57 protein-coding genes and 1 tRNA gene (2 of these 58 only partly in view) are annotated in these 54,693 nt (G+C 66.9%); 29 read left to right on the forward strand and 29 right to left on the reverse strand.

Annotated elements, in window-relative coordinates:
* The 8 genes from H7H34_RS10190 to H7H34_RS10225 all read left to right on the forward strand — a co-directional run.
* Positions 1–1,486, forward strand: partial view of an ABC transporter ATP-binding protein gene (locus H7H34_RS10190; RefSeq protein WP_120267994.1) — the 3' portion only. Its footprint begins 95 nt before the window's first position; only the last 1,486 of its 1,581 coding nucleotides appear in the window; its start codon lies off the left edge, out of view; its stop codon occupies positions 1,484–1,486.
* Positions 1,476–2,555: an ABC transporter permease gene (locus H7H34_RS10195; RefSeq protein ID WP_120267993.1), complete on the forward strand. Its 1,080-nt coding sequence runs from the start codon at positions 1,476–1,478 to the stop codon at positions 2,553–2,555. The genes H7H34_RS10190 and H7H34_RS10195 overlap by 11 nt, the downstream gene beginning before the upstream one ends.
* Before the next feature lies 1 nt (position 2,556).
* Complete coding sequence (locus tag H7H34_RS10200; RefSeq protein ID WP_185925129.1) at positions 2,557–3,477, forward strand: ABC transporter permease; 921 nt, start codon at positions 2,557–2,559, stop codon at positions 3,475–3,477.
* 108 nt (positions 3,478–3,585) lie between these two features.
* The gene (locus tag H7H34_RS10205) at positions 3,586–4,653 is read left to right on the forward strand and encodes a BMP family ABC transporter substrate-binding protein (RefSeq protein WP_185925130.1); all 1,068 of its coding nucleotides are present in this window, start codon (positions 3,586–3,588) and stop codon (positions 4,651–4,653) included.
* A 240-nt stretch (positions 4,654–4,893) separates the two neighbouring features.
* On the forward strand, positions 4,894–5,451 hold the full coding sequence (locus tag H7H34_RS10210) for a helix-turn-helix domain-containing protein (protein WP_067214977.1): 558 nt from the start codon (positions 4,894–4,896) through the stop codon (positions 5,449–5,451).
* Positions 5,452–5,461: 10 nt separating this feature from the next.
* Positions 5,462–6,004 (forward strand): GNAT family N-acetyltransferase, encoded by a 543-nt coding sequence (locus H7H34_RS10215; RefSeq protein ID WP_185925131.1) that lies wholly within the window; start codon positions 5,462–5,464, stop codon positions 6,002–6,004.
* 388 nt (positions 6,005–6,392) lie between these two features.
* Entirely contained in the window at positions 6,393–8,354 is a 1,962-nt protein-coding gene (locus tag H7H34_RS10220) for a diguanylate cyclase domain-containing protein (protein WP_158592639.1), read from the forward strand.
* 84 nt (positions 8,355–8,438) lie between these two features.
* Entirely contained in the window at positions 8,439–9,338 is a 900-nt protein-coding gene (locus tag H7H34_RS10225) for a hypothetical protein (RefSeq protein ID WP_185925132.1), read from the forward strand.
* Between the two features lie 47 nt (positions 9,339–9,385).
* On the opposite strand, the gene H7H34_RS10230 is transcribed toward H7H34_RS10225, so the two are convergent.
* The 9 genes from H7H34_RS10230 to H7H34_RS10270 form a co-directional block, all read right to left on the reverse strand.
* The gene (locus H7H34_RS10230) at positions 9,386–9,916 is read right to left on the reverse strand and encodes a regulatory protein RecX (RefSeq protein ID WP_185925133.1); all 531 of its coding nucleotides are present in this window, start codon (positions 9,914–9,916) and stop codon (positions 9,386–9,388) included.
* A complete protein-coding gene (locus H7H34_RS10235; RefSeq protein WP_120267986.1) occupies positions 9,913–10,737 on the reverse strand; it encodes an MBL fold metallo-hydrolase in 825 nt (274 codons plus the stop codon). Before H7H34_RS10235 ends, H7H34_RS10230 begins: the two co-directional genes overlap by 4 nt.
* Positions 10,738–10,742: 5 nt before the next feature.
* A complete protein-coding gene (locus H7H34_RS10240; protein ID WP_185925134.1) occupies positions 10,743–11,543 on the reverse strand; it encodes a TatD family hydrolase in 801 nt (266 codons plus the stop codon).
* Positions 11,543–13,108, reverse strand: coding sequence for a methionine--tRNA ligase (metG, locus tag H7H34_RS10245; protein ID WP_185925135.1), 1,566 nt, complete (start codon positions 13,106–13,108; stop codon positions 11,543–11,545). The genes H7H34_RS10240 and metG overlap by 1 nt, the downstream gene beginning before the upstream one ends.
* Positions 13,109–13,183: 75 nt before the next feature.
* Positions 13,184–14,257, reverse strand: a complete 1,074-nt coding sequence (locus H7H34_RS10250) for a DNA polymerase III subunit delta' (RefSeq protein ID WP_185925136.1) — start codon at positions 14,255–14,257, stop codon at positions 13,184–13,186.
* Positions 14,254–14,925: a dTMP kinase gene (gene tmk, locus H7H34_RS10255; protein ID WP_185925137.1), complete on the reverse strand. Its 672-nt coding sequence runs from the start codon at positions 14,923–14,925 to the stop codon at positions 14,254–14,256. The genes H7H34_RS10250 and tmk overlap by 4 nt, the downstream gene beginning before the upstream one ends.
* Positions 14,918–16,102, reverse strand: coding sequence for a D-alanyl-D-alanine carboxypeptidase family protein (locus H7H34_RS10260; RefSeq protein WP_185925138.1), 1,185 nt, complete (start codon positions 16,100–16,102; stop codon positions 14,918–14,920). The genes tmk and H7H34_RS10260 overlap by 8 nt, the downstream gene beginning before the upstream one ends.
* 133 nt (positions 16,103–16,235) lie before the next feature.
* Positions 16,236–17,423: a septal ring lytic transglycosylase RlpA family protein gene (locus H7H34_RS10265; RefSeq protein WP_120267980.1), complete on the reverse strand. Its 1,188-nt coding sequence runs from the start codon at positions 17,421–17,423 to the stop codon at positions 16,236–16,238.
* 447 nt (positions 17,424–17,870) lie between these two features.
* Positions 17,871–18,269 carry a hypothetical protein gene (locus H7H34_RS10270; protein ID WP_185925139.1) on the reverse strand — a complete coding sequence of 133 codons (399 nt, stop codon included), beginning with the start codon at positions 18,267–18,269 and terminating at the stop codon, positions 17,871–17,873.
* A gap of 561 nt (positions 18,270–18,830) precedes the next feature.
* Between H7H34_RS10270 and H7H34_RS10275 the strand changes: the two genes are divergently transcribed.
* From H7H34_RS10275 to H7H34_RS10285, 3 genes are all read left to right on the forward strand, one after another.
* Positions 18,831–18,920: transfer RNA gene (locus tag H7H34_RS10275), tRNA-Ser, on the forward strand.
* Between the two features lie 16 nt (positions 18,921–18,936).
* Positions 18,937–19,620 carry a hypothetical protein gene (locus tag H7H34_RS10280; protein ID WP_185925140.1) on the forward strand — a complete coding sequence of 228 codons (684 nt, stop codon included), beginning with the start codon at positions 18,937–18,939 and terminating at the stop codon, positions 19,618–19,620.
* Between the two features lie 490 nt (positions 19,621–20,110).
* The gene (locus tag H7H34_RS10285) at positions 20,111–20,824 is read left to right on the forward strand and encodes an alanyl-tRNA editing protein (protein WP_371811381.1); all 714 of its coding nucleotides are present in this window, start codon (positions 20,111–20,113) and stop codon (positions 20,822–20,824) included.
* Between the two features lie 27 nt (positions 20,825–20,851).
* Here H7H34_RS10285 and H7H34_RS10290 read toward each other — a convergent pair whose 3' ends face one another.
* From H7H34_RS10290 to H7H34_RS10315, 7 genes are all read right to left on the reverse strand, one after another.
* Entirely contained in the window at positions 20,852–21,613 is a 762-nt protein-coding gene (locus H7H34_RS10290; RefSeq protein ID WP_209006195.1) for a glutaredoxin family protein, read from the reverse strand.
* 112 nt (positions 21,614–21,725) lie between these two features.
* Positions 21,726–22,130 carry a DUF1801 domain-containing protein gene (locus H7H34_RS10295; RefSeq protein WP_185925141.1) on the reverse strand — a complete coding sequence of 135 codons (405 nt, stop codon included), beginning with the start codon at positions 22,128–22,130 and terminating at the stop codon, positions 21,726–21,728.
* 16 nt (positions 22,131–22,146) lie between these two features.
* Complete coding sequence (locus H7H34_RS10300) at positions 22,147–22,578, reverse strand: DUF1801 domain-containing protein (protein WP_245165035.1); 432 nt, start codon at positions 22,576–22,578, stop codon at positions 22,147–22,149.
* A complete protein-coding gene (locus H7H34_RS23430; RefSeq protein WP_245165037.1) occupies positions 22,578–22,811 on the reverse strand; it encodes a hypothetical protein in 234 nt (77 codons plus the stop codon). Before H7H34_RS23430 ends, H7H34_RS10300 begins: the two co-directional genes overlap by 1 nt.
* Positions 22,812–22,863: 52 nt before the next feature.
* Positions 22,864–23,274 carry an SRPBCC family protein gene (locus H7H34_RS10305; RefSeq protein ID WP_185925143.1) on the reverse strand — a complete coding sequence of 137 codons (411 nt, stop codon included), beginning with the start codon at positions 23,272–23,274 and terminating at the stop codon, positions 22,864–22,866.
* Positions 23,271–23,606 carry an ArsR/SmtB family transcription factor gene (locus H7H34_RS10310; RefSeq protein ID WP_185925144.1) on the reverse strand — a complete coding sequence of 112 codons (336 nt, stop codon included), beginning with the start codon at positions 23,604–23,606 and terminating at the stop codon, positions 23,271–23,273. The genes H7H34_RS10305 and H7H34_RS10310 overlap by 4 nt, the downstream gene beginning before the upstream one ends.
* 81 nt (positions 23,607–23,687) lie before the next feature.
* A complete protein-coding gene (locus H7H34_RS10315) occupies positions 23,688–26,432 on the reverse strand; it encodes an HAD-IC family P-type ATPase (RefSeq protein WP_185925145.1) in 2,745 nt (914 codons plus the stop codon).
* A 295-nt stretch (positions 26,433–26,727) separates the two neighbouring features.
* Between H7H34_RS10315 and H7H34_RS10320 the strand changes: the two genes are divergently transcribed.
* Positions 26,728–27,510: a porin family protein gene (locus H7H34_RS10320; RefSeq protein ID WP_185925146.1), complete on the forward strand. Its 783-nt coding sequence runs from the start codon at positions 26,728–26,730 to the stop codon at positions 27,508–27,510.
* 13 nt (positions 27,511–27,523) lie between these two features.
* On the opposite strand, the gene H7H34_RS10325 is transcribed toward H7H34_RS10320, so the two are convergent.
* On the reverse strand, positions 27,524–28,633 hold the full coding sequence (locus H7H34_RS10325) for a fatty acid desaturase (RefSeq protein ID WP_185925147.1): 1,110 nt from the start codon (positions 28,631–28,633) through the stop codon (positions 27,524–27,526).
* A 231-nt stretch (positions 28,634–28,864) separates the two neighbouring features.
* Between H7H34_RS10325 and H7H34_RS10330 the strand changes: the two genes are divergently transcribed.
* From H7H34_RS10330 to H7H34_RS10340, 3 genes are all read left to right on the forward strand, one after another.
* Complete coding sequence (locus H7H34_RS10330; RefSeq protein ID WP_185925148.1) at positions 28,865–29,452, forward strand: hypothetical protein; 588 nt, start codon at positions 28,865–28,867, stop codon at positions 29,450–29,452.
* Positions 29,436–31,595 carry a putative bifunctional diguanylate cyclase/phosphodiesterase gene (locus tag H7H34_RS10335; protein ID WP_120267967.1) on the forward strand — a complete coding sequence of 720 codons (2,160 nt, stop codon included), beginning with the start codon at positions 29,436–29,438 and terminating at the stop codon, positions 31,593–31,595. Before H7H34_RS10330 ends, H7H34_RS10335 begins: the two co-directional genes overlap by 17 nt.
* 87 nt (positions 31,596–31,682) lie before the next feature.
* A complete protein-coding gene (locus H7H34_RS10340; RefSeq protein ID WP_185925149.1) occupies positions 31,683–32,879 on the forward strand; it encodes a lytic murein transglycosylase in 1,197 nt (398 codons plus the stop codon).
* Here H7H34_RS10340 and H7H34_RS10345 read toward each other — a convergent pair.
* Positions 32,876–33,184 (reverse strand): PilZ domain-containing protein, encoded by a 309-nt coding sequence (locus tag H7H34_RS10345; RefSeq protein ID WP_120267965.1) that lies wholly within the window; start codon positions 33,182–33,184, stop codon positions 32,876–32,878. The genes H7H34_RS10340 and H7H34_RS10345 overlap by 4 nt on opposite strands.
* Positions 33,185–33,426: 242 nt before the next feature.
* Between H7H34_RS10345 and H7H34_RS10350 the strand changes: the two genes are divergently transcribed.
* Positions 33,427–33,885 (forward strand): DUF4864 domain-containing protein, encoded by a 459-nt coding sequence (locus H7H34_RS10350; protein WP_120267964.1) that lies wholly within the window; start codon positions 33,427–33,429, stop codon positions 33,883–33,885.
* 49 nt (positions 33,886–33,934) lie between these two features.
* On the opposite strand, the gene tgt is transcribed toward H7H34_RS10350, so the two are convergent.
* Together tgt and queA are read right to left on the reverse strand one after the other, a co-directional pair.
* Complete coding sequence (gene tgt / locus H7H34_RS10355) at positions 33,935–35,080, reverse strand: tRNA guanosine(34) transglycosylase Tgt (protein WP_185925150.1); 1,146 nt, start codon at positions 35,078–35,080, stop codon at positions 33,935–33,937.
* A complete protein-coding gene (gene queA, locus H7H34_RS10360) occupies positions 35,077–36,174 on the reverse strand; it encodes a tRNA preQ1(34) S-adenosylmethionine ribosyltransferase-isomerase QueA (RefSeq protein WP_185925151.1) in 1,098 nt (365 codons plus the stop codon). Before queA ends, tgt begins: the two co-directional genes overlap by 4 nt.
* A 376-nt stretch (positions 36,175–36,550) precedes the next feature.
* On the opposite strand from queA, the gene H7H34_RS10365 reads away from it, so the two are divergent.
* From H7H34_RS10365 to H7H34_RS10375, 3 genes are all read left to right on the forward strand, one after another.
* On the forward strand, positions 36,551–36,700 hold the full coding sequence (locus tag H7H34_RS10365; protein WP_067215052.1) for a DUF1127 domain-containing protein: 150 nt from the start codon (positions 36,551–36,553) through the stop codon (positions 36,698–36,700).
* Between the two features lie 317 nt (positions 36,701–37,017).
* On the forward strand, positions 37,018–37,170 hold the full coding sequence (locus H7H34_RS10370; RefSeq protein ID WP_067333458.1) for a DUF1127 domain-containing protein: 153 nt from the start codon (positions 37,018–37,020) through the stop codon (positions 37,168–37,170).
* A gap of 303 nt (positions 37,171–37,473) precedes the next feature.
* Positions 37,474–37,623: a DUF1127 domain-containing protein gene (locus H7H34_RS10375; RefSeq protein ID WP_067215056.1), complete on the forward strand. Its 150-nt coding sequence runs from the start codon at positions 37,474–37,476 to the stop codon at positions 37,621–37,623.
* Positions 37,624–38,641: 1,018 nt separating this feature from the next.
* Here H7H34_RS10375 and glmU read toward each other — a convergent pair.
* Positions 38,642–40,003, reverse strand: coding sequence for a bifunctional UDP-N-acetylglucosamine diphosphorylase/glucosamine-1-phosphate N-acetyltransferase GlmU (gene glmU, locus H7H34_RS10380; RefSeq protein ID WP_185925152.1), 1,362 nt, complete (start codon positions 40,001–40,003; stop codon positions 38,642–38,644).
* Positions 40,004–40,188: 185 nt separating this feature from the next.
* Here glmU and H7H34_RS10385 point away from each other — a divergent pair, with 185 nt between their 5' ends.
* A complete protein-coding gene (locus H7H34_RS10385) occupies positions 40,189–41,187 on the forward strand; it encodes an SLAC1 anion channel family protein (protein ID WP_209006196.1) in 999 nt (332 codons plus the stop codon).
* Positions 41,188–41,214: 27 nt separating this feature from the next.
* Here H7H34_RS10385 and H7H34_RS10390 read toward each other — a convergent pair whose 3' ends face one another.
* Positions 41,215–41,826 (reverse strand): pyridoxamine 5'-phosphate oxidase family protein, encoded by a 612-nt coding sequence (locus tag H7H34_RS10390; RefSeq protein ID WP_185925153.1) that lies wholly within the window; start codon positions 41,824–41,826, stop codon positions 41,215–41,217.
* Between the two features lie 191 nt (positions 41,827–42,017).
* Between H7H34_RS10390 and H7H34_RS10395 the strand changes: the two genes are divergently transcribed.
* On the forward strand, positions 42,018–42,590 hold the full coding sequence (locus tag H7H34_RS10395; RefSeq protein WP_158592636.1) for a dihydrofolate reductase family protein: 573 nt from the start codon (positions 42,018–42,020) through the stop codon (positions 42,588–42,590).
* A gap of 97 nt (positions 42,591–42,687) precedes the next feature.
* Here H7H34_RS10395 and H7H34_RS10400 read toward each other — a convergent pair whose 3' ends face one another.
* From H7H34_RS10400 to H7H34_RS10425, 6 genes are all read right to left on the reverse strand, one after another.
* On the reverse strand, positions 42,688–43,125 hold the full coding sequence (locus H7H34_RS10400; protein WP_120268369.1) for a peptidylprolyl isomerase: 438 nt from the start codon (positions 43,123–43,125) through the stop codon (positions 42,688–42,690).
* An 86-nt stretch (positions 43,126–43,211) separates the two neighbouring features.
* A complete protein-coding gene (locus H7H34_RS10405) occupies positions 43,212–43,754 on the reverse strand; it encodes a peptidylprolyl isomerase (RefSeq protein ID WP_120267958.1) in 543 nt (180 codons plus the stop codon).
* 35 nt (positions 43,755–43,789) lie between these two features.
* Positions 43,790–44,296: a pantetheine-phosphate adenylyltransferase gene (coaD, locus tag H7H34_RS10410; protein ID WP_120267957.1), complete on the reverse strand. Its 507-nt coding sequence runs from the start codon at positions 44,294–44,296 to the stop codon at positions 43,790–43,792.
* Between the two features lie 138 nt (positions 44,297–44,434).
* Positions 44,435–45,064: a GyrI-like domain-containing protein gene (locus H7H34_RS10415; protein ID WP_185925154.1), complete on the reverse strand. Its 630-nt coding sequence runs from the start codon at positions 45,062–45,064 to the stop codon at positions 44,435–44,437.
* Positions 45,058–45,567 (reverse strand): PadR family transcriptional regulator, encoded by a 510-nt coding sequence (locus tag H7H34_RS10420; RefSeq protein WP_245165039.1) that lies wholly within the window; start codon positions 45,565–45,567, stop codon positions 45,058–45,060. Before H7H34_RS10420 ends, H7H34_RS10415 begins: the two co-directional genes overlap by 7 nt.
* Before the next feature lie 159 nt (positions 45,568–45,726).
* Complete coding sequence (locus H7H34_RS10425) at positions 45,727–46,275, reverse strand: glyoxalase superfamily protein (RefSeq protein ID WP_185925156.1); 549 nt, start codon at positions 46,273–46,275, stop codon at positions 45,727–45,729.
* Between the two features lie 293 nt (positions 46,276–46,568).
* On the opposite strand from H7H34_RS10425, the gene H7H34_RS10430 reads away from it, so the two are divergent.
* The 7 genes from H7H34_RS10430 to H7H34_RS10460 all read left to right on the forward strand — a co-directional run bounded on the left by H7H34_RS10430 (position 46,569) and on the right by H7H34_RS10460 (position 51,280).
* Positions 46,569–47,078, forward strand: coding sequence for a GNAT family N-acetyltransferase (locus H7H34_RS10430; protein WP_185925157.1), 510 nt, complete (start codon positions 46,569–46,571; stop codon positions 47,076–47,078).
* Between the two features lie 190 nt (positions 47,079–47,268).
* A complete protein-coding gene (locus H7H34_RS10435) occupies positions 47,269–47,559 on the forward strand; it encodes a hypothetical protein (RefSeq protein WP_147421827.1) in 291 nt (96 codons plus the stop codon).
* 262 nt (positions 47,560–47,821) lie between these two features.
* Positions 47,822–49,168: a flavin monoamine oxidase family protein gene (locus H7H34_RS10440; protein ID WP_185925158.1), complete on the forward strand. Its 1,347-nt coding sequence runs from the start codon at positions 47,822–47,824 to the stop codon at positions 49,166–49,168.
* A 394-nt stretch (positions 49,169–49,562) separates the two neighbouring features.
* Positions 49,563–49,916, forward strand: a complete 354-nt coding sequence (locus H7H34_RS10445; RefSeq protein WP_120267950.1) for a hypothetical protein — start codon at positions 49,563–49,565, stop codon at positions 49,914–49,916.
* Positions 49,917–49,995: 79 nt separating this feature from the next.
* A complete protein-coding gene (locus H7H34_RS10450; RefSeq protein ID WP_120267949.1) occupies positions 49,996–50,346 on the forward strand; it encodes a hypothetical protein in 351 nt (116 codons plus the stop codon).
* 206 nt (positions 50,347–50,552) lie between these two features.
* A complete protein-coding gene (locus tag H7H34_RS10455) occupies positions 50,553–50,711 on the forward strand; it encodes a DUF5993 family protein (protein ID WP_185925159.1) in 159 nt (52 codons plus the stop codon).
* Between the two features lie 11 nt (positions 50,712–50,722).
* Entirely contained in the window at positions 50,723–51,280 is a 558-nt protein-coding gene (locus H7H34_RS10460; protein WP_185925160.1) for a disulfide bond formation protein B, read from the forward strand.
* A gap of 31 nt (positions 51,281–51,311) precedes the next feature.
* Here the strand turns inward: H7H34_RS10460 and H7H34_RS10465 are convergent, their stop codons facing one another.
* A complete protein-coding gene (locus H7H34_RS10465; RefSeq protein ID WP_185925161.1) occupies positions 51,312–51,956 on the reverse strand; it encodes a MarC family protein in 645 nt (214 codons plus the stop codon).
* A gap of 295 nt (positions 51,957–52,251) precedes the next feature.
* Here H7H34_RS10465 and gyrA point away from each other — a divergent pair, with 295 nt between their 5' ends.
* A protein-coding gene (gene gyrA, locus H7H34_RS10470) for a DNA gyrase subunit A (RefSeq protein ID WP_245165364.1) crosses the window boundary here: on the forward strand, positions 52,252–54,693 show its 5' portion. It continues 318 nt past the right edge of the window; only the first 2,442 of its 2,760 coding nucleotides appear in the window; its start codon is at positions 52,252–52,254; the stop codon falls past the right edge of the window.

Raw genomic sequence — 54,693 nt, forward strand, 5'->3', positions numbered from 1 at the left:
CGAGGTTCTCGCCAACGACACCGTGTCCCTGACACTGCGCGCCGGGGAGATCCATGCCCTGCTCGGTGAAAACGGTGCCGGCAAGTCGACCCTCGTGAAGATCCTCTACGGCGCGCTCGAGCCCAATGGCGGCACGCTGCACTGGCAGGGCAGGGAGGTGACCATTTCCACCCCCGCCGAGGCCCGGCAGCTCGGCATCGGCATGGTCTTCCAGCATTTCTCGCTGTTCGAGGCGCTGACGGTCGCCGAGAACATCGCACTCGCCCTGCCCAAGGACACCGGCATGCGCGAGTTGTCGGCGCGCATCCGCGAGGTCTCGCGCGACTACGGCCTGACCCTCGATCCCGAGGCCATCGTTGCCGATCTCCCCGTTGGCCTTCGCCAGCGCATCGAGATCGTCCGCTGCCTGCTGCAGGAGCCGAGGCTGATCATCATGGACGAGCCGACCTCGGTGCTGACGCCGCAGGAGGCAGACCAGCTGTTCCTCACCCTCGAGCGGCTCACCTCGGAAGGTTGCGCGATCCTCTACATCTCCCACCGCCTGGAGGAGGTGAAGCGCATCTGCCACCACGCCACCGTCATGCGCCACGGCAAGGTCATCTCCGAATGCGACCCGGCGCAGGAGACCGCCGCCTCGCTGGCACGGATGATGGTCGGGAGCGCGGTGCACGATCTCGACCGCGGTCCGAGGCCCGAGGCCGGCGCGGTACGGCTGGAGCTGCGCGGGCTTTCCGCCCCGGCGGACGGCCCCTTTTCCGTTGCCATCGACAATGTCGATCTGAAGGTGCGCGGCGGCGAGGTCGTGGCGATCGCCGGCATTGCCGGCAACGGCCAGGGAGAGCTCTTCGACCTCGTGTCGGGCGAGCGGCTGTCGGCCCCCGACGCCATCCAGATCGACGGCCAATCGGCCGGGCGCAGCAGCATCACCGCCCGGCGGCGGGCAGGCGCTGCCTTCGTCCCGGAGGAGCGGCTCGGCCACGGTGCCGTGCCGGGCCTGCGGCTCTCGGAAAACATCGTTCTGACGCGCCATTCCACCGGCGATGGACTGGTGCGCGGCGGTTTTGTCGACCGCGCCAAGGCAGCCCAGCTCGAGCAGCGGCTGAAGAGCAATTTCGACGTCCGCATGTCTCATGACGATGCCGAGGCACGCGCCCTGTCCGGCGGCAACCTGCAGAAATTCGTGATCGGCCGCGAGCTCGACCGCCGCCCCGGCGTTCTGGTGGTAAACCAGCCGACCTGGGGCGTCGATGCCGGCGCCGCCGCTCTCATCCGGCAGGAGCTCATCGACCTCAGCCGCCAGGGCTCGGCTGTGGTGGTGATCAGCCAGGACCTCGACGAGATCTTCGAGATCGCCGACCGCATCGCCGTCATCTCTCGCGGCCGAATGTCGGATGCCGAGCCGGCGGAGGCCATGACCCGCGAGCGCATCGGACTGCTCATGGGCGGGATGGATGAAGGGCAGGGAGGCGCGACCCATGCGGCTTGAGCTGGAAAAACGCGCCGAGCACTCGACCGCGATGGCGCTGCTGTCGCCAGTGATCGCGCTCGCCCTGACGCTCGTCAGCGGCGCCATCCTGTTCGCGGCCCTGGGGGAGAACCCGGCCGAGGCGCTCTACGTCTTCTTCATCGAGCCCCTGACCGCCTCCTGGTCGTTGCAGGAGCTGGTGGTCAAGGCAACGCCCCTGATCCTGATCGGCGTCGGTCTTGCGGTCTGCTACCTGTCCAACACATGGAACATCGGCGGCGAAGGACAGTTCACGGCCGGGGCCCTTGCCGGCTCCGTCCTGCCGATCCTGTTTCCCGATTTCCAGACCCCTTTGACGCTGCCCCTGATGCTGCTGATGGGCATTGCCGGCGGCATGGCCTGGGCCGCTATCCCGGCCTTCCTGAAGGTGCGTTTCGGAACCAACGAGATCCTGACCAGCCTGATGCTCGTCTATATCGCCCAGCTGCTGCTCGACTGGCTGGTGCGCGGGCCCTGGCGCGATCCGGATGGCTACAACTTCCCTGAAAGCCGTCTCTTTTCCGATGCCGCATCGCTGCCGGCGCTGGCCGACGGGCGCATGCATGTGGGAGCCATCTTTGCGCTGATTGCGGTGGCCGCTCTTGCCGTGGTGCTGATGAAGTCGCTCAAGGGCTTCGAGATCCGCGTCCTCGGCCAGGCGCCGCGGGCAGGGCGCTTTGCCGGCTTTTCGCAGAACAGGATGGTGTGGTTCGCCTTCCTGTTGTCGGGCGGGCTCGCCGGGCTCGCCGGCATCAGCGAGGTCTCCGGCTCGATCAACCAGCTGACCCCGGTGATTTCGCCCGGCTACGGCTTCACGGCGATCATCGTCGCCTTTCTCGGCCGGCTGAACCCCGTCGGCATCCTGTTCTCCGGCCTGCTTCTCGCGCTGTCCTATCTCGGCGGCGAGGCGGCACAGGTGGCGCTCGGCATCTCCGACAAGACCACCCGCGTATTCCAGGGCATGCTTCTGTTCTACGTGCTTGCCTGCGACACGCTGATCCTCTACCGGATCCGGCTCGGCGGACCTGCTGCAACGGGGAAGGGGGCCTGACATGGGTGCTTTCGAAGCGATCCTCCTGACCGTCATCACCGCGGCAACACCGCTGCTGCTGGCCGCCATCGGCGAGCTGGTTGTGGAACGCTCGGGCGTTCTCAATCTCGGCGTCGAAGGCATGATGATCCTCGGCGCGGTGATGGGCTTTGCCGCCGCACAGGCGACCGGATCCCCATATGTCGGCGTGCTGTGCGCCATGCTTGCCGGCATGGTTCTGGCGCTGCTCTTCGGGTTCCTGACGATCCATCTCGTTGCCAACCAGGTCGCCACCGGCCTGGCCTTGACGCTGCTCGGCCTCGGGCTTGCCGGCATGATCGGCGAGGCGTTCGTCGGCCGGCCGGGCATGAAACTTCAGGCGATCGAGATCCCGGTGCTCAGCGACCTGCCGGTGATCGGGCGGGTTCTGTTTGCCCAGGATCTCCTGGTCTATGTGTCGCTGGCGCTGGTCGCGGCCGTCTCCTACGTCCTGTTCCGCACCCGCGCCGGTCTGGTCATCCGCGCGGTCGGCGACAATCACGGCTCGGCCCACGCGCTCGGCGTTTCAGTGCGCAAGGTGCGCTATCTGGCCGTGCTGTTCGGCGGCGCCTGCGCCGGCCTGGCCGGCGGCTACCTGTCGCTGGCTTACACCCCGCAATGGGTCGAGGGCATGACCGCAGGGCGCGGCTGGATCGCGCTGGCGCTCGTCGTCTTCGCCACCTGGCGGCCCTTGCGGGTCCTCGCCGGCGCCTATCTCTTCGGCGCGGTCGGCATCCTGCAGTTCCACGCCCAGGCGCATGGCGTCGGCGTTCCCTCGCAGCTGCTGGCCGCCTTGCCCTATGCTGCGACCATTGCAGTGCTTGTGATCATTTCGCGAAACCGTATCCTGACCCGTATCAACACGCCGGCGTGCCTGGGCAAGCCGTTCGTGCCGGACCGGTGATGCGCTGACCAGCGGGCGCGGGACGGGGCAGCCCCCATCCGACGCCTGCCATCTTGAAAGCCGGCGAAACTCCGGCGGGGGCTGAAACAGGGGACACAGGAGCAGGAAATGAATAAAATTATGGGGTTGGCGGCCGCCGCGCTGCTCGGCTTCAGCGTTATCGGCGCTGAAGCGGCCGACAAGCTGAAGGTCGGTTTCATCTATGTCGGTCCGATCGGTGACCACGGCTGGTCCTACCAGCACAACCAGGGCCGTCTCGCCATCGAGAAGGAGTTCGGCGACAAGATCGAGACCGTCTACATCGAGAACGTCTCGGAAGGCCCGGATGCGGAGCGCGCCATCGAGCGTCTGGCACGCGACGGGGCAGGGCTCATCTTCACCACGTCCTTCGGCTTCATGAACCCGACGCTGAAGGTCGCCGAGAAGTTCCCGGACGTGAAGTTCGAGCACGCCACCGGCTACAAGCGTTCCGAGAACCTCTCCACCTACTCCGCCCGCTTCTACGAGGGCCGCTACGTCATCGGCCAGATGGCGGCGAAGATGTCCAAGACCGGCACCGCCGGCTATGTCGCCTCCGTGCCGATCCCGGAAGTGGTGCGCGGCATCAATTCCTTCATGCTGGGCGCGCAGTCGGTCAATCCGGACTTCAAGGTCAAGGTCGTGTGGGTGAACTCCTGGTATGACCCGGGCAAGGAAGCCGACGCCGCCAAGGCGCTGCTCGACCAGGGCGCCGACGTGATCTCTCAGCACACCGACAGCCCGGCACCGCTTCAGGTTGCCGAGGAGCGCGGCGCGGTCGGATTCGGCCAGGCGTCCGACATGATCGCCTTCGCGCCGAAGGCCCAGCTCACCGCGATCGTGGACGACTGGAGCGCCTACTACATCCGCCGCGTCCAGGCCGTGCTCGACGGCACCTGGAAGAGCGAGGACGTGTGGGGCGGCTTCGACAAGGACATGGTCGTGATGGCTCCCTACACCAACGTTCCCGAGGACGTGGCCAAGGAAGCCGCCGCGACCGCCGAGAAGATCCGTTCGGGCGAATTCCATCCCTTCACCGGCCCGATCTTCAAGCAGGACGGCAGCGAAGCCGTCGGCGCGGGCATCATCATCGATGACGGCACGCTGCTCGGCATGAACTGGTACGTGAAGGGCATCGACGACAAGCTGCCGAACTAACCAGCAACGCGTTTCCGCCACTGGCGGGATGCAGCGGGCCGGGAGAGCGATCTCCCGGCCCGTTTCTTTTGGCCCACCCGCTCTCGCCGCCGTGTTCCGGGTTTCGCGAAAGGCATTCGGCGGCAAAATGGCGGGGCGCCGTGGATCGGGATCGCGGCAAAGGGCAGGGAGGTCCGATCACGGCACTTACGCACGGTGAACACTGTTGCAATATCCCATATATGGGATTATATCCCTCATATGGACAGAATTGACCGACACAACACAGCACTTGCCGACCATTTGCGCTCCCTGAGGGCGGATCGCGGGCTCACCCTTCAGGAATTGGCGGAAAACAGCGGTGTGAGCCGCGCGACGCTCTCGCGTATCGAGAACGGGGAGGTCAGTCCGACGGCCGAAACGCTCGGCCGCATGGCGTCGGCCTTCGGCCTGCCGCTTTCCCAGCTTCTCGCGCCGCTGGAGCCGGAGTTTCCGCCGCTTCTTCGCCGCGCCGACCAGAGCATCTGGTCGGATCCCGAAAGCGGCTTCACCCGTCGGTCCGTTTCGCCGCCCAGCAGCGGACTGAAGCTCGAAATCATCGAATGCGAGATCGCGCCCGATCAGCGCATCTCCTACGACCGTCCGGCGGTCCCGGGCCACGAGCATCATCTTGTGATGATCGCGGGAAGGCTGACCCTCACAGTCGATGGGGAGCGCCGAGACCTGTACCCGGGCGACTGCCTGCGCTATCGGCTGTTCGGGACCACGGTCTTCGAGACCGCAGAGCATGGCGCGCGCTATCTCATCGCTCTGGCCTGAGGATCCTCGAATGGAACCGCATATTCTCCAGCTCGACGGTTCGGCCATCGAGGCGAACCTTGCCGCGCTGTCCCGCATTCTCATCGACAGTGTCGCCGGCGGTGCCGCGATCAGCTTCATGGCGCCGCTGTCACAGGCGGATGCAGAGCGGTTCTGGCTGAACGATGTGCGTCCGCATGTGGAGGCGGGGCACCGCAGCCTGTTCGGCGCATGGCATGACGGCGAGATTGTCGGCACTGTGCAGCTTCTCACGGCGATGCCACCCAACCAGCCGCACCGCTGCGAGATCGCCAAGATGGTCGTCCATCCGCAGGCACGGCGCCTGGGCATCGGACGAGCGCTGATGGATCGTGCGCTTGCCCGGGCGCGCGAACTGGGCAAGACGCTCGTCACGCTCGACACCCGCACCGGCGATGCCGCCGAGCCGCTCTATGCCTCGATCGGGTTCGAGGTGGCAGGCATCATCCCGGACTTCGCCTTCGACCCGGACGGTCGGGCGAAACACGGCACGACCTATATGTATCGCCGTATCGAGGATGCAGCAGCGACCTGACCGAACCGGCACCACAATGTCGGAGCGCTTCAACACAGCATCCCAAAGAGCGCCGAACATGGAAGGGGAAGCCGGAGGAGCTACATCCTTCGCCATCGACGCGAACAACCGGGGGGGGCACCAGATCAGCATCGTCAATCGGCCTTCGACCCGTTCCCGGTCACCACATCGCTAATTCGCATAAGATATATTATGGAACTTTTATGTTAGCCTGAAATCCTGCACGGACCTCGCGTCTTCCGCCGATCCCGCACAGTGTGGCACGAATGCCGGTCACGGGAGCAAAATCGCTAAAATTGTCACGATGTCAGTGCCTGCGGCGAGACATCCATCGTCGCTTGTAGTTATGTACATTGGAAATGATCAGTCTTGCGGGGGATCTGATGCATTGCCGTTGAACAAGCAGGTCGTATCGGGGCGCGCGGGCATCAACACGCATCTGGTCATGCTGGTGCTGGTTTGCCTTCTGCCCATCCTCATGATCTCCGGATATGCGGCCTGGCGTACTGGCGCGGCCTATAGGCACACTGCGACCGCACGCCTGAGCGAAACCGCGCTGACCATTCGCAATGCCATCGAGGCAGAGATCGACAGCCGCTTCACGGTGCTGCGCGCCTTCGCGACACTGTGGTCGCCCAGCACGTCGAACAATCAGCTGCTTCTGCGAAGCAGCCGCCACGAAGGCATCGGCCTGGAGGGCGTGATCCAGGTTGTCGACTTCGCCCGCAGTCAGCCGGACACCCCGGCCGATGATGCTGTGCTGGCCATCGCGCGGCAGTCCTTCGAGCGCAACGTGCCGCTGGTCTCGAACCTCGTCCTCGGCGCGGGCGCGAAGGAGCATCGCATCCATCTGGCGCTGCCGGTGGCCGAGGCCGACATGCCGCCGCGTGTCTTCGTCCTCTCCCTGTCTTCCTTGCAGTTGTTGCGGACCCTGCGTCCGGGCAGCGAGCACGTCACCAGCGGCATCCTCATCGCCGTCACGGACGGCAATGGCCGCATCCTTGCACGCTCCCGCGATCCGGAGAACTCCGTCGGCATGATGGCGCCGGACTGGGACAGGTTGCAGGCAGTAGCCGCTGAAGGCGGTCTGTTCGAGGCGAAGACGACCGAGGGCCTCAACACGATCATGGCACACCAGCGGATCGAAATGACACCGGGCTGGACCGCGGTCGTCGCAGAGCCGCTCGAGGTGTTCAATGCCCGCTGGCAGACGCCTCTGACGGGCCTGCTGCTCGGATCGGCGCTGGCAACGACCCTTGCCACCGTTCTGGCGATCCATATCGGCCAGCTGATCCGCCGGCCGGTACAGGCCCTGGCCCTGCGCAGCCTGGCCATTGCCAGCGGCGATGGCGATCGCGCCCGCACGCCCGAGGCAATTCCGCCCTCCAGAATCCGCGAATTCGAAGTGCTGCGGCTTAGTTTCGAGGCGGCGGAAGCTGCCCGTCGCGAGAACGAGCGCCGGCTTCACACGGTGGCCAATGCCGGCGCCCTCGTGTTCTGGAGCTGGTCCGCTGATGGCGACCTCTTGTCTGTCGAGGGCTGGGAAAAGCTGACCGGAATGCCGGACAGCGAGGCGCTCGGCGTCTCCTGGATCGATCAGGTTCACCCCGACGACCGGGAGCGCGTGGCTCTTGCCATCAGCCAGAAGAAGAGCGGCACCATCGACTATTTCGACATCGAGTTCCGCCTGCGGGTCGCGGATGGCCGCTGGCTCTGGGTGCGCGACCGCGGCGGGCCGGTCCTCGACGACGCGGGCAATGTCGTCCAGTGGGCCGGCGTTCTGGAGGATATCGATGCACGCAAGCAGGACGAGGCCCAGATCGCCTATATGGCGATGCACGATGCCCTGACCGGGCTGGGCAACCGGGTTCTGCTGCGCGACCGGCTGGAGCTGGCGGCGGCCGCTGCAGGTCGCGGGGTGGCAAGCGCCCTCCTCGCGCTCGACCTCGATTTCTTCAAGCAGGTCAACGACACGCTCGGCCACCCTGCCGGAGACGAGGTCCTGCGGCAGGTGGCAGCACGCCTGTCCGGCTGCGTGCGCGAGGTCGATCTTGTGGCCCGCATCGGCGGCGACGAATTCGCCATCCTGCAGCATGGCGCGTCTCAGCCGGAAGCGGCAAAGGCTCTCGCCGAGCGGCTCGTCGCGGCCGTCTGCGCGCCGTATCAGGTCGACGGCCAGAGCATCGTCATCGGCGCCAGCGTCGGCGTGGCGCTCATCACCTGCGGCAACATCACAGCCGACGACCACATGCGGCGGGCCGACAAGGCGCTGTACCTTGCCAAGGCGGAGGGCCGCGGCCGCATCGCCGTCTTCGACGAGCTCCCGGTCGCGATTCCACAGGAAGGCTAGACCGCCGGCTCGGATGCGCCGGGCTTGCCCCGCGCGTCCGCAGGCCGCTACCCTGCCCGCTGTTGATCCTCGGAGTTTTTGAAAATGCCTTTTCCGTTTCCCCGGCTCGCCCGCTCCTTTGCCCTCGTCTGCGTGCCGGCTTTCGCTCCACTTCCGGCCGCTGCCGACCTTCAGACGGTCCTGCAGCAGGAACGCGCCGGTCTTGCGGAGAGCTGCCCGAACGGCATGGAATTCCTTGCCGGTTTCGCGGCTCCAGTGAACATCAACGGCGATACAACGCCGGACATTCTGGTCGATTACGGCCAGCTCTCCTGCAACGGAACGCAGATGATGTTCTGCGGCTCGGCTGGCTGCACCCAGAAGATCTATCTCGGTCGCGCCGATGGATCGCACGCAATGGTCGGCGAGTTCCTCGCCTACGAGCTGCGCTTCGACCGCCCCACCGAAGGCACCTTCCTTGCTGTTCTGCATGGCGGGTCCTGCGGCCGTGCCGGCGCGGAGACCTGTTTCCAGCGCTATGCGCTGAGCGGTGAGACGGTCGAAATGTTGCAGGAGGAGCCGCGCGACCGCTGGTACTTCACCGAAGGCCCCTCGCCCTCGGCGATGCTGGCAACCTCGCAAGGAGACAGCCTGCGCCTTGTTTGCGACGACGGCTCGCTGCGCATCCAGTATGGCCCGACCTGGATGTGGGAAGAAAACGGCTCGGTCGCCGATCATGCCCGCGATCTTTCAAAACCTCAGGGCCGGATCGAGATTGAAATCGAGGTGGATGGCGGCCAGCCGACGGCGGTGCCCTTCATGATCGAGGAGGCGGCGCGCGTTCTGCAATCGCCGACGCTTGCCCCGGGCCAGCCGTTCTTCGCGGCGCTCATGCAGGGAAGTTTCGTCGAGCTTCACCTCGGCGGCTCGCTGGAGCACTTGCGCAGCTTCACGCTCAAGGGGTCTTCGAAGGCAATCGGCAGTCTGCTGCAGGCCTGCGTCTAAGGCTGACAAAGGGGCTGAAGAACGGGCCCTCCGAGCCCCTTCCCTGCCTAGTCCTCTTCCAGCTCGGCAATGTCCCGCGCATCCACGACCTTGCGCGCCACCGACAGCGAAAAGCCCTGCCGGCAGAGCGCGGCCATCTCCTTGCGCAGCCGGTCGGGATCGGCCTCGCCCCGTCGCCAGGGGCCGAAGCGGCGCTTGCGGGCGGCAATGCAGGCGGCGGTCAGATCGTCGCTTTCCTCCTGCGCCATCAGCTCTTCGGCAAGCTCCTGCTCGATGCCCTTGGCCGCCAGTACCGCGCCGATCCGCCGGGCCGAGCGGCCCTTGCGTCGTTCGGAGGCGATGCGGGATTCCGCAAAGAGCCGGTCGTTGACGAGGCCGGACGCGGCGCAGCGCGCCACGACAGCCTCGATCATCGCGTCGAAATCGCCAGGATCGAGTTCGAGTTCGCGCGCCGCGCGCATCACCTTGCGCTCGAGCACCCGTTTCAGGTTTTCGCGGCTGGAGCCGTAGCGGTCGAGATAGTGGAGCGCCGCCTTCATCAGCCGCTCCTCGGTCGGCGGACGGGCGGCGCGGGTCATGTTTCGGCGTCGAGGCTTGCCGAAAACCGCAGGCCGTCATAGGCCGGGATCACACCTTCAGGCAGCTCCGCTTCCAGCGTGCGGTAGTCGAGATCGACATGCATGTTCGTCAGGATCGCCTTGCGCGGGCGCATGCGGGCGATCCACTCCAGCGCCTCCGACAGCGAGAAGTGCGAGGGATGAGGCGTACGCCGCAGCGCGTCGATCACCCAGGTGTCGAGTCCCTCGAAGCCCGGCCGGACGGCATCCGGAATGTCTTTCACATCAGGGAGATACGCGACATTCCCGAAGCGGAATCCGAGCGCCGCGATATCGCCGTGCTCGACCTCCAGCGGCAGGAACGGGATCGGCCCGCCTGCCCCCTCGATCACGCCCGGCGTGCCGGCGGTGATGCGGATGTCGCGCAGGATCGGCGGATAGCTCGACCCCTGCGGCGTTGCGAAGCCGTAATAGAACAGATCATGTGCACGGTGCGAGGTGACCGCATCCATATGGACCGGGATCAGCTTGCGATGGGTGATCGCCAGCGGCCGCAGGTCGTCGATGCCGTGCAGGTGGTCGGCATGGGAATGGGTCAGCAGCACCGCATCCAGGTCCGTAACGCGGGCATCGAGGAGCTGCTGGCGCAGGTCCGGCCCGGCATCCACCAGCACGCTCGTGGTGCCGTTCGGTCCCTTGCGCTCCACCAGCATGGCGCAGCGCATGCGCCGGTTGCGCGGCTCGTTCGGGTCGCAGTCGCCCCAGATATTGCCGACGCGCGGCACGCCGGCGGACGAGCCGCAGCCCAGAATGGTGAAATCGAGCCGGGCGCCGTCCGTCATCGTTCTCAGCCTTCCTGCTGCAGGTGCCGCGGCACCCGCGAGAACAGGCGGAAGAAATTGGCGGTGGTCTGGCGGGCCATCTCGGCCTCGCTCATGCCCTTCGTCTCCGCCAGCACCTTGTTGGTATGCGCCACATAGGCCGGCTCGTTGCGCTTGCCGCGCCAGGGCTGCGGCGCCAGATAGGGCGCGTCCGTCTCCACCAGCAGCCGGTCGGCCGGCAGCTCCGCGGCGATCGCCCGCAGCTCGTCGGAGCGCTTGAAGGTGACGATCCCGGAGAACGACACGTAAAGTCCCAGCTCGATGCCGGTCAGCGCCAGGTCGCGCCCGGAGGAGAAACAGTGCAGCAGGGCCGGAAAGGCCCCCTTCTCCGTCTCCTCGCGCAGGATCGCGGCCATGTCGTCGTCCGCATCGCGCGAATGGATCACCAGCGGCAACCCGGTCTGGCGCGCGGCGGCGATATGCCGGCGCAGACCCGCGGCCTGCGCCTCGCGCGGTGCCTTGTCGTAGAAATAATCGAGCCCCGCCTCGCCGATGGCGACGACCTTCTCGTGTGCCGACAGGCGCACCAGATCGTCGGTCGTCACGGCCATCTCGGCCTCCTCCCCCGCATTGTGGGGATGGGTGCCGACCGAGCAGAACACGTTGTCGTAGCGCTCCGCGAGCGCGCGGATCGTGTCGAACCGCGCCACCCGCGTCGAGATCGTCACCATCAGGCGGACCCCGGCTTCGCCGGCGCGGGCGATGATCTCATCGCGCTCGGCGTCGAAGTCCGGGAAGTCCAGATGGCAGTGGCTGTCGACCAGCATCACGCGGCTCCGCCGGCCGGCGCCTCGGCCTCGACATAGCGCGGGAAGACGCCCTCGGGCTTGGGCAGCTCCGCGCCGGCAGCAAGCCGCCCGCCGGCTCCCAGCCGGTCGAAGCTGCGCGCATCCGCCGGCACCGCCAGGAGGTCGAGCAACTTGCCCGCACTCGTCGGAATGACCGGCTGCGCCAGGATCGCGACCTGGCGGATCACTTCCGCGGTGACGTAGAGCACCGTCGCCATGCGCACCGGGTCGCTCTTCTTCAGCGCCCAGGGCTCCTGCGAGGCGAAATAGCGGTTGGCCTCGGCGACGCAGGCCCACACCACCGACAGCGCCTGATGGATCGCCTGACGCGACATCGCCTCGCGCGCGGCCGCCAGCATCGCATCGGCCTGGCCGAGAATGGCCTCGTCCTCGGCCGTGAAGGCGCCCGGCTCCGGCAGGCGCGCCTCGCAGTTCTTGCCGATCATCGACAGCGAGCGCTGCGCCAGGTTGCCGAGATCATTGGCGAGGTCCGCATTGATCCGGTTGACGATGGCCTCGTGGCTGTAGTTGCCGTCCTGGCCGAAGGGCACTTCGCGCAGGAGGAAGTAGCGCACCTGGTCGAGGCCGTAATGGTCGATCAGCGCGAACGGGTCGATCACGTTGCCGACCGACTTCGACATCTTCTCGCCCTTGTTGAACAGGAAGCCATGCGCGAAGACCCGCTTCGGCAGCTCGATCCCCGCCGACATCAGGAAGGCCGGCCAGTAGACGGCGTGGAAGCGTACGATGTCCTTGCCGATGACGTGCAGGTTCGCCGGCCAGTAGCGCCAGCGCGGGTTGCTCTCGTCGGGAAAGCCGGCGGCGGTGATGTAGTTGGTCAGCGCGTCGACCCACACATACATCACGTGCCGCTCGTCATCGGGCACGCGCACACCCCAGTCGAAGGTGGTGCGCGAGATCGACAGGTCCTTCAGGCCGCGGCTGACGAAGCTGACCACCTCATTGCGGCGCTCGTCCGGGCCGATGAAGTCCGGATTGGCTTCGTAGTGGGCGAGCAGGCGGTCCTGATAGGCCGACAGGCGGAAGAAGTAGCTCTCCTCCTCGACCCATTCGACGGGCGAGCCCTGCGGGCCGTAGCGCACGCCGTCGGCGCGCAGCTCCGTCTCGCCTTCCTGGTAGTAGGCCTCGTCGCGCACCGAGTACCAGCCGGAATAGCTGTCCTTGTAGATGTCGCCATTGGCCGCCATGCGGCGCCAGATCTCCCGGCTCGCCTCGTGGTGGCGCGGCTCGGTGGTGCGGATGAAATCGTCGTTGGAACAGCCGAGCGCCGCCGCCATGTCGCGGAAACGGGTGGCGTTGCGTTCCGCCAGCTCCTCGACCGGGATGCCTTCCGCACGCGCGGTCTGCAGCATCTTCTGGCCGTGCTCGTCGGTGCCGGTGAGGAAGAACACGTCGCGGCCGTCGAGGCGCTGGAAGCGCGCGATGGCATCCGTCGCCATGCTCTCGTAGGCGTGGCCGATATGCGGCGCGCCGTTGGGATACGAGATGGCAGTGGTGACGAAGAAGGGCGATCGATCGGTCATGGCCTGTCAGAGGATCCGGATTACAGGTGGTGGCCCGAATGGGCGTTCCAGAAGTCGAGTGCGAGGCGGCGGGCGTCAAGCCCGCGCGGTTTCGGCAAGATCGCGCAAGGTGTTGAGCACGATCTGCTTCCTGTCGAGATTATAGGCATCCGCCTCGCGCGCGGCGCGGCTGGTCTTTTCCCATACCTCGCTCAGCCTGACAAGGCGCTGGAGCCCGCCCTGCCCTGCCTCGCCGAGCCGGGTATGCAGGTGGTCGGCCACAAGGTCCTGAAACAGGCTCCAGGCATCGTCCGCGCCGGTGCGCGAGACCTGGTCGGCAAGGTCGTGCGCAGCCGCCGCATCCAGCCGCGGAAGGCCTGCCATCAGCTTCGCGAAACTGTCGGCCAGCTCGATGGAATCGCCCGCCGCCAGCTTGATCGCCTTGCGCAGGCTGCCCTGCGCCAGATCCGCCGCCCTGCCCGCGATCCGGTCCGCCGGATCGGCAACGCCGAGTTCGCCGAGCCCCGCCAACACCTCCTCGCGCGACAGCGCGCGCATGTGGAGCATGCGGCAGCGCGAGCGGATCGTCGGCAGCAGCCGGCCCGGGGCATGGGACAGAACCAGAAACAGAGACCGCTTAGGTGGCTCTTCAAGAACCTTCAGCAAGGCATTGGCCGCGTTGACATTCATGTCATCGGCCGCATCGACGATACAGATCCGCCAGGAGCCTTCCGAGCCCGTAGATCCGAAGAACGGCACCGTGCGGCGGATCTCGTCCACCGTCAGGTCCTGCTTGATCTTGTCCTTGGCCTTGCGCTTGGGATCGTACGGCCGCCGCAGGTGCAGCAGCCCCGGATGGGCGCCCGCCGCGATCTTGCGAAAGTCCGGATGCCCGGCAGGGATCGCACAGTCCGGCGCCTCGGCGACGGCCGGGGTGGCCGGATCGGGATGCGCCAGCGCGAAGCGGGCGAAACGGAAGGCCAGCGTCGCCTTGCCGATGCCCTTGGGCCCGGCGAGGATCCATGCGTGATGCATGCGGCGGGAGCGGTAGGCCGACAGCAGCTCCGCTTCCGCCTCGTGGTGGCCGATCAAGCTGTCGCGCTCGCGCGGCAGCGGCACGTCCTCGATGGCATCGGCTTCCGTCAGCAGCGGATCGGCCAGGTCGTTCATGTGCGTGCGCCCTCGCCCTGCAGCAGGCGCGCGGAGACCGCCCGCCAGATCTCCTGTTCCACCTCGTCCTGCGTCTGCGTTCCGTCGATCACCAGGAACCGCTCCGGCTCGTTGGCGGCCAGCTCCAGGAAGAGTTGCCGGCGCCGGTCGTGCACGCTCGCCCCTTCCGTCTCGAAACGATCCGGCTGGGGCGCGCTGCCAGTGGCGCTGCGCGTCATCACCCGGGCCATGCCGACCTCGGCCGGCACGTCGATCAGCACCGTCAGGTCCGGCCGGCAGCCGGCCACGGCCAGAGCTTCGAGCCGGTCCAGGAACGCCGTGTCGACGCCGGATTCTCCCTGGTAGACGCGGGTGGAATCGGCAAAGCGGTCGCACAGCACCCAGTCGCCGCGCGACAGCGCCGGCTCGATGGTGGCGTCGACATGGTCGGCTCGCGCGGCGGCAAACATCATCGCCTCCATCTCCGGGCCGAGATCCTTGACCCGGCCGCCGAGCAGCAGCCGGCGGATGGTTTCTGCGCCCGGAGAGCCGCCCGGCTCGCGCGTCACCACCACCTTGACGCCCGCCCCTTCCAACCGCTTGCGCAGCCGGTCGATCTGGGTCGACTTGCCGGCCCCCTCGCCGCCCTCGAAGGTGACGAAATGCCCGCGCTCGCCAGGCTCATTCATCGAGCCACCATCCGAACAGGGTTTCCTTGACCACATCGGAGGCCCGGCTCGTCACCGTGCCGGCCTCGGACGCGCCGCCGGTCAGCAGCGGCGCCCGGTAGACGATATCGCTGTCCCTCAGGACCCGCAGCTCGCCGACTTCCGTGCCTGCCTGCACCGGCGCGGGCAGCGGGCCGCGATAGATCGCGCGCAGCCGATAGGCCCGGCGGTCGCCGCGCGGCAGCAGGATCTCGACATCCTCGCGCACCACCAGCGGCACCGCCCCCACCGTGCCGCCGAAGACGCGCGCCTCGGTCACCGTGTCGCCGGCGGAAAACAGCACCACATCCTCGAAGTCCTTCTCCAGACTGTCGAACAGGCGGCGCAGCGCCTCTTCGCGCCTGTCGGCATCGGGATATCCGGCAACGATGCCGATCAGCCGCCGGCCGCTGCGCTCGGCCGAAGCGACCGCGTTGTAGCCCGCCCCTTCGGCAAAGCCTGCCACCAGCCCGTCGACACCCGCGACCTCGCCGATCAACGGGTTCTTGTTGCGCTGGAAAATGCCGTTCCAGGTGAAATCGGGCGCGCTGAACAAGGCATAGCGGTCGTTGTGGCGGGTCAGCACATAGTCCGCCAGCCGGGCCATGTCCCGCGCGGTCACATAGGACTCGGCCGTCTCGTAGCCGGTCGGATTGGCGAACAGGCTCCCGGTCAGGCCGATTTCGGCGGCCTTGTCGTTCATCCGCGCGGCGAAGGCTTCCTCGCTGCCGGCGATTCCTTCCGCCAGCACGATGGCCGCATCATTGGCATTCTGGATGATCAGGCCGCGCAGCAGGTCGATCACCGGCACCTCGCTGCCCAGTCGGGCAAACATGGTGGTGACGCGGGCCGGCGCGCCGCCGCTGCGCCAGGCATGCTCGCTCACGGTGAAGACCGTTTCCTCGGTCAGTTCGCCGGCCGCCAGCGCATCGAGGACGACCGCCGCCGTCATCAGCTTTGCCGAGGAGCCGGGCTGATAGCGCACGGTCGGATTGCGGCTGGACAGCAGCGTGCCGGTGGTGATGTCGAGGAGCAGAGCGGAGGTGTTGTCGGGCGGGCTCGCGTCTTGCGCGCGGGCAGCCCCTGGAGGTGCGGCAAGGGCCAGGCCGAACGCCAGCAGCCCGGACGCGAGAACACGCGCCAGGTGCTGCCGCAGCACACCTGGGCGATTCCGTCTCCGCATTGCGGCAACAGCCGTCATTCCCTGCACTCCCCGTCCCGGCCCGATGTTCGCGCCATGGCGAAAACATACAGGCTCGAGCGGGTCAAGCCTACCTGTGCCTTGAGCTATTTCAGTCCGACTGGCGGGCGGCGAGCTCACGCGGCGACAGGCCCTGGTCGATCGCGTCGAAGGCGGCATAGGCACCCTCGATACGGGCCGTGGCCCGGTAGGACGAGATCGCGGACCCGCGGGAGAACGTGCTCGGCTGGCCGAGATAGGCCGGCCCCGGCGCCAGAACCGGCTCGGTCGCGACCGCCGGCACCGCCGGCTGCGCGTCTCCGCCATAGCTCATGACCGGCGTGGACGCCGTGCTGTCCTGCCCGGCGCTTGCCGGAACATTGCTCTCGAACGTGTTGAGCGAGGCGACCTGCACCGATGCCGCGCCGGATTCGAACGCGACCGCCGGGTCGAACGCGGCGGTGACCATCTGGCCGAAGCCGCCCGAGCCCGCGAGAACCGGCCCGTACGGACGGTTGCGCGGCAGCGGCGCGGGGCCGGAGACCGGCGCCGGGCTTGCGGCCGGAATATCGGCCTGGGCCAGCATCGTGCCCGGCATGGTGGCGCCCGGCTCGACGGAGCCCGGGCCACGATAGGAGGCCATCAGGAAGCTCTGGTCCTGCCCGTCCATGCGGGCCTTGCCCACATATTCCACCTTCACCTTGGCCACGCCCGCGCTCTTGAAGTCGAGCATGGTCGCGACCTTTTCGGACAGGTCGATGGTGCGGTTGCCGTGGAAGGGCCCGCGATCGTTGACGCGAACGATCATCGAGCGGCCGTTCTTCAGATTGGTCACGCGCGCATAGGAGGGAAGCGGCATCGTGGTGTGCGCTGCCGTCGGCGCGTTACGGTCGAAGACCTCGCCATTGGCGGTCATCCGTCCGTGGAAGGTCGGCCCGTACCAGGAGGCGAGACCGACGGAGGTGTAATTCGGATTGTCCTTCGGGTGGTACCACTTGCCGGCCACCTTGTAGGGCTTGCCGACCATGTAGCGGCCGCCGCCCTTGGGCACGGCCTGGTTGCCCGAAACGACGCGCGGGCTGGCCGCGACGCCGTACTTTTCTTCGCTGAACTTGACCTTCTTGCCCTTCGGGGCAGAACCGCAGGCGGCCAGCGCGAGGCACAGCGAGGAAACCGCCAGAATGCCGAGACTGCGCGAGGAAAGCAGGCGACCGGAATCCGGCGCCACGCTGCTGCGGGAGGAATTGGGGTCTGTGCTCAGGTGCCGGCGTTCTGCTGCCGGGGCCTTGCCATCGTTCATTCTGCCGCCCTACTCGATACCTGACCGGCGGTTTTCGCCCGGGGTTCCGGCTGGGACGAACCTTCTGTCCGCCTTGCCGCTCCTTCGGTCGACATCCTGCTGCCAGGCGGCCGACCGCGCGGGGTCCTTTGCCGCCATGTGCAGTGGACTTACAAGGTTAGGTGGAGCGACGCCCGTTTCAGGACTGCATGTCCGGGGGAGTCTGTCTCGTTCGCCTGCCTTGCGTGCCCTGCCGGTCGGACCCGTCTCGTTGCGATGCTGCCCCCCAATGGCGCATCACGACACGTGTACCATGCCGTCTCTTACTGCAAGGTGAAGACGCGGTCGACGTGCACGCATGTCGCAGCGCACGTTTTTCAACAACCTGTGGCGAAAGGGTCGCAGAATGACGTCGGGGAGGACGTGGTCGCGCCCTCCCCGAACCGTATTTTCAGTGATTGGAGCCGATTACTGGCCGATGCGGGCGCGCCCGGTCATGCCGTCGTCGCGGCGCCAGAAGAGCGTGTTGCCATCGCCCCTGGACAGGGTGAAGCAGAACTGCTTGCCGTCGTACCAGGCCTGCCACTTCTGGCAGAGCCGGTTGCCGCGCACCCACCAGCGCCCCTGGTCCTTCGGCTGCATGAAGCGGCCGAGCCCGACCGCATCGCCCGATCCGCTGACCTTGCCGTTGGTCTGATAATAGAGAGGAAACTCGCCGCCGAGCGGCACCTTCAGATAGATGCGCTTGCCGGCGACCGTGTTGCGGATTTCCTTTTCGGAAAGCTGCGCGCTGGCCAGCGCCGGCGTTGCGACGACGGCGACACTTGCGATCAGCGCGGCGAGCGCGCCTGCCTTGCGTAGCTGCATTGCTTGTCTCCCGGTCGAACCTTGGGGGAAAGCGGCCCCGTCGGGCCCGCTTGTCACTATGCAAGGAGTTACGCGCCTGCCCGCCCGCCGGATCAGCTGCACCGGGCTTTGCGCGCCCCGGCCGCCCCTTTCCGCCACCGAAAAAAGGCGATGCGACCATTTGTGATACGGGTCACATCCTCACCGGGAGCGCCGGACTACAACGGACCCATGGCGCGTGCCCCCGCGCCGGACGCCGAACAACGGCGCAGCCGCCGATCCGGTCCCTGCCTCGACCTTCCGGATCGGCGGCTTTTCTCTTTCTCCCCCGAAAGCCCCCCCCACCCGGCCTGTTTCCACAAGCCCCCGGCACCCAGCCTCAGCCGCGCATAGGCTCAAACGCCCTTGCCGCACCGGCCCCCGCCCTGACCGCAATCCGGTCAAGGCGCAGCAGCGGACGGCGACCGACAGCCTCCCGGGCGCTCGATCTCGCACCGCGCTCTTTCACATGAGGAAACGTCCGCCACCGCCCTCGCCTCGCCGCTTGACAAGCCGGCCCGCGAGGGCGAAACGAAGCGCAACGGAAGAGTGGCCGAGTGGTTTAAGGCAGCGGTCTTGAAAACCGCCGTACGGGAGACCGTACCGTGGGTTCGAATCCCACCTCTTCCGCCACTGCTAGGAGGGACTGATGCAGGAATTTTTTGCATGGTTCGTCGATGCGTTAGCCTCCAGAAATTGGCCGAAGATTATTCCAGCGCTGGCCGAAATCATTCGAACGACGGCACCAGTTTTCACTGTTCTCATCGCATATCAAGCGCTCAAAAATTGGAAGCGCCAAGATAAGGCCAAAAGAGAATCCGAGTTTTTGGATTCTCTCATCGAAGCAGCCCACACTTTTATCGCGGAAATGCCGAAGCCGGTTGTATTGCTGCAGATAGCAAAGATCGGCATGGACAGCCATACTCGTTCTTGGGAGGAAGGCGACGAGGACGAGAAAGCGATAGCTGGCGCAATTGCCTATATCGAGAAAAATGGAGAGCGTGACGGCAAACGCTTGTTGGATTGCTTGGAAGCAGTTCGACCGTCCGTTATCAAACTCCGCTCATTAGTTGCAAAAGGGCAAGTATTTGGCTTCGAAAACTATACATCTTGCCAAGATTCTGTGGCAATCTTGACTTGGAATTTTGACCGTCTCGAGGCTTTTACCGGAGTCATAGGTTCGCCATCATGGAACTGGCAAAATCCTGAAGTACGCGTACGCTTGAAGGATGCGATGAGGCTTGACCCGGACGAGATACGAAAGAGCATTCAAGACAACAACGTCACCCTGTTGACATTTGCCAGTAAAACATACGCCAGAATTTACGGCTAGCATAGCAGTGGACTTTATCGTGGGCGCTCCCCAACCCGGTTGCGCTCCCTCATGCTGAATAGGCCGTGCTCGTGCCACGGACGAAGCGCGCGGATAAACCCGCCTCCGCCCGTTCAGAAAAGCATATCGGCAAGAACTTCTGGAAGGACGGTCGCTTCCGGGTGACGACTATGGGGGCTGTTAAATTGGCACAAGGATCGCGCCCGACTGTTTTTGATGCTATTGCCATGTCATACTAGTCGGCCCTCTACGCGGGCCGTGATTTCATAGGATAATGCCGCAAACGTAGCCCTTGGTTTCGCTGCTTTTCGCCATGGCCCGCCAATTGCCATACGTGACGCGATATTGCCGCCGCTTGCCGCATTCCCGCTCCCCAGGAAACTCAAAATCGCGAAGGCCACGCCCCCCTGCCCCGCGCACGCCGCGCAACAAGCTGCCATCCCATCCGCCATCCGATATAAGACCCCAAGCCACCCACGGAGACGGACGCGTGAGATCGCAGCCCCTTTATCAGACGGACGCGAGTTTGCTCGTCCTGGAAACCTCGGCACTCGATGCCCGCCCCGGGGCCGTGCTTCTCGACAAGTGCATCGTCTTTCCCGGCGGCGGCGGGCAGCTTGCGGACCGCGCCACGCTCCGCTGGTCTCGCGGCGAGGCGGCGATCACCGCCGTCACGCCCGATGAACGGGGATGGTGGCATGCCTTCGATGGCGAGGAGGAGCCGGACGGTCCCTTGCAGGTCCAGGTGGAGCCTCAGTTCCGCCGCCTGATGTGCGAACTGCACACCCTCGCCCATATCGCCAACAGCGTCGTCTTCCGCGAGTTCAACGGCGCGTTGCTGACCGGCGCCCAGCTGTCGGACGACGAGACGTTCCGGTTGGATTTCGATCTTCCGGGCTCGGATGCGGCACGGCTGCGCGAGCTGGCGGATCCCATCAACGAGGTGATCCGGGCCGATCTACCGGTGCGGGCCTTCCTGATGCCGTGGGACGAGGCCAATGCCGTTCCCGGACTGTTTCGCAGCAAGGCCGTCTCGCCGCCCCGCCAGGACGACGGCAACGTCCGGATCGTGGAGATCGGCGAGATCGACCGGCAGGGCTGCGGCGGCACGCATCTGGCCTCGACCGGGCTCGCCCGGCCGGTGCGCGTGCTGAAAGTCGACAACAATGGCCGGCAGAATCGGCGCGTGAAGATCGGTTTCTAGCCACTAGCGCGCACGGCCTGCGCTCCCTCAGCCCAGCCACAGCGCCTTGAGCGGCATCCACAGGCCCATGGCGATCATCATCAGGTTCTCGGTCAGCGAGACGAAGCCGAGCGGCACGTTGCTCGCCCCGCCGACGCAGGCGCATTTCAGCTCCCGCCGGTCGATATAGACCGCCTTGAACACCGAGACCGCGCCGACCGTGCCGATGAACAGCGCCACCGGCGCTGCGATCCACAGCAGCGCGCCGGCGATCATCAGCACGCCGGCCAGCGCCTCGCCGAAGGGATAGAGCCGGCCGTAGGGCACCCAGCGGCGGGCCAGCAGGTCGTAGTTCAGGAACATGGTCGAGAAGCTCTCCACGTCCTGCAGCTTCTGGATGGCGAGAATGCACATGCTGATCGCGACGAACCACTCGAAGGCGCGCAACGTCAGGACCGAGCCGAAGGCCGCCCAGCTGGCGGCCAGCGCCATCAGCAGCGCCATGGCGAAGATCGCGATCACCGGGCGATAGCTGGTCGCGTCCTCATCCGGAACGCTCTCGCCGAAATAGCGGCGCAGCTCCTCGTGCCCGCCGATCCGCTTCCCGTCGATGAAGGTCTGCGGCGTCGTGTCCACCTCGTGCTCGCGCTTGAACCGGTCGGTCTCCTCGCGTGAGGCGAGATGATGGTCCTCGACGGTGAAGCCGTGCCGCTCCAGAAGGTCCTTGGACTTCAGCCCGTAAGGGCAGATGTGGTCCGGCATCACCATCCGGTAGAGCGTGGCGCGTTTGTGCTCCTCAGCGGCTGTCATGGCGCGGTCTCCCCTTGGTGTCGGCGGGCGAGACGAACGCCCGCCCTCCCTTACCCAACGGGCTGGGCGGAAAGTGGTTCCGCGACAGATCGGTGAGCGGCCGCGCTCCGCCTCAGCGCTTGGCGGGCTTCTTCTGCGCGTTCAGCCCGGCTGCCGCCTTGATCAGCGCCGTAAAGGCCGCCTCGTCCAGGTCCTCGCCCTCGTGGAGATCGATGGCACGGCGGGCATTGCCGTCGAGGCTGGCGTTGAAGAGACCTGCCGGATCCTCCAGCGCCGCCCCCTTGGGAAAGGTCAGCTTGACCTTGTCCTTGTAGGTTTCGCCGGTGCACAGGATGCCGGCACGCGACCACACGGGCACGCCGCGCCACTTCCATTCCTCCACCGTTTCCGGCTCGGCCTTGAGGATCAGCGCCCGCGCCCGCGCCAGCATCTCCCCGCGCCAGTCGCCCAGCTCGCGGATCCGCGCATCGATCAGCGCAGAAGCCTCATCCGGCGCCATCGTCTCGCTCTTCGTCATCGCAGTATCTCGTCTCTCATGGTGTCCAGCCGGGCAGCTTCGCCGCCTGCGCTATCCAGCTCGCCAGCTGCGCCTCGTCCAGTTCCTCGCCCTCGTTCAGGTGGACGTAGCGGGTGTTCTCGTCCTTGGAGGCGACCGGCGGCAGCGGATCGAGCTCCGCACCGCGGAAGAAGGCGAGCTTGATGTATCTGGTGAAGCCGTGGACGCCCAGGAACCAGCCCTGCCCCTCCACGCCATAGAGCGGCGAGTTCCATTTCACCGCCTTGCGCACGTCCGGCACGGTGCGCTCGATGAGCGCGTCGAGCTGCCGGCCGACCTCGCTTTTCCAGCCGGGCATTGCCGCGATATAGGCCTGCACGGGTTCGTCGCCCTCTCCCTTGGGGATCTGCGGATTGCCGCCGGTCAGCAAGACCGGTTCCTTGGACGTCTCGCGCTTTCCGGCGGCCATCACGCCTGCTCTCGCCAGTGCGCGTTTTCGCCCGCAGTCCGGCTGTTCACCCACGGCAGGGCGAACAGCCAGAGCCCCGTCAGCATCAGCGGGATCAAGGGCACCAGCGCCAGAACGCCGACCCAGACGGAGGGCGTACCGGCGAGGTTCGTCGCGATATTGGCCAGCACGGCCAGGGTAAAGGCGAGCGACAGCCAGCGATGCAGCTGCCGGATCCATCCGTTGCGGGTCATGGCATGGTGCTCCGGTCTAGAGGCAAGGATAGGGGGGCGAGACTTCAGACCGTCACTGCAGCCGCTGAACGACCTCTTCCAGCTTGTCGAGGAAGCGCGGCCAGCCGGCGGTCGCCCCGCCGAAATAGCGCGGCTGGTCGCGGCGGAAGCCGGTCTGTTCCAGCCGCAGCTGCGTCCCGCTGCCGGTGGGGGTCAGCGTCCAGGTGACGATGCTTTTCAGATCGTGATCGCCCCAGCTATAGGCGAGCAGGTGCGGCGGCTCGATATCCAGCACTTCGCAGTCGACCGCCCCCCAGTCGGCGCGAAAGCCGAAACGGTGGCCGATGGCCGGGCGGAAGTCCCCCTTCATCAGCCATTCCTCGATGAGATGCGGTTCGGTCAGCGCGCGCCAGATCTTTTCCGGCGGATGGGAGATGTGGCGTTCCACCACCACCGACAGCGTATCGTCCTGCGTCTGCGTCACTGATCCATCCTTCCCAGCAGGTCTTCCAGGGCGTCGAACCGGGCTTCCCAGAAGCCGGTCATGCGCCGGGTCCAGTCGGCCAGCGGGGCAAGGGCGGATGCATCGGCGCTGTAGTGGGTCTGGCGCCCCGCCTGCCGGTCCCGCACCAGCCCGGCCTGCTTCAGAACGGAAAGATGCTTGGAAACGGCGGGCTGGGAGACCCCGGCCTGCGCGGTCAGCGCGCCGACGGTCTGCTCGCCCTCGCGGCAAAGGCGTTCGAAGATCGCCCTGCGCGTCGGGTCGGCGAGCGAGCGGAACAGGATGTCCTGCGATATGTCTTGAGCGTCCGTCATAAACTCATAACCCTGTGGCTATGGGTTTAATTCATAACCATCCGATTATGCGTTCGTCAAGTCCCGTCGTCCGCGCGGTTCTCAGCCCGGTTGCGCCTCGGGGCGGCGGAACACCAGCCGCAGCTGCTTCTCGATCTCGATCAGCGCGAAGAACACCGCCCCCACCGCCACGATCAGCACGCCGTCGAAGAACGGCACCGCCGTCGTGCCGAATACCGCCTGCAGCGGCGGCAGGTAGGTGATGGCGAACTGCGCCAGCGTGATCACGACCACGCAGGCCCAGATCATCGGCGTGCCCTTCACTGCCTTCCAGGTCAGCGAGGTGCCGTAGATGTTGCGGATGAAGAACAGGTGGAAGATCTCCAGCACCACCAGCGTGTTGAGCGCCATGGTGCGCGCCAGCTCCGGCGAGTGGCCCCGGTCGGTCGCGTAGAAGTAGATGCCGAAGACCGCCGCCAGGAACAGGCCCGAGACCAGCAGGATATGCCACAGCAGCTCGCCGCCGAGGATCGGCTGGTGGCGCGGGCGCGGCCGGCGGCGCATCGTGTCCTCCTCCGTCGGCTCGAAGGCGAGCGCAAGACCCAGCGTGACGGCGGTAATCAGGTTGACCCACAGGATCTGCACCGCCGTGATCGGCAGCGCCATGCCCAGCAGCAGCGCCAGGGCGACGGTCAGCGATTCGCCGCCGCTCGTCGGCAGCGTCCAGCTCAGCACCTTCTTGATGTTGTCGTAGACGGTCCGTCCCTCGCGCACGGCCGCCGCGATGGAGGCGAAATTGTCGTCGGCCAGCACCAGGTCGGCCGCCTCCTTCGCCGCCTCGCTGCCCTTGCGGCCCATGGCGATGCCCGCATCGGCGCGTTTCAGGGCCGGCGCATCGTTGACGCCGTCGCCGGTCATCGCGACGGTCAGGCCGCGTGCCTGCAGCGCGGTGACCAGCCGCAGCTTGTGCTCGGGGCTGGTGCGGGCGAAAATGTCGGTTTCCACCACCTGCGCCGAAAGCTCCGCATCGTCCATCGCGTCGAGATCGTTGCCGGTCAGCACCCGGTTCGGGTTCGTCAGGCCGATCTGCCGACCGATGGCCGCTGCCGTGCCGGCATGGTCGCCGGTGATCATCTTTACCCGGATGCCCGCGCCGTGGCACTCGGCGACGGCGGCGACCGCCTCCGGCCGGGGCGGGTCGATCAGCCCGATCAGGCCGAGCATGACGAGCCGGCCGGCCAGGTCCTCCTTGTGCAGCACGCCGGGGTCGCCCCCGTGCTCGCCGCCCGTTTGCGGGTCTTCGTCGACGGTGGCAAGCGCCAGCACCCGCTGGCCCTTCTCCGCGATCGCGTCCATCTCGCGGGTCCAGAAGTCCTTGTCCAGCGGCTCGGTTCCCCCTTGCAGGTTGCGCTGCCCCGCGCACATGGCCAGCACCTGTTCAGGCGCGCCCTTGACGTGGAGCTCCGCCCGCCCGTCCGGGCCGCGATGGCGCACCGCCATGTAGCGATGGGCCGCGTCGAAGGGGATTTCGGCGAGCCTCTGGTGAGCGGCGAAGGGCTCGTGCCCGTCGCCGGAGATCTTGGCGGCCAGCGCCACCAGCGCGCCTTCCATCGGGTCGCCCTCGGTGCGCCAGCCCTCGTCATGGGGATGCAGCGCGGCGTCGTTGCACAGCGCCGCGGCCCGCGCGATCTCCATCAGGACGGCGTGTTCCCCGGCTCCGATCTCCTGGTCGTCGAGCCGCAGCGTGCCGTTCGGCGAGTAGCCCTCGCCGGTCACCGCAAACAGGTGACGGGAGGTGGCGACGGTCGCCGCCAGCATTTCGTTGCGGGTCAACGTGCCGGTCTTGTCGGAACAGATCACCGAGACCGAACCGAGCGTCTCGATCGCCGGCAGCCGGCGGACGATGGCATGGCGCCGGGCCATGGCCTGCACGCCGACCGCCAGCGTGATCGTCAGCACCGCCGGCAGGCCTTCGGGGATCGCGGCGACCGACAGGCCGACGACCGCCATGAACAGCTCGCCGAAGGGCATGTGCACCACATAGTAGCCCCAGGCGAGCAGCAGGCCGGCGATCAGCAGGATCAGCAGCGTCAGCCAGCGGGCGAAGCTGTCGAGCTGGCGGATCAGCGGCGTCGTCAGCGTCTCCACCGAGGACAGCAACCCGCTGATGCGGCCGATCTGCGTGTCCGGGCCGGTGGCCACGGCCACCCCTCGCCCGGTGCCTGCGGTGACCAGCGTGCCGCTATAGGCCATGCCGTGCCGGTCTCCCAGCGGCGCCTCGCCCGCCACGGCCCGCGTTTCCTTCTCCGACGGCACGGATTCGCCCGTCAGCAGCGCCTCGTCGATCCGCAGGCCCGCCGTCTCCAGCAGCCGCAGGTCCGCCGGCACTCGTTCGCCCGCCTCCAGCAGCACGATGTCGCCGGGCACGATCTCGGCACTGGCGATGCCCTTGCGCCGCCCGCCGCGCAGGACCGAACTGTGCGGCGCCAGCATGTCGCGGATGGCGTCCATCGCCTGTTCGGCCCGCCCCTCCTGGATGAAGCCGATCACCGCATTGACGACCACCACCGCCGCGATGACGCCTGTGTCGACATAATGGCCGAGCAGCGCGGTCACCGCCGCCGCCCCGATCAGCACATAGATCAGCACATTGTGGAACTGGCTTAGCAGGCGTACCAGCGCCCCGCGCCGGGGCGCTTCAGGAAGCCGGTTCTCTCCGTATTTCGCCAGCCGGTCGGCCGCCTCCCGGTCGGAAAGGCCCGTCGGCAGGGCCTCCAGCGCGGCCAGGACGCGCGCGCCCTCGCGCGCATGGGCTTCGCTGATGTCGCGCTCGTGTGTCCGGGTCATGAAGTGTCTATTCCTGATCGCTGGGGGAGGCTCGCAAGGAGCCTGCAGGCGCGCCGACAATGTGGGATACCCTTCATCACCGGCCTAGTCAGGGAAACACCTAGGATTGTATCCGCCCCCGCGTCCGACCGGTTCTCGCGATGCGCCGCTGCCGCCGAGGATAAGTCATTTGCCGCCCGGATTGCGAATTGACGCAGCCGCCCTGCCGGCCGAGGCTCGCGGAGAACGGGTATCGGCCCGAACCTGCGCGCATGTCGGCAGGCCGATGGCTCTCCAGATCACAAGGGAAAGGCCCATGACCGCCTCAACGGACCGCCCAGCCTCGTCGCGCCTGCTGTCGGCAGCGGCCGCCCTTGCCCTCGGCGCGGGCCTGCTTCCGGCGGCCGGTGCCCAGGCCCAGGAGGGCTGGCGGTTCCAGATCACCCCCTACGCATGGGCTCCCTCGCTGTCCGGCAACATCCGCCCGCGTCCCGCCCTGCCGACGGCCTCCTTCGACCGTCCCTTCAGCGACATTCTCGAAAATCTCGACGGCGCCTTCTTCCTCAGCGGCACCGCCCGTTACGACCGCTTCGTGGTCTTCGGCGATTTCACGTGGTCGGCCGTCAGCGAACAGGACCGTATCGCCCTGCCCTTCGCCCCCTTCGGCTTCGATGTGCACGGTCAGGTCCGCCAGCTTTCGGCGACGCTCACCGGAGGTTATTCGGTGGTCGATCGGCCGGAATTCACGCTCGATCTGATGGCCGGCGCGCGCCTTTGGTATCTGGATGCCAGCGTCAACATCCAGGCGGCGGGCCTTGCCGCCAACCAGAGCGACACCTGGCTCGATCCGGTGGTGGCCGCGCGGGCGCGGTGGCAATTCGCGCCCGACTGGTCGGTGATCGGGTATGCCGATTTCGGCGGCTTCGGCGCCGGTTCGCAGCTGACATGGCAGGCGGTCGGCACGCTCAACTACCGCGTCACCGACAACGTGTTCGTCTCCGCCGGCTACCGCCACATGGGCCTGGACTACGACCGGGGCGGCATGCGGCTTGACATCGACATGAGCGGCCCGCTCGCCGGCGTCACCTACCGCTTCTGAAAAAGGCGCAACGTCAGGAGGTGCCGGCGCGCGGGCAGCGCAGCTCCTGCTCCTCGCCCTGCAGCGGGTTGCGCCGGGACGTGGCGAAATCGCGCCGCACATGGTCCCACCAGCAGCCGAGATAGGAGCGGTCCGAGCGCGCCGTGAAGGCCTCGGGCGCCGTCTTGGTCAGCTCCGGCAGGCGGGTCCAGGGCACGTTCGGAAACGTGTGGTGCTCGTTGTGATAGCCGGTGTTGAAGAACAGCCGGTTGACCCAGCCATAGGTGGAGCGCGTCGGCACCTCCTCGTTGTCGCCCGGATGCTCGCTCAGGGACTGGCCGAGGTTGGAGATGCCGCATTTGCCGAGGAAGATCGACAGCGCCCAGTTGTGATAGAGCCAGCCCAGCCAGCCAAAGGCGGCCAGCAGCACCAGGTTGACGCCGATGGACCAGCCGATGAACAGCCGCCGCTGCCACGCGGGCGCGCGGGTGGAGCCGATATGGCGCTGGCGGTCGCGCGACACCCGGCCCGTCAGCCGCTCGTAGAGCCGCGGAAAGATCTCGTCCGAGATGATGAAGCCGAACGGCAGCAGGTGGACGACCAGCGTCGCCACCGTCAGCACCCGCTGCAGGCGGGGCTGCCCCTCCACCAGCATTTCCCGCGCCTTGAAGGCGCACAGGTCCTCGTGCTCGTAGTCGCGTTCGTAGTCGCCCATGTAGGGGTGATGGCTCGACAGGTGCTCGTGCTGGTAGGTCAGCTGCTTGCCGAAGGATCCGAGGATCGTTTCCAGCCCCAGGTCGAAGGCGAGCTTCGCCTTTTCGCCGCGAAAGATCAGCCGATGCGCGGTCTCGTGCACCAGCGCACCGGCCGCATGGATGACGAACTGGCCGAGGAAGAAGGCTGCGAGAAACACGACCAGCAGGTTGCTGTCCGAGACGGCCCAGGCGATGCCCCAGTGCAGCGCCAGCAGCACCGGCACGAACAGCGCCGTGCGCCAGTCGGGCCCCGACAGGGCGCGCAACTGCGGATGAGCGCGCAGGATATCCTTGCGCATCTGCAGGTGGCGGCGCGACTGCGGCGAGATCGGGCCGTTGCCGTTGGAGGGCGTGTCGCCGGGAAAAACCGATGTCTCGATGCTGCTCATGGGACCGGAATGGAAAGGCCTTTGGAAGTCATTCGCAGCAAGCCGCCTGACGAACGAACAGTCAAACGGAATCTGCCACATTCCTGCCATCAGGAAAACTGACGCTGACTTTGTAAGATCCTTCGACCGGCCGCAATCGGTCCCGTTTCGTGAAAATTGGAAGAACTCTCTTAAAAGCCCTTTCACGACTCAGGGGTATCCGTTTCTGTTTGGGGGAGACCGGAGATGAAAATGCCAGAATCCCTGGGCGCCCCTGCTGCTGTCCGCAAGGCCGTGCGCAACACGGTCGCAGCGGCGTTTCTGACGGCTTTCGCCCTCCTGCCAGCGGCAGCATCGGCCGACAACGATCCCCAGCAGAAAACGACGCTCGACGCGGCCACCGCCCTTGCCGGGCGTGCCGCGGGAGCCGATCTGGATCTGGTGCGCGGCGACGTGGTGGAGCTGGCGGATCTCGCCCGTCGCCATATCGACGAAGCCGGTCTCGAGACCGCCTTGAAGGATTTCCTGTCCGCTCCCTGGAAGCGTCCCGCCAACGGCCTGCATCTGTGGGGCGTCACCACCGACGGCGTCAGCTGGTTCGACACCGGCCACCCGGAGCTGATCGGCATCGACGTGTCCAACATCACCGATATCGAAGGCCGGTTCTGGACCCAGCTCGCCGAAGCCTCGGCTCGCGGCACGGGAGACAAGGTGTTCCTGCTTCTTTTCCCCCATCCCAGGACCGCCCGCTCGGCGGTGGGATATCACACATGCTTCATGCTCGGAGACGGCGAGCGGATCCTGTGCGCAGGGGCATTCGAAGATGCACCGACCGGATAGCCTGATCGGGCGCCTGCGGTTTTCCAACTGGCCGGTCACGGCCAAGATCATGGCTGCGCCACTGGTCAGCCTGGTGGCACTGACGGCCATGGCGTTGCTCGCCTGGCAGGCGCTGACCATCCAGCGCGGGGCGGTCGTCTCCAACCTGTCGCGGCTGGAGGCGGTGCTCGACCGCGCCTACGAGGTGCCCCACCATCTGGCGAGCGTCGAGGCCAGTCTCTACAAGCTGTCCATGTGGAGCGAGATCGGCGTGCGCGGGGCCGAGCTGGAGGGCACGCTGCGCTCCATCAACTATGGCCTGGAGCGGGCGGCAGCCGACATCGCAACCCTGGAGAAAGCGGGGTTGGAGGACGTCGGCAAGCTGAAGTCCTCCTTCGAGACCTATCGCCAGAACACCTCGCAGGCGGTGCTCCTTATCCTGCGCAACGCGACGCTCGGCGCCGTCGCCACCCGCGGCGGCCACAAGACCTATGCCGAGGTAGAAGCCCACGCCCAGTCTCTCGGCCGCACGGCATCGGAACAGTTTCGCAAGGCGACCGAGGAGGCCGCGGCCACCTCCGACCGGCTGATCCGCAATTTCGTCGGCCTGTCGGTTCTGGCCGCGCTGGTCGCCGTTGCGGTCAGCATCGCCGCCTCGCGCGCGATCATCCGGCCGGTGACCGGTCTCGTGCGGACCATCCGGGCGCTGCTGCAAGGGGACCTGGCGACACCTGTCCCCCACACGGCCCGGCGCGATGCGATCGGCAGCATTGCGGGCGCCGTGCAGGAACTGCAGCGCGCGCTGGTCAGCAACCGCGAGCTGGCGCAGGAGCGCGAGCAGAAACAGGCGGAGCTGGAATTCATCGCCGCCCATGACGGACTGACCGGCGTTGCCAACCGCAAGGCCTTCGATGCCTATCTCGACAAGGCGTCGCAGGCCGCCGGCCCTGACGGCGAACTGATCTTCCTCCTGGTCGACCTCGACAGTTTCAAGCCGATCAACGATGCCTACGGCCATGAGGCCGGCGACACGGTGCTGAAGGTGCTGGCGCAGCGCTATCGCAACCTGGTGCGCCCCGGCGACATGGTCGCCCGCCTCGGCGGCGACGAGTTCGCCATCGTCATCGTGTCCCGGGAAGGCAGCCGCGATCCGGAGCAATTCGCCAAGCGCGTGCTTGAGGCGACGGTCAATCCCGTGCGTAACGGCCCGCGCGAACTGAGGGTCGGCGCCAGCATCGGCGTTGCCGGCAGCCAGTCGGTGCCGGGAGGACCGCAGGCGCTGATGGCCGCAGCCGACCGGGCGATGTATGTCGCCAAGCAGGAAAAGCGGCCCTCCTACGCGGTCTATTCGCCGCAGATGGCGCCCCAGCGCTACGGGCTGGAGGAGAAGGAGGAGGTCGAGCGGGCCCTGCGCGAGGGCGAGTTCGAGCTGCATTACCAGCCCAAGGTCTCGCTCATTGACAATGCCCATGCCGGCTTCGAGGCGCTGGCCCGCTGGCGCCATCCCGTGCGCGGGCTGTTGACGCCCGACCAGTTCCTGTCCCGGATCGACAGCTTCGGCCTGCAGGCCGACTTCAGCATGCAGATGGCGCGCAAGGCGATGGCCGATCTCAAGCGCTTTGCCGAACTCGGTCTCGAAAGCGGCGGCGTGTCGCTGAACCTTGAGGAATCCATGCTCGCAACCCGCAGCGGCATGGACGAGTTGCGCCGGCTGGTGATGGACAACCAGCCGCTCGCCCGGCTGATCACGCTGGAGATCACCGAGGATGTGTTCATCGCCCGCGCGGCGGAGACCATCCGCGACAATGTCGACATGCTCGCCGCCCTCGGCATCCGCATCTCGATGGACGATTTCGGCACCGGCTACGGTTCGTTCAAGCACCTGCGCGAGTTCACCATCCACGAGCTCAAGATCGACCGCGAATTCGTCCACGGCATCGGGCGCGACCGCTCGGCCGAGGTGATCATCGAAGGCTTCCTGGCGATTGCCTCCGGCCTCGGCGCGGTGGTGGTGGCGGAAGGGATCGAGACCCGCGCCCAGGCCCGCTACCTGCACCAGCGCGGCTGCCAGTTCGGCCAGGGTTTCCTGTTCTGCCGGCCCATCCCCTTCGACGAAGCGGCCGAATATCTCCTGGAGCAACAGGCCAGTTCCCGCACGGGCTGAGCGGATTTTTGCCGCCGCGCACTTGTTTGTGCGCGGGCAGTTCCCGCAAGATCACCGGGCGACTCGACCAGCCGAAAGGGCCCGCCGATGATCTGCCGCCTTCCCCGTCTCTCCCTTGCCGCCGCCTGCGCCGCGGCGCTGCTTTCCGCCGCGCCCGCCATGGCCAACACGCCCTGCGGCGGCGACTTCGGCGCCTTCCTGAACGGTGTCGCCGACGAGGCCCGCGCCAAGGGACTGCCGGATGCGGCGATCCGCAAGACGCTGGGCGGCGCGCAGATCGACAGGACGGTGCTGTCGCGCGACCGCGCGCAAGGCGTCTTCAAGCAGGATTTTCTCACCTTCTCCAAGCGCTCGGTCAGCGGCTACCGGCTGAAGCACGGCGCTGGCAACATGAAGAAGTTCGCCAGGACCTTCGCCCGCGCCGAGGCCGACTACGGCGTGCCCGCGCCGGTGATCACAGCCTTCTGGGCGCTGGAGACGGATTTCGGCGCCGTCCAGGGCGACTTCAACACGGTGAACGCGCTGGCGACGCTCGCCCATGACTGCCGGCGGCCGCAGCTCTTCCGCCCGCAGCTCATTGCCGCCATCGAGATGGTCGCCCATGGCGACCTCGATCCGGCCCGCACCACCGGCGCCTGGGCCGGCGAGATCGGCCAGGTGCAGATGCTGCCCGAGGACATCATCCGCTTCGGCAAGGACGGCGACGGCGACAACCATGTCGACCTGAAGAACAGCGCGCCGGACACGATCCTCACCGCCGCCGGCTTCATCAAGAGCCTCGGCTGGCGCGCCGGCGAGCCCTGGCTGACCGAGGTGAAGCTGCCCGCCAGCCTTCCCTGGGAAAAGACCGGCCTCAACTTCGACACCACCGTCGGCGAATGGGCCAAGGCCGGCGTCACCGCCCGTGAGGGCCGCCTGCCCTCGGCGAACCTGCCCGCCGCCCTGCTGATGCCGCAGGGCTACAAGGGGCCGGCCTTCCTCGCCTACCCGAATTTCCGCGTCTATCTGGAATGGAACCAGTCGTTCATCTACACGACGACCGCCGCCTATCTGGCAACGCGGCTCGCCGGCGCGTCCCGCTACGATCCGGGCAATCCGGAGCCCGGCCTGTCGGACGCGCAGATGCGGCAGTTGCAGGAAAAGCTTGCCGCAAGAGGCCACGACGTCGGCAAGATCGACGGCATCCTGGGCGCCGGCACCCGCGCGGCGGTGCGGGCCGAACAGCTGCGCCTCGGTATCCCCGCGGACGGCTGGCCGACGCCTGCCCTCCTGTCGCGGTTCTAGCCGACCTCCACCCGGGAGGTGGTCGCGGCTTCGCCCGGCTTCTTGTGCAGGAAGCGGATGCCGGCCTCGTCGCCGTTCATCCAGACGAGCTCGGCCTCGACCTTGATGGCGCGCTTGGGAAACTCGAAGATGAACCGCTTGCTGAGCGCCGAGTGACCCTTCATGCGCACGCGGCAGCCGGTGATGCTGAGATCCTCGACCAGGCAGGAAACCGACACGCCCCGGTCGACAATGATCGCCGGGATCATGCAGGACGCGCGAGGGGCTGAGCGGATCTCGCCGCGTACATTCGGCTTGTGGCGCATCTCGGTCGTCGACTCTCGGGTAGGCCGGCAGCAATTTCCGGCAGTCGGGCAATCGTTTGACGATTGTTAGCGGCCCGGGTGTGAATGGTACGTAAAGATACCCCCTCCAGCCCCTATGGCATCCGGCAGGCCTTTCCTAGCGTAAGGTCAGGAAGTGGCGGTGTTGGCAGGGCCAGATCCTGCAAGACCCGCCGTCCCGCCCTCCGCCGGCGCGGCGGAAGGCCAACCAGCCGGAGGCCGTCATGCCGCTTGCCGCCCTGCCCCGCTTCACGCCGAACCTGTCGTTCCTGTCCTGGATATGTGCCGTGCTGCTCGCGCTCGCGCTTGCAGTTTCCGCCGCGCCGGCCCGTGCCGATGACCCCGCCGCCTTGCGTGCCCTGGTCGAGGGCCAGATCGCCGCGATGCGCGCGGGCGATGCCTCGGCGGCCTATGGCTACGCAGCCCCGGCGATCCGGCAGATGTTCCCCTCGCCGGACCGCTTCATGCAGATGGTGAAGCGCGGATATGCGCCGGTCGTCGCCCCCCGATCGGTGACGTTCGGCCGCTTTCGCGAGACCTCGCGCGGTCCGGTGCAGGAGGTGTTCCTCACCGACAGCGGCGGCACCGACTGGCTGGCGCTCTACACGTTCGAGCAGCAGGCCGACGGAAGCTGGAAGATCGCCGGCTGCGTGCTGACCAGGAGCCCCGGCGCCTCGGCCTGAGGCCCGGGTTGCCGAATTCTCAGTCCAGCGGCGCCAGGTCGCCTCTTTGCTAGTTGAGCGGCGCCAGGTCGCCGCGGGCCCAATCCTCGCGCGTCTTCGCCCGGAAGTCCTCGAACCGGCCTTCCTCGATCGCCGCGCGCATCTCGCGCATCAAGGTCTGGTAGTAGGCGAGATTGGTCCAGGTCAGCAGCATCGCGGCCAGCCCCTCGCCCGCCTTCACAAGGTGATGAAGATAGGCGCGCGAATAGTCCCGCGCAGCAGGGCAGTCCGAGGCCTCGTCCAGCGGGCGCGGATCGTCCGCATGGCGGGCGTTCTTCAGGTTCACCTTGCCGTAGCGCGTATAGGCAAGGCCATGGCGGCCGGCCCGTGTCGGCATCACGCAGTCGAACTGGTCGATGCCGCGCGCAACGCTCTCCAGGATGTCTTCCGGCGTGCCGACGCCCATCAGGTAGCGCGGCTTGTCGACAGGCATTGCCGGTGTCGTCACTTCCAGCATCGCCAGCATCACGTCCTGCGGCTCGCCGACCGCCAGCCCGCCGACGGAATAGCCCTCGAACGGCATCTCCCCCAGCGCCTGCGCCGAGGCAATGCGCAGGTCCGGCACGTCGCCGCCCTGCACGATGCCGTAGAGCGCCTGGCCGCGCCCCGGCCCGCCCATCTTCTCGAACTGCGCGCGCGAACGCTCGGCCCAGCGGAGCGACAGGCGCATGGCCCGCTCCACATCCTCGCGCGGCGCCGGCAGCGCGATGCACTCGTCGAGCTGCATCTGGATGTCGGAGCCGAGCAGCTGCTGGATCTCGACCGAGCGCTCCGGTGTCATCACATGGCGCGAACCGTCGATATGGCTCTGGAAGGTGACACCGTCCTCGGTCAGCTTGCGCAGCTGCGCCAGCGACATCACCTGGAAGCCGCCGGAATCGGTGAGGATCGTGTGCGGCCAGTTCATGAAGGTATGCAGCCCGCCGAGCCGGGCGATGCGCTCGGCGCCCGGCCGCAGCATCAGGTGATAGGTGTTGCCCAGCACCACATCGGCGCCGAGCTCCCGCACCTGGTCCGGATACATCGCCTTCACGGTCGCCTGCGTCCCCACCGGCATGAAGGCCGGCGTTGCCACCCGCCCGTGCGGCGTGACGATCTCGCCGCGCCGGGCCATGCCGTCGGTCGCGAGGAGGCGGAAGGAAAAGGGCGCGGTCATGCAGGATCCTTGGGGAAGAGAAGCGAGCCATCGCCATAGGAATAAAAGCGATAGCCGGTCGCGATGGCATGGGCATAGGCCGCGCGCATCGTGTCGAGGCCCGACAGCGCCGACACCAGCATGAACAGGGTCGAGCGCGGCAGGTGGAAATTGGTCATCAACGCGTCGATGGCGCGGAACCGGTAGCCCGGCGTGATGAAGATCGAGGTCTCGCCGGCAAAGGGCGCCAGCCCCTCCTCGCCCTGCGCCGCGCTTTCCAGGATGCGCAGCGAGGTGGTGCCGATGGCGACGACCTTGTTGCCGCGCGCCCGCACGGCGCGCAGGGCGGCAACGGTTTCCGCGCTCACCTCGCCCCACTCGGCGTGCATGCGGTGCTCGTCGGTGTCGTCCGCCTTGACGGGAAGGAACGTGCCCGCCCCCACATGCAGCGTCACCCGGTGCCGCTCGATGCCGCGCGCGTCCAGCGCCGCCAGCAACTCGTCGGTGAAGTGAAGGCCTGCGGTCGGCGCGGCAACGGCCCCGTCCTTTTCCGCGAAGATCGTCTGGTAGTCCTGCCGGTCCTGCTCGTCCTCGCCGCGCTTGGCCGCGATATAGGGCGGCAGCGGGATATGGCCGACAGCGGCGATCGCCTCGTCCAGCATCGGGCCGGAGAGGTCGAAGACGAACAGAATCTCGCCCGTGTCGCGCTTTTCAGCGACCGTAGCGTCGAGCGTGCCCAGCAGGCAGGCCTTGCCCTCCCCTCCGGACTGCACGCCGAACTGCACGCGGTCGCCGACGACCAGCTTCTTGGCCGGGCGCACGAAGGCCCACCAGCGGTCGTCGCCCGCGCGCAGGTGCAGCGTCGCGCCGATGCGCGCCACTGCCTCGCCGCGCGTGCGGGTGCCTTCCAGCTGCGCCGGGATCACCCGCGTGTCGTTGAAGACCAGAGCATCGCCTGGCTCCAGCAGCATGGGCAGGTCGCGCACACCGCGATCGTCCAGCACCGGTTCGCCGTTCGGGCGCACCACCAGCATGCGCGCGGCATCGCGCGGTCGGGCCGGACGCAGCGCAATGCGCTCCGGCGGCAGCTCGAAGTCGAAATCGTCGACGCGCATGGCCTTGGCTGAACCCGGTGAAAGATGGCGTTGATACAGGGTTTCGGCTCTTATCCCTCCCCCGCGGCGCGGTCAACCGCGCGCCCCTTCCCGGCCTCTCATGCGGGGCGAAGCAGGAGCGATTCAACAGGTCTTGCCGTGCTGGGAACCGGACGCCGCCCGGTGCGTTGTGGAAAGGTCGGGATTCGGAGCGCCCTTGTCGCAAGGCAGATGCGACCGCAACTATTTTGCGATGCACAATTTGCATGGCTGCCGTGCACAATCGTCTCTTTTTTTCGACGGCTGAAAAAACTATCTCTTGGTCATCGGATCGGAGCGCTGACACGGGATGACCCGCCCAGCCAACTCCCGCACAGATCGTGCATATGAGGATGCCATGTTCGACTCTCTCGCCCGCAAGTACCGCAGCTGGCGTACGTACCAGACCACCGTTTCCGAGCTGTCGCGGCTCTCGACCCGCGAGCTCAACGATCTCGGCATCGCTCGCGGCGACATTCGTTTCGTCGCCCGTCGCGCCAGCCGTTAACAGTTCACGTTCAAGGAGATAGACCTCCTCCCCTATCTCCTGACGTGTTGCCGACGGGATATCCTCCTCCCAATCCCGTTCGGACATTGCGACGCCCGCCGGTACCTCCTCCCACCGGCGGGCGTTCGCATTTTTTGCGTGCATGCCGCAAGACCGGGCAACCCCGGCGAAAGCCGCAAGGCGGGCATGCGAAAATAGCGCCTCACAAACGGCGCGAAGCACTCCATATGAGTGCCACCGAACGATGACGCAGCGCAGCATGATGAGCGAAGAGCGGCCGCTTCGGGAGCAATAAGAAGAACATCACGGAGTTTGAAATGTTCACGACCCTCGCTCGCAAGTACCGCAATTGGCGTGCCTACAACAGCACTGTCACGGAGCTGTCCCGCCTGACCCCGCGCGAGCTCGACGATCTCGGCATCTCGCGTGGCGAGATCCCGGCTGTCGCTCGCCGTGCGGTGATCGGCTAACCCCATCACGGACCGGGGCGCGATCCTCCTCCCACGCGCCCCAGATCGTGCACCGACGGGTCTTCTCCTCCCGGACCCGTTAGGCAAAAGCGCCGCCCGCCGGTTTCCTCCTCCCTACCGGCGGGCGGACGCGGCCCTCGCAAGACGGGGACCGCCAGGGAGCGGAGCGGCGGACGCCGCCCACCAACGAGAACACCAGATCGCCGGACAGAGGCACCAACGGACCAGCGCAAGGATGCGCAGCGTCCGGCCGGCAGCCCGTCCGGTTTGATCACCCCCAGTTTCACATTCAAGGACACGACAATGATCAACACGCTCATCCGCAAGTACAATTCCTGGCAGCAGTACCGTCGCACCTATGACGAGCTGTCCCGCCTCTCCAATCGCGAGCTCAGCGACCTGGGCATCGGCCGCGGCGATATCGACTACATCGCCCGCAGCCACCACCGCTAAGAGCTCGCTCCGCCTCGCGGGGGCACCGCAGCCGAAAACGCCGTCCCATTCGGGGCGGCGTTTTCATTTCAAGCACCTGAAATATATGACTTTTCAAATTTTTATGCTGCTCTGCACAAAAAGCGGGGCTGATATGCAAGATCGTCTCTTTAAATAGACGCGAGACTCACCCATATCAGGGGCAACGGAGCCAAGCGATCCTCCTCCCACGCTTCGCTCCCGTTCAGGCCGGTGTTCCTCCTCCCTCACCGGCCCTCCAAAACGACGCCCACCGGATCCTCCTCCCACCGGTGGGCGTTCGTTTTTGGACTTGGCCTTTCCCCGACATTTCTCCGCACGCACCGCCGTCCGTCCAGACCGAACGCCACGGCGACGGGTGACTTTGCGCAGGACTCACTTTCGTCATCCCGGGCGAGCATCGCGAGACCCGGGACCCATTTGCGCCCTCGGCAGGCGTGAGGCAGGAGGCGCCGCCATCCCTATGGCTGTCATGCCTGCGAAGGCAGGCATCCAGTATCCGCCGAGGCGTGTGGGTTTGCGAAAGCGGATGCCCTCGGCGAGGGGTGTTCGCGGCGAGGTCACGGCTTGAGCCGTACGTCCTGGGGTTACTGGTTCCCGGTCTTCGGCTGCGCCGAAACCGGGATGACAGGCTGAGCGTGGGGTGGGCGCTGGCGTGTTTCGCCGCCGCTCTGGCAACCAATGGGCCCCGGATCTCGCTCCGCTCGTCCGGGGTGACCTCGAAGGGTGGGGCGACAGTGGAGAGGGAGGCACTGCCTCACATCCCCTCGGCTGTCATCCCGGCCACCACGGCGACGGGCGACTTTGCGCAGGACTCGCTTTCGTCATCCCGGGCGAGCATCGCGAGACCCGGGACCGGCGAGCCACGGCGGTTGCGGTGTCTCTCGGGAGCGCAGCTCACATCCCCTCGACTCTCCGATCCCGCATCTGCGCTTGCGCGCTGTGCGGGATGACGAGGAGAGGATTGCGTACAGTAGAAGACGAAACGCATCAGCCGCGCCTAAGCGCCCTTCTTCTCGGCCTTGGCGCGGGCAAAGCGCTCCTTCAGCTGCGCGCCGCGCCCTTCCTTGACCACCTGCCGCGCCCGGCCGAGCGACAGCGCATCGGCCGGCACGTTCTCGGTGACGACACCGCCGGCTGCCAGATACGCCCCGTCGCCAATGGTGACCGGGGCCACCAGGGTCGAGTTCGACCCGACGAACGCGCCCGCGCCGATATCCGTGTGGTGCTTGAGGAAGCCGTCGTAATTGCAGGTGATGGTGCCCGCGCCAATATTGGCGCCCGCGCCCACCCGCGCATCGCCGATATAAGTGAGGTGGTTGACCTTGGCCCCCGTCTCGACCCGCGCATTCTTGATCTCGACGAAATTGCCGATATGCGCGCCGGCGCCGATCTCCGCGCCCGGCCGCAGCCGCGCGTAAGGCCCGAGCGTCGCCCCTTCCGCGACCTGTGCCTCTTCAAGATGCGAGAAGGCGCGGATCGTCACCCCGTCGCCGACCTCCACGCCGGGGCCGAACACCACGTTCGGCTCCACCACCACATCGCGGCCGAGCCGCGTGTCATGGGAAAAATGCACGGTCTCCGGCGCAACCAGCGTCGCGCCGCCTTCCATCGCGGCGATCCGCGCCTGGCGCTGATAGTCGGCCTCGACCCGGGCCAGCTGCACCCGCGTGTTGATGCCCTGTACCTCCCACTCGTCGGCCCGCTCGGTAACGACGGAAAGGCCCAGCCCGGCGGCGATTTCCACCGCGTCGGTCAGATAGTATTCGCCCTTGGCATTGGCATTGCCGATCCGCTGGATGATCCCGGCAAAGCGCGTACCGCGAAAGCCCATGATGCCGGAATTGCAGAAGCGCACCGACCGCTCGGCCTCGCTCGCGTCCCGCTCCTCGCGGATCGCCAGCAGACGGCCGCCCTCCGTCAGCAGCCGGCCGTAGCCGGTCGGGTTCTCGGCCTCGAAGCCGAGCACCACCACGTCGGCGCCCTCCTCCAGCCTTGCGCAGACCCGCGCCAACGTCTGCGGCGAGACCAGCGGCGTGTCGCCGAACAGCACCAGCACCTGGTCGGGCAGGTCGCGCCAGGCCGGCTCGGCGGCGCGCGCTGCATGGGCGGTGCCCAGCCGGTCCTGTTGCACATGGCACTGCGCCTGCGGTGCCCGGCGCGCGACCTCGGCGACCAGCTCCGGCATGTCGGGCCCCACCACCACGGCCACCCGGCCGATTTCGGCCGCCTTGACCGCCTTCAGCACATGACCGACCAGCGACAGCCCGGCGACCTGGTGCATCACCTTCGGCCGGTCGGACTTCATCCTTGTGCCGAGGCCGGCGGCCAGGACGATGGCAAGGCGGGACGTGGACGGCATTGCAAACCTCTTGCGTGGATTCCGGCGGGCCAGTCATCGGGAGCCGGCGCCCGTCCGTCAAGTCGTTGCGCCGGACTGCCCGGCACTTTGTCGCAGGAAACACGAGAACGGATGTTGGCGAAAGCCGGTGCGGACGGATATTCAGGTATCCGAATGAGTTTTCAGGCATTCGGGCGGGGGAAGCCATGAGCACGATGACGGCGGCGGCACAGGCCGGGACGACAGACGAACCCTGGCTGCGGCATTTCCCGATCACCTTCTTCGCGGTGGTGATGGGCCTTGCCGGCCTGTCGCTGGCCACCCGCCGCATGGAGGTCGCGCTTTTCGGGGCGTCCGGCACTGCCAGCCTGGTGCTGACGCTCGCCACCGCCGCCACCTTCTGCGTCATCGCCGCGATCTATCTCGCCAAGGCGCTGCGCCACACCGAGGCGATGAAGGCCGAGTGGAACAATCCCGTGCGCATCGCCTTCTTCCCGGCGATCACCATCGGCGTGCTGCTGGTCTGCTCGGGGCTGCTGCCGCGCGCCCCCGGCCTGGTCGAGGCCGTATGGATCGTCGCCACGGCCGTGCATCTCGTCATCATCCTCGGCGTCGTCTCCGCCTGGATCAGCCACCGCACCTTCGAACAGGCGCATCTGACGCCGGCTTGGTTCATTCCCGCCGTCGGCAACGTCCTGGTACCGGCCGCCGGCGTCGAGCTCGGCTACCTCGAGGTCTCCTGGTTCTTCTTTTCCGTCGGCATGCTGTTCTGGGTGATCTTCCTGACGCTGGTGTTCAACCGGCTGATCTTCCACAACCCGATCGCCGAGCGCCTGCTGCCGACGCTGGTCATCCTGATCGCGCCGCCCTCGGTCGGCTTCGTCGCGTGGCTGCTGCTGAACGGCGGCGTGGTCGATGCCTTCGCCCGCGTTCTGTATTACAGCGCGCTGATGTTCGTGCTGGTGATGCTGACCCAGGTCGGGCGCCTCTTGCGGCTGCCCTTCTCCATGGCCTGGTGGGCCTATTCCTTCCCCGTGGCGGCCTTCACCATCGCCTCGGCCCTGTTTGCCGAAAGCACCGGCGCCGCCTTCCAGCGCACCCTGTCCTTCATCGCCTATGGCGTGCTGTGCGCGGTGATCGCGATGCTGGTCGCCAAGACCTTCGCCGCGATGCGCCGCAACGAGATCTGCCGTCCGGAAGGATGAGAACAAGGGTGAGGCCTGCGCCTCACCTCACCACAGCGATTTGCGCGCCCGCTCCGGCCATTCGCGGTCGTACGCCTCGCCGCCCACCTTCGCCTCGCTCAGGGCGGACAGGATCGCGCCCGGTGTCGGCAGGCCGTTCGCCGCCTCCTGCGCCTCGGCGTCCCACAGGCGCGCGCGCACGATGGCCCGGGCGCACTGGAAGTAGATCGTCTCCACCTCGATCAGGATCACGCTGCGCGGCGCCTTGCCGTCCACGGCAAAGTCCTCCAGCAGCTGCGGATCGGCGCTGATCGTCGCCCTTCCGTTGATGCGCAGCGTCGTGCCGCTGCCGGGAATGAGGAAGAGCAGCGCCACGCGCGGATCGCGCACGATGTTGCGCAGCGAATCGATGCGGTCGTTGCCGCGCCGGTCGGGCAGCGCCACGCGCTTCGCATCCAGGATGCGCACCACCTCGCCCCGGTCGCCGCGCGGCGAGCAGTCCAACCCCTCCGGACCTGCGGTCGCCAGCGCCACGAAGGGCGAGGCCTTGATCAGGGCGGCATATTCGTCGCTGATCCAGTCGATTTCCTTGACCTTGGAGGCCGCCCCCGGCGTGCCGTAGAGCGTCTCGAGCTGCTCCACCGTGGTGATCGTCGTCATGCGCCTCTCCGCTCCTTCTGCTCCCCGGCCGGCCCGGTCCGCGCGCAAGCTAGCAGCGGGAAGGTGCAGGCGGAAGAGCGGGCGCACTTCGCCGGGCGATGACCTTGCAGGTTATTGCCGGATGGCGGCCGGCGCCCGCACACTCGACGCTTCCCGGCGGCACGCACCGCCCTCAAGGACAGGAGCACCCGGTGTCTTGCAAGATCATCGTCACCCAGTACATCTCGCTTGACGGCATCATCGAGGACCCTGTCGGCATGGAGGCAAGCGGCCTTGGCGACTGGACCGGGCCGTTCTCGCGCGGACCCGAGGGCGACCGGCTGAAGCATGAGGAACTGTTCGCGGCCAGCGCCCTGCTGCTCGGCCGCCGAACCTATGAAGCCTTCGCCGCAGTCTGGCCGCAGGTCACCGACGACACCGGCTTCGCCGCGCGCATCAACACCCTCCCCAAGCATGTCCTCTCCGGCACGTTGGCCTCGGGCGCCTGGGCGCAGACCCGCATCCTGCAAGGCGACGCGGTCCGGCAGGTCGCCGCGCTCAAGGCGCGCTGCGACGGTGACCTTCTCGTCTATGGCAGCGCCGCGCTGCTGCACGCGCTGATCCCCGCCGGTCTCGTCGACGGTTACCGCCTGATGGTCTATCCGGTGGCGCTCGGCCGGGGAAAGACGCTGTTTCCGCAAGGCGCCGGGGTTCGCCTGCGGCTTCGCGAGGTCCGGCCGTTGAACGACGGTATCGTCTGGATGGAGTACGCGGCCGCGGCCTGAAAAATGCTCGCGCCATCGCAACGAAAAAGGGGCAGGCGCCGCATGGCCCCTGCCCCTTCCTGTTCGCCGTGTCCGCGCGTCGATGCGCGGGCGCGCGTTACGCGATGTCGGCCGCGACCTTCATCGAGACGATCTTGTCCGGGTTCTGCACCGGCTCGCCGCGCTTGATCTTGTCGACATTCTCCATGCCCTCGATCACCTCGCCCCAGACCGTGTACTGGCGGTCGAGGAAGCGGGCGTCGGTGAAGCAGATGAAGAACTGGCTGTCGCCGGAATTCGGGTCCTGGGCGCGGGCCATCGAGCAGGTGCCGCGCACATGCGGCTCGGCGTTGAACTCGGCGCGCAGCTTCTTGCCCGAACCGCCGGTGCCGGTGCCGCGCGGGCAGCCGGTCTGGGCCATGAAGCCCTCGATCACGCGGTGGAAGACGATGCCGTCATAAAAGCCCTCGCGCGCCAGTTCCTTGATGCGCGCGACGTGGTTCGGTGCAAGGTCCGGGCGCATGTTGATGACGACCTGGCCCTGGGTGGTTTCCATCACCAGCGTGTTTTCTGCATCCTTGTATTCGGCCACCCTCGGTCTCCTTCGTATGTTCGTGGAATCTGTGTGCGGTGTTCGTAACGTCAGTTGGCGTCGGCGGCAACGCGCATGCGCACGATCTTGTCCGGGTTCTGCACCGGCTCGCCGCGCTTGATGTTGTCGACGTGCTCCATGCCCTCGACCACCTCGCCGAAGACCGTGTACTGGCCGTTCAGCCAGTCGCCGTCGGCGAACATGATGAAGAACTGCGAATTGGCGCTGTCCGGGCTCTGCGAGCGGGCCATGCCGAGCGTGCCGCGGCGGAACGGTTCGGACGAGAATTCCGCCTTCAGGTCCGGCAGATCGGAACCGCCCATGCCGGTGCCGGTCGGATCGCCCGTCTGGGCCATGAAACCGTCGATCACCCGGTGGAAGACGATGCCGTCATAGAAACCCTTGCTCGCCAACTCCTTGATGCGCGCGACGTGGTTCGGCGCAAGGTCGGGCCGCAGGCGGATCACCACCTGCCCGTCCTTCAGGTCGAGCAGCAGCGTGTTTTCGGGATCGTTCGACTGGGCGCCGGCGGGCGACAGGCCGATGACCGCGGCAAGGACGAGTGCGGAAAAGAACGAAAGCAGGCGTGCCATGGAAGGAAAGTCTCCCGCAACGGGGGTTGGAACTCTCAGCGCGGAGCCGCCAGCCGCTCGGCGAGGCGTTCCGCGACATGAGCCGGAACGAAATGACGGACGTCGCCGCCCATCTTGGCGATCTGCCTGACCAGCGTGGCGGTGATGTGGCGGACTTCCGGAGAGGCCGGCAGGAACACCGTCTGCACTTCGGGCGCCAGCGACCGGTTCATGCCGGCCATCTGCATCTCGTAGTCGAGGTCGGTGCCGTCGCGCAGGCCCCGCACCAGGAAGGCGGCGCCGTTGCGCCGGGCCGTCTCGATGACCAGGTCGTCGAAGGAAATCACCTCGATGCGCCCCGCATCGGCCGCGCCGAAGGCATCGCGCGCGACGCGGGCGATCATCTCCACCCGCTCCTCGAAGCTGAACATCGGCGACTTGCCGGGGTGGACGCCGATGGCGACGACGACCTTGTCTGCAAGGTCGAGCGCGTGGCGCAGAATGTCGACGTGACCGTTGGTGACGGGGTCGAACGAGCCGGGATAGAGCGCGGTGCGTGTCATGCCGCCGATTTACAGGGCGAGCCGCCGTCAGGCAAGCGGGACGAAGGACGGGGTGGGCGGGGCCGGCTGCCTCCGGCGCTCGCCGCCGCCAAGCTATGGGTGCCTGTCCTCACGGATAGGCTTCCACTGGTCTTTCCGCTACTGCGTCGGACGCACCGGCTGCCGGAGGATGATCTTGCGCCGCTGCGGAGCAACGCGGCTCCAATCATCGAGATAGATCTCGTGATAGGGGCCATCCGCTTCCAGTCCTTGCTCTGGCAGGTGGTCGCCGTAGAGCCCCGCCAGAATCTCCGGAAGGTCGTCCGTCTCACCAACATGCAGGACCTGCACGCACTCGCCTTCGGCCAGGACCTCCCATCGAACAGCAGGTTCATCGCCCAGTTCGTGGCGCGCCTCGGCAGCCGAGTCCTTCAGTTTCTGCGCATCGGCCCAAACCGGCAAAGTGATCTGCACACGCCACTGCCACTTCTCACGATTGCCCGCTGCCAAGTCGCGCATATCGTCCGCCCAGTAGAGGATTTCCACCGGCGGCTCGACAAAGGACTTGCCCATTAGCTTCCGCGCTTCGCGCCGGATGGCGTAGATTGCCGTGTAGAGAACCTTCACCGCGGCTTCGATGGAAGTCTGTTCGGGTGGGCCTTCCCCATCCAGGGTCGCGAAGGGAAGCCTGGGCACATCGACCCTGCTGAAGTCGCCGGCCGGCGGCGCATAGACCCGGCGTAACGTGGCCCGATCCTGCGTTAAATCGATCAGTGCTTCGTCTACCATGGCTTGTTCCTCATATAGTCCAGCGTGGTGTCGATCCAGCTGCGCTCGGCGTTCAGTTGGCCGGCCGAAAAGTCAAAGAGAACCTCGACATGATCGGGCATGGGCTGCCTTTGTCGGCGCACCCGCTCGAGCCGCTCCAGTTCCGTGACAACCGACGCCAGGCGTGCCTCCAGGGCGTTCAAGGCCGCATCGCGCGACAGCACCGGCCAGTGCACCATTCCGAGCAGGAGCGACGAGAATGTCGGACGATAGGCGCCAAGGGCCGCGATGGTCTGTTCGCACAGAACCTCGTGGCCGGATGGCGTAATGCGGAACGTCTTTCGCGCCTTGGCGCCCCTCGGCACCTCGGCCGCTACGAGCCCTGCTTTCTCCAGCTTGCCGAGCACGAAATAGATCGACGAGAAGCCGACTTGCGTCCACTCGCGCATCCCCCGTGCCTCTATGATCCGTTCAAGCTCGTATCCATGGCGCGGCATCTCGGCGACGAGCCCGAGTAGCAGCAATTCAGCATCTGTAAGATCGACTGGCATATTCTAGCGCTAGAATATCATGGCGCTAGATGTCAAGCACCCACCCTATGTCGGGCTGTCCAACGAGATCCATGCGAGAAGGAGCGGGAGACGCTCCTCTTGGATCACGTTTTGTCGGCAGGACCTTGTCCCTCAGCTCTCCGCCAGTTCCATGAAGCGGATGCGGTTGCTGAACGGGTCGGTGACCTGCAGCTCGAGCCGTCCTCCCTGGTCCTCCAGCCCCGGCTTCATGTAGCGATAGTCCTTGGCCTGCAGCTCCCGGTGCAGATCGCGGATGCCGGTCATGTAGACGCACATGTTTCCGCCGGGCGTCGCATCGCCGGCATGTTCCGACAGGTGCAGCCGCAGTCCGGAGCGCGAGATCTGCATATAGAGCGGGAAGTTCTCGCCGTAGCGGTGCTCCCAGTCGAAGGAGAAGCCCAGAAAGCCGATATAGAACTCGCTCGCCTTGGCAACATCGAAGATCCGCACGATCGGCACCGCCTGGTCCAGGCGGATCGTCTCCCGCGCCTCGGCCGCCTCGCCCTCCCCGATCTTCGCGGCGAGCACGTTCCAGTTGGCCAGGCCGAACTGGCGGGCGACGATTTCCAGCGCTTCGCTGTGGGTGATGGTCAGGTTTTTCTCGGCAAGAGCCTCGCGCATGGCCTTGGCCATGAGCTTCGAATGGCGATGGTCGCGCATGTCCGTTTCCTCGTCACGGCGAAGTCCTCGTCAGCACCCGCATTACCGACGCCTTCGCCCGACGGTGGAACGGTCAGGACGCATCGCTTCGGAGGCATTCGCCATGCCCCGCCATGGTCACGACGGGGTGCGGGCTGCCGGCTGCCTCCGGCCGGCTCCGACAGTAGCGCGCAGCCTCGCCCCTGTCAGCTGGGAGTAGCAGCCTGTGACGGCCAGTGAGGGCGCCCCCTCCTTGCACGTGGCGCCTCCGCCGCTAAAACTGCGGGAGCCCAATCGGACAGCGAGACGAGACCTTGCCGATCCTGCCGACGTTCCGCACCGCCCGCCTCGCGATACGGCCGCGCACCCTCGCCGATCTGGACGCCTGCCTGGCCATGGACCGCGATCCCGAGGTTACCAAGTTCGTACCCAAACCATGGGCCGATCCCGCCGGCCACGAGGCTTTCGTGCGCGGGCGGATGCAGGCCGACTACGGGCCGGGCCTCGGCTACTGGTCGGTGTTTTCGCATGACATGCCGGAGCATTTCCTCGGCTGGATCCTGCTGGTCCCGTGCGGCGGCATCGGGCCGGAGATCGAGATCGGCTGGCGCTTCCTGCGCGAGACCTGGGGCAAGGGCTATGCGACCGAGGCGGCACGGCCCGTCCTTGACCATGCGATGGAAACGCTGGCGCTCGACCGGGTCGTCGCGGAAATCGATCCCAACAACGCAGGCTCGATCAAGGTCGCCCGCAAGCTCGGCATGACCGACGAAGGCTTGATCCACAAAGACGGCGCGACCTGGCACCGCTTCGTCATGTCCTGACGAGGAAGGCTTTCGCGCAAACCGAGTCAAAGCCCCGCGGCTTCGAACCCTCTCAACCCGTAGCCACGTCGTTTCCCTGCCGGCGCCAGTGTTTTGCGATTGTTGCCGTAAAGTCACTCACTGCGAATTTATTTAAGTCACGCCACTTTTCTGCTAGACTGTTGCTCATAAGCACAAGGAGGCGCAGGACATGCGTGGCATTGCAGCTTTGGGCCTTGGCGGCCTCGCCGCCATTGCCATATCCATTGCCGTCGGCAGTCTGACATTCGGCACCGCGGATCAGATCAACACCGCGAAGAAGGGCGACCGCATGGCGCGCACGGTGCAGGTCGCCTGTGCCGCCGGCACCATGCAGGACACGGCACAGGGTTGCGCGGATCTCGCGCGCAGCATCGATCCTGCCTCCGGCCCGACATGGCGCACCATCGCCTCTCGGGACGGCAACACCACCGTTCTCGCGCGCACCCGCGTTTCGGAGTGACCCTGAAACCCTGACCTCGGACACTCTCGAAGAGCATGGCGGCGGGTCCCCCGGCCCGCCGCCACGTCGTTCGGGGCCTGCGTTTCCCGGGCCTGCCCTCCCCCCCTCCATTCCGCTTCCATCCCCCCTTCCTGGTGCGTCCGGCATCGTCCGCCATCTTTGCCCTTTCTGAGCCCTGCATCCCGGTGCAATGCTCCCGGCAACACCCGGTCCCCTGGGGGAACGGGGCGCGATCCGGCAGCGGCATGCGGGAGGGCCGACCATGAGCAATTCGCCGAGCAGACGTCGGTTCCTTTTCGCACTGGGAGCCGTCGCGGCGTTTGGGACCGGCGGCGGCCTGCGCGCGCGGGCGCCGCAGCGCGTCCTCGTCCTCGGTGCGGGCATGGCCGGGCTGGCGGCGGCGCGGGCCCTGCAGGAGGCCGGACATGCGGTCACGGTTCTGGAGGCGCGCGCGCGGATCGGCGGGCGTGTCTTCACCTCGCGCCTCTGGCCGGATCTGCCGATGGATCTTGGGGCAAGCTGGATCCACGGCCAGCGCGGCAACCCGCTGACCGCTCTGGCGCGCGAGGCCGGTGCGCGGGTGGTGGCGACCAGCTACGACGCCTCGCTTCTGCTCGGCCCGGACGGGGCGGAGATCGCCTCGGACCTGCGACCGGCCGAGCGCATCCTGCACCGCGCACTGGCGTCGGCCGAGCGGCTGCCGGACGATGTTTCGGTGACGCGGGCGCTGGAGGCCTCCGCCGACTGGCAAGACGCCGATGCGGCGATGCGGCGGTTGGTAGCCTATCTGGTGAACACCACGCTGGAACAGGAATATGGCAGCCCGGCGCGGCTCCTGTCGGCCTGGCACGGGCAGGACGGCGAGGAGTTCGACGGGGCGGACGGGCTGTTTCCCGAAGGCTTCGACCGGATCGCCGGACATCTGGCGCGGGGGCTGGACATTCGCCTGTCCGCCGAAGTGAGCGAGATCGCGCCTGGCTCCGTGCGCCTCGCCGACAGCAGCCGGATCGCGGCGGAGCGCATCGTCTGCACGCTGCCGCTTGGCGTGCTGCGCTCGGGCAGCGTGCGGTTTGCCGAACCGCTGGCGCGGGATCGGCAGGCAGCGATCGAGGGCCTGGGAAACGGGCTCTTGAACAAGTGCTGGCTGCGGTTCGACCGGGTTCGCTGGCCCGGCGATGTGGACTGGATCGGCTGGCTCGGCCCGCGCGCGGGCCATTGGGGCGAGTGGCTGTCGCTGGCGCGAACGTTCCGCGCCCCCGTCCTCCTGGGCTTCAATGCCGCCGATCCGGCGGCCGAGATCGAGCGGATGAGCGACCGCGACACCGTGGCCGCCGCGCTGGGCAGCCTGCGGGCGATGTTCGGGGCGCGCTTTCCCGCGCCGCAAGCCGCGCAGATCACCCGCTGGGGGCAGGATCGGCACGCGCTCGGCAGCTACAGTTTCAACGCGGTCGGAACCAGCCCCACGACGCGGCGGGTGCTCGCCGGCGCGGATTGGGACGGGCAGCTCTGGTTTGCGGGAGAGGCGGCCTCGGCCACCCATTTCGGCACGGTGCATGGCGCGGTGCTGTCGGCGCGGTCGGTCGTCCGCGGCCTGTCGGAGCGCAGGTGACCCGGCCACGCGGTTCTTCGCCGCGCCTGCCCGCGCCCGATCACCGACATTTCACCGGTCTTTCACATTTGCGCGCGCGGCGGCGTTTTCGCGGCCATTCGCCTTGCCCGGCCCCTCCTCGTTTCCCACCTCTCGAACAGGGCCGCAGGGCACCTGCGCCGCGCCCGGCCCCGGCCGGAGCGGCACCAGGGGGCTCGCGGACAAAACGCAGAACCGCCTCGCAACCGCGGAGCGGCCGAAAGCGCCGAACCAGCCATGCTCAGTGCGCATGGCTGGCATGCAAAAGCATGGCCGGCTCAGACACAAGCTTCTGCAATCGTTCACAAAAACGGCACAGGCCGTTCACGGAATGCTGAACCGGCAAAGGCTTGCCAATCCCTTCGGGATACTACATATGCCCATCATGATGACGATTCACAAAATTCATCAGCTATCGACTCCGATCGCCCTGTGGGGCGCTGGCGTCGTGCTGCTTGTCGCCACGCTCGGGGCTGGATTGGCCGCCTCGGATGTCGACGCCGCGGCGGAATCCGCTGCCAACATGCAACCTTCTGCGCATGAACGCGTTATCTCGTCAGGCAAGGATGAGCGCGTCATCGCACGAACCGTCGAGGCGGTCTGCGGCGGCATCATCTTCCGAGAGGAGGATCCCGATTGTTTCTCCGGCACCCCGCCGCAGAAGAATCCGGTGATCGCCGAGCCGGCGACGGGCAACCAGGCGCTGCCGGTACAACCCTCCGGATCGTGATACGCGTCACGGTTTCCTTGCCGGTTATGCCCCAATGTGGGGTCATCGAAAAACGGTAACCAGCAGGGACGTGACGACAATGACCTTCATTCATGACCATGGCGAGCAGCACGCCCATCGCATCCGGGACCTGGCGATTGCCGCCGTTGCAGCTCTGGCCGTGTTCGGCGGCATCGCAAGCATCGCCCACACCGTCCAGACGGCCACGGCCGGTGCCGCGGTGACCGAGATGGCGGCTCCCAAGACCGATCGCGGCGCCTCCGCGCTGCCCGCCGAGTGCCAGGGTCAGACCTGGGGCAACTGGTCGACGACCTGCGCCTCGGCGCTGAGCGGCAACAAGGGCATGCGTCAGGTGCAGTTTACCACCGTCGAGACCCGCCAGCCGGCCGCCAACACCTCGGTTCTGGAGCGCGTTCCGTCCAGCTCCTGATCCGGGCGCCGTTTCCCGGCAACCCGACACTGCAAAAGGCGACGCCCTGCACCCCGCAGGCGTCGCCTTTGCCGTTTCAAGTGCCGAATTGACGCGCCGGTCCCTGCCCCCGCCCCTCTCGGCAACAATCACGGCTCCGTGATCGCCTCAGAATCGCATAGCCTTGGCGCAACGCTCCGCAACCGGATCCGCAAAGGCTTCGCCCGATGTTTCTCGCCGCTCTCTTCGCCCTGCTGCTTGCGGCCCTTGCCGCCGCCGCCTTCGGCCCCATGCGCCTTGCGGGCCTGTTGACCGCGGCAAGCTTCCTCGCGGCCGTGCTGGTCTACCTGCACCACGCGACCGATCCTCTGCCGCTGTCGTTCTGAAGGGGCGCACCATGATCTCCAGATCCCTCGAGACGACGCTCAACGCGCTTGCCCTCATCGCCATCTCGGCCGTGCTCGCCGTCGCCTTCTTCGACCAGTTCGCCAATGGCGAGCTGCCCTGCCCGCTCTGCCTGCTGCAGCGCGCCGGCTTCCTGCTGCTGGCCATCGGTCCGGTGCTGAACGTGGCGCGCGGCCCCCGGCCCGCCCATTACGGCGTGACGATCCTTGCCGGGCTTGCCGGCGCGGGCTTTGCCATGCGCCAGGTGCTGCTGCACATCCAGCCGGGTGACGCGGGCTATGGTGCGCCCTTCCTCGGCCTGCACTTCTACACCTGGGCCTTCGTCGTCTTCGTTGTCGCCGTTGCCGCCTGTGCGGCGCTCTTGATCCTGCGCGCGCCCGGCGAGGAGCCGCGCACCGCCGGCGGCCGCCCGGCGCGCCTGACCGGGCTGTCGCTGGTTGCCGTCGTGCTGGTGCTGGCGATGGCCGGGCTCAATGCGGTGAGCACGCTTGCCGAATGCGGGTTTGCCGCCTGCCCGGACGATCCGACCGTCTACCGCCTGCTGCAATAGGCCGTAGCAGGCCCCGACGGGCTGAACGCGCCTAGCTGGCGGCGATCATCGCGCGGATGCCGTCCGCGATGAACTGGATCGACAGCGCCGCCAGCAGCACGCCGAGCAGCCGCGTGACCACCACGGCGGCGGTCTCGCCCATCATCCGCTCGATGCGGTCGGCCAGCAGGAACGAGACGAAGCAGGCGCCGATGATCACCAGGATCACCAGCGCCAGGCCCAGATAGGACACCGTGTCGACCGCCTGAGAGGACAGCAGGATCACCGCCGAGATCGCCGCAGGTCCCGCGATCAGCGGGATCGCCAGCGGAAACACGGCCACGTCATGCAGCTCTTCCTGATGCGCCGCATGCTGCGACAGCGCCTTTTCCGCGGTCTCCGATTTGCGCCGGTTGCGCTTCTCGAACACCATCTCGATGGCGATGATCAGGAGCAGCAGGCCGCCGGCGATCTGGAAGGCCGGCACGGAGATGCCGAGCACGCCCAGAACCCCGCGTCCGGCGACCAGGAAGAGGAACAGGATGGCCCCGCCGATCAGCGTCGCGCGCACCGCGATGCGCCGGCGCGTGGCGGCCGTGGCGCCTGCCGTGACCGCCAGGAACATGGGCGCCAGGCCCACCGGATCGATGGTCACGAACAGTGTCGCGAAGGCGTTGATGAGATAGTCCGCAAGCATTGCGCAAGCCCCCCGCTCGACTCGTCCGGCCCCGTTATATCAAGCAAAATACGGCGTGGGGGCACCCGGGCGGCACCCCCTTCCCGAACTTTCCCTTGGGAAAGTGACAAGACGCTGTTTTCGCTCGTCTTTTCGCGGCGCAAAAACCCTTGGGCGATTTGGCTGAAAGCGCGGAATCGGCTATAAGATCGGGACAGATTCAACAAGTGTGAGAGATCCCTTGACCGATCGGGACACGAACGCACCTTCGGGTGGCCTGCCGTCCGATATCCGGCCCGTTTCCATCACCGACGAGATGAAGCGCAGCTACCTCGATTACGCGATGAGCGTGATCGTCAGCCGCGCCCTGCCGGACGTGCGAGACGGACTGAAGCCGGTGCACCGGCGCATCCTCTACTCGATGCATGAGAACGGCTACGAGTGGAACAAGCCCTACCGCAAGTCGGCCCGCGTGGTCGGTGACGTGATGGGTAAATATCACCCCCATGGCGACAGCGCGATCTACGACGCGCTCGTGCGCATGGCGCAGAACTTCTCGCTCCGCCTGCCGCTGATCGACGGCCAGGGCAACTTCGGCTCGGTCGACGGCGATCCCGCGGCGGCCATGCGTTACACCGAGTGCCGGTTGCAGAAGGTCTCGGCGCGCCTCCTTGACGACATCGACAAGGAGACCGTCAACTTCCAGGACAACTACGACAATTCGGAGAGCGAGCCGGTCGTTTTGCCGGCAAAGTTCCCGAACCTTCTGGTCAACGGCGCCGGCGGCATCGCCGTCGGCATGGCCACCAACATCCCGCCGCACAATCTCGGCGAGGTCATCGACGCCTCCATCGCCCTGATGGAAAATCCGGCGATGACCACGGCCGAGCTGATGGAGATCGTGCCCGGTCCCGACTTCCCGACCGGCGGCATCATCCTCGGCCGCTCCGGCATCCGCTCTGCCTATGAGACCGCGCGCGGCTCCATCGTCATGCGCGGCCGCGCCGAGATCGAGGAGATCCGCAAGGATCGCTACGCCATCGTCATCACCGAGATCCCGTATCAGGTGAACAAGGCGTCGATGATCGAGAAGATCGCCGAGCATGTGCGCGAAAAGCGCATCGAGGGCATTTCCGACATCCGCGACGAGTCCGACCGTACCGGCATGCGCGTGGTCGTCGAGCTGAAGCGCGATGCGGTCGGCGACGTGGTGCTGAACCAGCTCTACCGCTACTCGGCGCTGCAATCGACCTTCGGCGCCAACATGGTGGCGCTGAACGGCGGCCGGCCGGAGCAGCTCGGCCTGAAGGACATGCTGACCGCCTTCATCGCCTTCCGTGAGGAGGTGATCGGCCGGCGCACCCGCTTCCTGCTGAAGAAGGCGCGCGACCGCGCCCATGTCCTCGTCGGTCTCGCCATCGCGGTTGCCAATATCGACGAGGTCATCGCGCTGATCCGCACTGCGCCGGACCCGGCCACCGCCCGCGCCCAGCTGATGGAGCGCAACTGGCCGGCCCGCGACGTGGAGCCCTTGATCCGCCTGATCGACGATCCGCGCCACATGGTCAACGAAGACGGCACCTACAAGCTGTCCGAGGAGCAGGCCCGCGCCATTCTCGACCTGCGCCTGCAGCGCCTTACCGCCCTTGGCCGCGACGAGATCGCCGACGAGCTCAACAAGATCGGCGAGGAGATCCGCGACTATCTCGACATCCTGCGCTCGCGCTCGCGCATCCTCGACATCATCCGCCAGGAGCTGACGGAAATCCGCGAGGAGTTCGCAACGCCCCGCCGGACCGAGATCATGGACGGCGGAGCGGACCTTGAGGACGAGGATCTCATCCAGCGCGAGGAGATGGTCGTCACGGTCAGCCATGCCGGCTACATCAAGCGCGTTCCGCTCGACACCTACCGGGCGCAGCGGCGCGGCGGCAAGGGCCGCTCGGGCATGTCGACCAAGGACGAGGATTTCGTCACCCGCCTGTTCGTGGCCAACACGCACACGCCGGTGCTGTTCTTCTCCTCGCGCGGCATCGCCTACAAGCTGAAGGTCTGGCGCCTGCCGCTCGGCGGCCCGACCTCGCGCGGCAAGGCGCTGGTCAACATGCTTCCGCTCGAGCAGGGCGAACAGATCACCTCGATCATGCCGCTGCCGGAGGACGAGGAGAGCTGGGGCAATCTCGACGTGATGTTCGCCACCACGCGTGGCACCGTCCGCCGCAACAAGCTCTCCGACTTCACGCAGATCAACAAGAACGGCAAGATCGCGATGAAGCTGGACGACGGCGACGGCATCGTCGGCGTCTTCACCTGCACCGAGCATGATGACGTCATGCTGACCACGGCGCTCGGCCAGTGCATCCGCTTTGCCGTCACCGATGTGCGCGTCTTCGCGGGCCGCAACTCGGTCGGCGTGCGCGGCATCAACCTTGCCGACAACGACCGCGTCATCTCCATGTCGATCCTGCGTCACTTCGACTGCACGGCGGACGAGCGCAGCGCCTATCTGCGCCTGCGCCGCCTGATGCGCGGCGAGGCCGACGAGGCGAACGGCGAAGCCGGCGGCGAGGACGAGGGCGTGCCGGCGGGCGACCTGCCGCAGGAGCGCTACGTGGCCATGAGCGCGCATGAGCAGGTGATCCTCACCATCTCGGAAAACGGCTACGGCAAGCGGTCTTCGTCCTTCGAGTACCGGGTGACGGGCCGCGGCGGCAAGGGCATCACCGCCATGGCGGTGACCAAGCGCAACGGCCCGCTC

The organism is Stappia sp. 28M-7, assembly GCF_014252955.1.
In the GTDB taxonomy this organism is placed as follows: Bacteria; Pseudomonadota; Alphaproteobacteria; order Rhizobiales; family Stappiaceae; genus Stappia.

What these genes read in the sequence shown, in the direction of transcription:
- H7H34_RS10270 (WP_185925139.1), bottom strand. Translation starts at nt 18,269, where the DNA reads ATGCAGCTACGCAAGGCAGGCGCGCTCGCCGCGCTGATCGCAAGTGTC.
- H7H34_RS10440 (WP_185925158.1), top strand. Translation starts at nt 47,822, where the DNA reads ATGAGCAATTCGCCGAGCAGACGTCGGTTCCTTTTCGCACTGGGAGCC.
- H7H34_RS10335 (WP_120267967.1), top strand. Translation starts at nt 29,436, where the DNA reads ATGCACCGACCGGATAGCCTGATCGGGCGCCTGCGGTTTTCCAACTGG.
- H7H34_RS10250 (WP_185925136.1), bottom strand. Translation starts at nt 14,257, where the DNA reads ATGAACGACCTGGCCGATCCGCTGCTGACGGAAGCCGATGCCATCGAG.
- H7H34_RS10290 (WP_209006195.1), bottom strand. Translation starts at nt 21,613, where the DNA reads ATGACAGCCGCTGAGGAGCACAAACGCGCCACGCTCTACCGGATGGTG.
- H7H34_RS10215 (WP_185925131.1), top strand. Translation starts at nt 5,462, where the DNA reads ATGGAACCGCATATTCTCCAGCTCGACGGTTCGGCCATCGAGGCGAAC.
- H7H34_RS10295 (WP_185925141.1), bottom strand. Translation starts at nt 22,130, where the DNA reads ATGACGAAGAGCGAGACGATGGCGCCGGATGAGGCTTCTGCGCTGATC.
- H7H34_RS10370 (WP_067333458.1), top strand. Translation starts at nt 37,018, where the DNA reads ATGTTCACGACCCTCGCTCGCAAGTACCGCAATTGGCGTGCCTACAAC.
- H7H34_RS10405 (WP_120267958.1), bottom strand. Translation starts at nt 43,754, where the DNA reads ATGGCACGCCTGCTTTCGTTCTTTTCCGCACTCGTCCTTGCCGCGGTC.
- H7H34_RS10455 (WP_185925159.1), top strand. Translation starts at nt 50,553, where the DNA reads ATGTTTCTCGCCGCTCTCTTCGCCCTGCTGCTTGCGGCCCTTGCCGCC.
- tgt (WP_185925150.1), bottom strand. Translation starts at nt 35,080, where the DNA reads ATGACCGCGCCCTTTTCCTTCCGCCTCCTCGCGACCGACGGCATGGCC.
- H7H34_RS10415 (WP_185925154.1), bottom strand. Translation starts at nt 45,064, where the DNA reads ATGGTAGACGAAGCACTGATCGATTTAACGCAGGATCGGGCCACGTTA.
- H7H34_RS10445 (WP_120267950.1), top strand. Translation starts at nt 49,563, where the DNA reads ATGCCCATCATGATGACGATTCACAAAATTCATCAGCTATCGACTCCG.
- H7H34_RS10390 (WP_185925153.1), bottom strand. Translation starts at nt 41,826, where the DNA reads ATGACGACGATCACCACGGTGGAGCAGCTCGAGACGCTCTACGGCACG.
- H7H34_RS10460 (WP_185925160.1), top strand. Translation starts at nt 50,723, where the DNA reads ATGATCTCCAGATCCCTCGAGACGACGCTCAACGCGCTTGCCCTCATC.
- H7H34_RS10300 (WP_245165035.1), bottom strand. Translation starts at nt 22,578, where the DNA reads ATGGCCGCCGGAAAGCGCGAGACGTCCAAGGAACCGGTCTTGCTGACC.
- H7H34_RS10225 (WP_185925132.1), top strand. Translation starts at nt 8,439, where the DNA reads ATGCCTTTTCCGTTTCCCCGGCTCGCCCGCTCCTTTGCCCTCGTCTGC.
- H7H34_RS10200 (WP_185925129.1), top strand. Translation starts at nt 2,557, where the DNA reads ATGGGTGCTTTCGAAGCGATCCTCCTGACCGTCATCACCGCGGCAACA.
- H7H34_RS10315 (WP_185925145.1), bottom strand. Translation starts at nt 26,432, where the DNA reads ATGACCCGGACACACGAGCGCGACATCAGCGAAGCCCATGCGCGCGAG.
- H7H34_RS10465 (WP_185925161.1), bottom strand. Translation starts at nt 51,956, where the DNA reads ATGCTTGCGGACTATCTCATCAACGCCTTCGCGACACTGTTCGTGACC.
- H7H34_RS10325 (WP_185925147.1), bottom strand. Translation starts at nt 28,633, where the DNA reads ATGAGCAGCATCGAGACATCGGTTTTTCCCGGCGACACGCCCTCCAAC.
- H7H34_RS10330 (WP_185925148.1), top strand. Translation starts at nt 28,865, where the DNA reads ATGCCAGAATCCCTGGGCGCCCCTGCTGCTGTCCGCAAGGCCGTGCGC.
- H7H34_RS10280 (WP_185925140.1), top strand. Translation starts at nt 18,937, where the DNA reads ATGCAGGAATTTTTTGCATGGTTCGTCGATGCGTTAGCCTCCAGAAAT.
- H7H34_RS10210 (WP_067214977.1), top strand. Translation starts at nt 4,894, where the DNA reads ATGGACAGAATTGACCGACACAACACAGCACTTGCCGACCATTTGCGC.
- H7H34_RS10320 (WP_185925146.1), top strand. Translation starts at nt 26,728, where the DNA reads ATGACCGCCTCAACGGACCGCCCAGCCTCGTCGCGCCTGCTGTCGGCA.
- H7H34_RS10435 (WP_147421827.1), top strand. Translation starts at nt 47,269, where the DNA reads ATGCGTGGCATTGCAGCTTTGGGCCTTGGCGGCCTCGCCGCCATTGCC.
- coaD (WP_120267957.1), bottom strand. Translation starts at nt 44,296, where the DNA reads ATGACACGCACCGCGCTCTATCCCGGCTCGTTCGACCCCGTCACCAAC.
- H7H34_RS10450 (WP_120267949.1), top strand. Translation starts at nt 49,996, where the DNA reads ATGACCTTCATTCATGACCATGGCGAGCAGCACGCCCATCGCATCCGG.
- H7H34_RS10235 (WP_120267986.1), bottom strand. Translation starts at nt 10,737, where the DNA reads ATGACGGACGGCGCCCGGCTCGATTTCACCATTCTGGGCTGCGGCTCG.
- H7H34_RS10385 (WP_209006196.1), top strand. Translation starts at nt 40,189, where the DNA reads ATGAGCACGATGACGGCGGCGGCACAGGCCGGGACGACAGACGAACCC.
- queA (WP_185925151.1), bottom strand. Translation starts at nt 36,174, where the DNA reads ATGCGCGTCGACGATTTCGACTTCGAGCTGCCGCCGGAGCGCATTGCG.
- H7H34_RS10375 (WP_067215056.1), top strand. Translation starts at nt 37,474, where the DNA reads ATGATCAACACGCTCATCCGCAAGTACAATTCCTGGCAGCAGTACCGT.
- metG (WP_185925135.1), bottom strand. Translation starts at nt 13,108, where the DNA reads ATGACCGATCGATCGCCCTTCTTCGTCACCACTGCCATCTCGTATCCC.
- H7H34_RS10350 (WP_120267964.1), top strand. Translation starts at nt 33,427, where the DNA reads ATGCCGCTTGCCGCCCTGCCCCGCTTCACGCCGAACCTGTCGTTCCTG.
- H7H34_RS10425 (WP_185925156.1), bottom strand. Translation starts at nt 46,275, where the DNA reads ATGCGCGACCATCGCCATTCGAAGCTCATGGCCAAGGCCATGCGCGAG.
- H7H34_RS23430 (WP_245165037.1), bottom strand. Translation starts at nt 22,811, where the DNA reads ATGACCCGCAACGGATGGATCCGGCAGCTGCATCGCTGGCTGTCGCTC.
- tmk (WP_185925137.1), bottom strand. Translation starts at nt 14,925, where the DNA reads ATGAATGAGCCTGGCGAGCGCGGGCATTTCGTCACCTTCGAGGGCGGC.
- H7H34_RS10345 (WP_120267965.1), bottom strand. Translation starts at nt 33,184, where the DNA reads ATGCGCCACAAGCCGAATGTACGCGGCGAGATCCGCTCAGCCCCTCGC.
- H7H34_RS10195 (WP_120267993.1), top strand. Translation starts at nt 1,476, where the DNA reads ATGCGGCTTGAGCTGGAAAAACGCGCCGAGCACTCGACCGCGATGGCG.
- H7H34_RS10230 (WP_185925133.1), bottom strand. Translation starts at nt 9,916, where the DNA reads ATGACCCGCGCCGCCCGTCCGCCGACCGAGGAGCGGCTGATGAAGGCG.
- H7H34_RS10205 (WP_185925130.1), top strand. Translation starts at nt 3,586, where the DNA reads ATGAATAAAATTATGGGGTTGGCGGCCGCCGCGCTGCTCGGCTTCAGC.
- glmU (WP_185925152.1), bottom strand. Translation starts at nt 40,003, where the DNA reads ATGCCGTCCACGTCCCGCCTTGCCATCGTCCTGGCCGCCGGCCTCGGC.
- H7H34_RS10265 (WP_120267980.1), bottom strand. Translation starts at nt 17,423, where the DNA reads ATGAACGATGGCAAGGCCCCGGCAGCAGAACGCCGGCACCTGAGCACA.
- H7H34_RS10310 (WP_185925144.1), bottom strand. Translation starts at nt 23,606, where the DNA reads ATGACGGACGCTCAAGACATATCGCAGGACATCCTGTTCCGCTCGCTC.
- H7H34_RS10365 (WP_067215052.1), top strand. Translation starts at nt 36,551, where the DNA reads ATGTTCGACTCTCTCGCCCGCAAGTACCGCAGCTGGCGTACGTACCAG.
- H7H34_RS10240 (WP_185925134.1), bottom strand. Translation starts at nt 11,543, where the DNA reads ATGCTGGTCGACAGCCACTGCCATCTGGACTTCCCGGACTTCGACGCC.
- H7H34_RS10400 (WP_120268369.1), bottom strand. Translation starts at nt 43,125, where the DNA reads ATGGAAACCACCCAGGGCCAGGTCGTCATCAACATGCGCCCGGACCTT.
- H7H34_RS10340 (WP_185925149.1), top strand. Translation starts at nt 31,683, where the DNA reads ATGATCTGCCGCCTTCCCCGTCTCTCCCTTGCCGCCGCCTGCGCCGCG.